The sequence below is a fragment of the Pseudacidovorax sp. DMC4 genome (assembly GCF_056314265.1).
The window spans coordinates 55,203-110,364 of record NZ_JBQUYR010000003.1; the positions used below are offsets into that span (position 1 = coordinate 55,203).

Sequence of the window (55,162 nt, forward strand, 5' to 3'; positions counted from 1 at the left end):
TTCTTCGCTGGCGCCTTCGCCGGAGCTTTCTTTGCAGTTGCCATGGTTGAGTCCTTGTCGTTGGATAGATGCAGTCTTCCCAATGAAAACGGTGTCTTCCTGGGTGTCCCTGATGCTAATGGAGAAGAAACGCCTTTCCAAGGGAGAACAAGGCTTTTCAAAGGGGCGCGTTGCTTTTTTCCGAGAGAAACAGGCCCGCGTCGCTCAAAGCTGCGTTTGCGTCGTCCGGCTGCTGCGCGAAGGCCATGTGGCCAGCACGACGCCGGCCAGCGCGGCAGCAAAGGCCAACAGTTGCAACGCCGACAGCGACTCGCCGAGCACGAACACGCCCACGAGCGCCGCCGCCACCGGCAACATCACCGTGAACACACCGGCCTGCGAGGCTGGCACGCCGCCCTTCAGTCCGGTCATCCAGAGCCACACCGTCCAGATGCTGGCCGCCAGGGCGTAGGCCACCAGCAGCATCCACATGCCCGCCGGAACCGCGGCGAAGTCGAAGTTCCAGGCCAGCGCGACGCCAAACGGGGTGCTCAGCGCAAAGCCCCACAGGTTGATCAGTGCGGAGATGCGGCGAGGCCCCAGCCGACCCGTGAGCGATTTGCCGATGACCGCATAGGCCGCTTCGCACAGCACCGCGCAGAACACCAGCAGGTTGCCGAGCCACGGCATGGCAGGCCCACCACCCGTGGCATCCGCATGGGCCTGATGGGGTGCCAGCGCCAGCAGGCCGATGCCCGCGGCGGCGCAGCCGATGGCTGCCACCACCCGCGCGCCGATGCGCTCGCGCAGGAACAGCCAACTGCCGATGGCCACCATCGCGGGAATGGCCGCCATGATCACGCCCGCCGAGACCGCGCTCGTCATGCGCACGCCGAACAGCATGAAGATGGAGAAGAGGAAGTTGCCGAGGAAGGATTCGAGGAACACCAGCCCGCGCGTTCGCCCGGTCATCGGCGGCTCGTCGGCGGGCTTGCGCAGCCAGTGCGGCATCGCGAGTGCGGCGATGCCGAAGCGCAGCCAGGCTAGCAGCAGCACGGGAAAGGTCGCCACCAGTGGCTTGGACAGCGCCACATAGCTGCCGACGAGCGTCATGCTGAGCGCCAGGCAACCATAGGAAAGCAGGCGATGGGACGAGGTCGGCGCAGAGGAGGGCGTCACTAGACTGTTCTTTCTTTCCTTCATGCCCCGCGCTAGCGGGGCGGTCGATCATGCCTGAGCCCCTGAACACCTTCCTTCCGGATCGCTCCCCGGCGCAGCCACGCACCGTGTTCGTCTATGGCACCTTGCGGCGCGGGGGCAGCAATGACATCCATCGCTTCGGACCACCGGCCCCGCGCTTCGGCGGCACAGGCTGCATCGCCGGTGTACTGCACGACCTGGGGCCGTATCCGGGTGTGGTACTCGGGGGAGTCGGCCTGGTCGTAGGCGAGGTGTACGAGGTCGCGCCGGAGGTCGAGCGCGCACTCGATGCGCTGGAGGAGGTCCAGGGTGACGACGAAGGCGAGTACCGCCGGCGCCACGTGTCGGTTGCGCTCAACGGGGGCCGGCAGGTCACGTGCCTGGTCTACGAGATCCATCCCCGGCATGTCCGCGGGACGCCGGTGATTCCTTCCGGCGACTGGATCGCGCATTGGCAGGCGCGACAAGGGCGCGGATGAGCGATGGCTCCATGAGGTCAAGGCTCCGTCTTTTTGCCCGCGGTGCACCTGTGGGCTTGCGCGTGGCCGCCGTTCGATGGCCAGGGGCTTCGCCTTCCACGCAAGGAAAAGGCATTTCTCATGGTGAGATGAGGCGGTGGACGGACGCACTTTCGTCTTTCATGACAAAGAAGTTGATTTCTTGATGCGGAATTCGTTCTCTAACTCATTGAATTCATTGGACTAAAAAAAGTCTTATATAAGACATAAGACACAAGAGGTGCTCGTACAGTAGAGGCCAAGCAGCGATCTCGCCGCCGAGCCTTCCGACCACGCATTGCAACCTTGGAGTCCAGCACCATGCCTCAAGCCATCACCGAACAACTCAGCCGCGACCAGCAAATCAGCGCCCTCGAGAAGGACTGGGCGACCAACCCGCGCTGGAAGGGCGTGAAGCGTGGCTACAGCGCCGCCGACGTGGTCCGCCTGCGCGGCTCGGTGCCGATCGAATACACGCTGGCCCAGCGCGGCGCCGAGAAGCTGTGGGAGAAGATCAACGGCGGTGCCAAGAAGGGCTACGTCAACGCCTTCGGCGCCATCACCGCAGGCCAGGCCATGCAGCAGGCCAAGGCCGGCCTGGAGGCCGTGTACCTGTCGGGCTGGCAGGTCGCTGCCGACGGCAACACGTCCGAGACCATGTATCCCGACCAGTCGCTCTACGCGTACGACTCGGTGCCCACCATGGTCCGCCGCATCAACAACACCTTCAAGCGTGCCGACGAGATCCAGTGGGGCCGTGGCATCAACCCCGGCGATGCGGAGTTCGTCGACTACTTCCTGCCCATCGTGGCCGATGCCGAAGCCGGCTTTGGCGGCGTGCTCAACGCCTTCGAGCTGATGAAGAACATGATCGCGGCCGGCGCTGCAGGCGTGCACTTCGAAGACCAGCTGGCCGCCGTCAAGAAGTGCGGCCACATGGGCGGCAAGGTGCTGGTGCCCACGCAGGAGGCCGTCGAGAAGCTGATCGCCGCGCGTTTTGCCGCTGACGTGATGGGTGTGCCTTCGATCGTGCTGGCCCGCACGGACGCCGAGGCTGCCAACCTGATCACCAGCGACCACGACGCCAACGACAAGCCCTTCCTGACGGGCGAACGCACGCAGGAAGGTTTCTTCCGCGTCAAGAACGGCCTGGAGCAGTCCATCAGCCGCGGCGTCGCCTACGCGCCCTATGCCGACCTGGTGTGGTGCGAGACCGGTGTGCCCGACATCGGCTTCGCCCGCGAGTTCGCCCAGGCCGTGCATGCCGCCTGCCCAGGCAAGCTGCTGAGCTACAACTGCTCGCCCTCGTTCAACTGGAAGAAGAACCTGAACGAAAAGCAGATTGCCTCGTTCCAGGAAGACCTGTCGGCGCTCGGCTACAAGTTCCAGTTCATCACGCTGGCCGGCATCCACATCAACTGGTTCCAGACCTTCCAGTTCGCCCATGCCTATGCCCGCGGCGAAGGCATGAAGCACTACACCGAGATGGTGCAGGAGCCCGAGTTCGCCGCGCGCGAGAAGGGCTACACCTTCGTGTCGCACCAGCAGGAGGTCGGCGCTGGTTATTTCGATGACGTGACCACCGTCATCCAGGGCGGCTCGTCCAGCGTGAAGGCGCTGACGGGCTCGACGGAGGAAGAGCAGTTCCACTGATCGGTTCAGCAGGTTTGCTCAGGGAGCAGGGCTCGGCCACTGGCCGGGCCCTTTTTGCTTCTGGCGTGCGGGTTTGGGCGCGCGCTGGACTGGCGCGGCCTCTTGTGGCCTGCGAAAGCGCCTTCATCCTTTTTGGCAGTGCGTTGTGCATCGGCGCCTCGAGGCGAGGGCCCGCTACAATCGCCGGCTCACCGTCTGTCCACCAACAAGGGCGAGAAAGGCAATCTGGTTATGACACCGCGAACTACAGGCACCGAATCGTTCGGTCCGCTTTCCGAAGGAAGCGGCCGGTAGGCCCGCGCAGCGCCGGCAGGTCCGGCTCGCTCATCCAGCACGAAGCGCGGCTCACCCCCGCGCTTTTTTGTTTTCCGCTCCGAGGTTTTCCATGATCCAGATCACGCTCCCCGACAACTCTCGCCGCGAATACCCCAGCCCCGTGACGGTCGCCGAAGTGGCCCAGTCCATCGGCCCCGGTCTTGCCAAGAACACGGTGGCCGGCAAGGTGGACGGCAAGCTGGTGGACGCCAGCGATCTCATCGACCACGATGCCCGCCTGCAGATCATCACGCCGAAGGACGAGGAAGGGCTGGAGATCATCCGCCACTCCTGCGCCCACCTGGTCGGCCATGCGGTCAAGCAGCTCTATCCGACTGCAAAGATGGTGATCGGCCCGGTGATCGACGAGGGCTTCTACTACGACATCTCCTACGAGCGCCCCTTCACGCCCGACGACATGGCCGCCATCGAGCAGCGCATGAGGGAGCTGATCGCCCAGGACTACGACGTCACCAAGAAGATGACGCCGCGCGCCGAGGTGATCGAGGTGTTCAAGTCCCGTGGCGAGGACTACAAGCTGCGCCTGGTCGAGGACATGCCCGACGAGCAGGCCATGGGCCTGTACTACCACCAGGAATATGTGGACATGTGCCGCGGACCGCACGTGCCCAACACGCGCTTTCTGAAGGTCTTCAAGCTTACGAAGCTGGCCGGCGCCTACTGGCGCGGCGATGCCAAGAACGAGCAGCTGCAGCGCATCTACGGCACGGCCTGGGCCGACAAGAAGCAACTCGATCAGTACATCCAGCGCATCGAGGAGGCCGAGAAGCGCGACCACCGCAAGCTGGGCAAGGAACTCGATCTGTTCCACATCGACGACGTCGCACCCGGCGTGGTCTTCTGGCATCCCAAGGGCTGGGCCCTGTGGCAGGCCGTCGAGCAGTACATGCGCCAGGTCTACAAGGACACGGGCTACCAGGAAGTGAAGGGCCCGCAGATCCTCGACAAGAGCCTGTGGGAGAAGACGGGCCATTGGCAGAACTACCGCGAGAACATGTTCGTCACGGAGTCGGAAAAGCGCGACTACGCGCTGAAGCCGATGAACTGCCCCGGCCATGTGCTCATCTTCAAGAGCGACCTGCGCAGCTACCGCGAACTGCCGCTGCGCTACGGCGAGTTCGGCCAGTGCCACCGCAACGAGCCCTCGGGCGGCCTGCACGGCATCATGCGTGTGCGCGGCTTCACGCAGGATGACGGCCACATCTTCTGCACGGAGGACCACATCCTCGAGGAATGCGTGGCCTACACGTCGCAGTTGCTCACGGTGTATGCGGACTTCGGCTTCACGGACATCCTCTACAAGGTGGCCACGCGCCCCGAGCACCGCATCGGTTCCGACGAGCTCTGGGACAAGGCCGAAGGCGCGCTGATGGAAGCGCTGCGCCGATCGGGCGTGGACTTCGTCATCGCCCCGGGCGATGGGGCCTTCTATGGCCCCAAGATCGAGTACACGTTGCGCGACGCCATCGGCCGCCAGTGGCAATGCGGCACGATGCAGGTGGACTTCAACATGGCCGAGCGCCTGGGCGCCGAGTATGTGACGGAGTCGAGTGGCCGCGCCCATCCGGTGATGCTGCACCGAGCCATCGTCGGCAGCCTCGAGCGTTTCATCGGCATGCTGATCGAGCACCACGCCGGCGCCATGCCTGTTTGGCTCGCGCCGGTGCAGATTTCGGTGCTGAACATCACGGATGCGCAGGCCGACTATGCTGCGGAAGTTGCGAAAACGCTGCGCCATCAAGGGTTTAGGGTGCAGCTCGATCTGCAGAACGAGAAGATCACGTATAAAATACGCAAGCATTCGCTGCAAAAGCTTCCCTACATCCTCGTCGTGGGTGACAAGGAAAAGGAAGCCGGTGCCGTTGCGGTGCGCGCCCGAGGCAATGTCGACCTCGGTGTCATGTCGGTGGAGGCGTTCTCCCAAAAGATCGCCGACGACATCTCCAGCAAGCGTTGACAACCCTCAGGTCCGGCTTTCCTGCCGGGCCTGCGCTTTACTTGGGTGCGTGCCAACAACGGCGTTAGCTACAGAATTTGTAGCATCTGATGAAGGACTGAAGCCATCGCTACTGCATTTCGCGACCGTCGCCAACGCGAGGAACGCCAACACCGCCTGAACCGGGAAATCATGGCCCCGGAAGTTCGCCTGTTCGGACCCGAAAACGAGGCCCTGGGCGTTGTGAGCCTTTCCGAGGCATTGCGTCTGGCCGGCGAGCACGACGTGGACCTAGTCGAGGTGGTTGCTGCCGCCAATCCGCCGGTCTGCCGGTTGATCGAGTACGGCAAGTTCAAGTTCCTCGAACAGAAGAAGGCCGCCGAGGCGAAGTCGAAGCAGAAGGTCATCGAGGTCAAGGAAGTCAAGTTCCGGCCCGGTACCGACGATGGCGACTACAACATCAAGATGCGCAACATCCGGCGTTTCCTGGACGACGGCGACAAGTGCAAGATCACGCTGCGCTTCCGCGGTCGCGAGATCACGCACCAGGAGCTGGGCCTGGCCCTGCTGCAGCGCATCCGGGACGAACTGGGCGACGCCATCGTGGTCGAGCAGTTCCCCAAGCTGGAAGGCCGGCAGATGATCATGATGATCGCGCCGGGCCGCAAGAAGGGTGGGGCGGCTCCCAAGGCCGCCGAGCCGGCAACGTCCGGCCAGGCCTGAAGCGCGAGCTTCGCCTGCCTGCAAAGGATTTCGCCGCCGGCGCCGCAAGGCGCGGGTGGCGGGATGAAGAAGTGCCTCGAAGGCCAACAAGTTCGGGAAGGATTCCCGGCGCCTTGCGAGCACAAGTAAAAGGAGCATTCACATGCCCAAGATGAAGACCAAGAGCAGCGCGAAGAAACGCTTCCGCGTTCGTCCCGGTGGCACCGTCAAGCGCGGTCAAGCCTTCAAGCGTCACATCCTGACCAAGAAGACCACCAAGAACAAGCGCCACCTGCGCGGTGCGGTGACGGTTCACGAGACCAACATGGTTTCGATGGCCGCCATGCTGCCCGGCCAAGGCATTTGATCAACCGACGAACTAGGAAGGATTCAACATGCCTCGCGTCAAACGTGGTGTAACCGCTCGCGCCCGCCACAAGAAGGTTCTCGCCCTTGCCAAGGGCTTCCGCGGTCGTCGCGGCAACGTCTTCCGCATCGCCAAGCAGGCGGTGATGAAGGCGGGCCAGTACGCCTACCGTGACCGCCGCGCCAAGAAGCGCGTCTTCCGTCGTCTGTGGATTGCGCGTATCAACGCCGCCTCCCGTGAACTGGGCCTGACGTACAGCCAGTTCGCCAACGGCATCCGCAAGGCCGGCATCGAGATCGACCGCAAGGTCCTCGCCGACATCGCCGTGCACGACAAGGCGGCTTTCGCCGGCATCGTGGAGCAGGTCAAGGCCAAGCTGGCTGCTTGATTCCGCCCAGTGCGCGTCCGCTCCGGCGGAGCCGCGCACGCCCACGGTTCCAGGGCTGGCGCTTGAAAAAGCTCCGGCCCTTTTTCATGGGCCCCGCAGCGCGCGCATCGACCCCAGGTTGGTGCGTTTGCCCCCAGCGGTCACGGCCCTCTCCATTTCTCCGCATCGCACGCATTCCATGAACGAACTGGACACCCTGGTCGACCAAGCCCGTGCCGCCTTCGCTGGCGCCCGGGCACCCGCTGAGCTCGAGAACGCGAAGGCGCAGTTCATGGGCAAGTCCGGCCGCGTCACGGAACTGATGAAGGGCCTGGCCCAGTTGCCGGTCGACGAGAAGAAGAGCCGCGGCGCCGCCATCAACGTGGCCAAGCAGGCGATCGAGGCCGCGCTCAATGCCCGGCGCCAGGAACTGGCCGATGCTGAACTCAACGCACAGCTGCAGGCTGAGGCGCTGGACGTCACGCTGCCCGGCCGTCGCCGTGTCGGGGGCGGCCTGCACCCGGTGGCGCGCGCGCAGGAACGCATCGAGGCCATCTTCGCCAGCATGGGCTTCGACGTGGCCGACGGCCCCGAGGTCGAGACCGACTGGTTCAGCTTCACCTCGCTGAACAACCCGCCCAACCATCCGGCGCGTTCGATGCAGGACACCTTCTACGTCGACATGAAGGACGACGACGGCCAGCTGTTCAACCTGCGCCCGCATACCTCGCCGATGCAGGTGCGCTATGCCCAGGCTCATGCGCGCCAGTACGCCGGCCAGGAGAGCATGCCCGACATCCGTGTGATCGCGCCGGGCCGCACCTACCGTGTGGACAGCGATGCCACGCATTCGCCCATGTTCCATCAGGTCGAGGGCCTGTGGATCGGCCAGAACGTCAGCTTCAAGGACCTGAAGGTGATGTACCTGGATTTCATCCAGGCCTTCTTCGAGACCAGCGCGCTCAAGCTGCGCTTCCGCCCCAGCTACTTCCCTTTCACCGAGCCCAGCGCCGAAATCGACATCATGTTCGAGAAGGGGCCGCTGGCCGGCCGCTGGCTGGAGGTCTCGGGCTCCGGCCAAGTGCATCCGCAGGTGGTGCGCAACATGGGCCTGGACCCGGAGAAGTACATCGGCTTCGCCTTCGGTTCGGGCATCGACCGCTTGGCCATGCTGCGCTACGGCGTGAGCGACCTGCGCCTCTTCTTCGACGGCGACCTGCGTTTCCTGAACCAATTCCAATAAGACGAGGGCGACCCGATGCAATTCCCCGAATCCTGGCTGCGCGCCTTCTGCAATCCGCCCCTGTCCTCCGAAGCCCTGGCCGACACGCTGACCATGGGCGGCTTCGAAGTCGAGGAGCGCCGCCCCGCCGCGCCACCCTTCACCAAGATCGTCGTCGGCGAGATCAAGGAGGCCGTGCAGCATCCGAATGCCGACCGCCTGCGCGTGTGCCAGGTGGACGCTGGCCAGGGTGGGCTGCTTAACATCGTCTGCGGCGCGCCCAACGCCCGCGTCGGCATCAAGGTGCCTTGCGCGCTCGTCGGTGCCGAGCTGCCTCCGGGCGAGGACGGCAAGCCCTTCAAGATCAAGCTGGGCAAGCTGCGCGGCGTGGAAAGCCAGGGCATGCTGTGCTCCGCCCGCGAGCTGGGCCTGAGCGACGACCACGGCGGCCTGCTCGAACTCACTGGCGATGCGCCGGTGGGCGCCGACGTGCGCGATCTGCTGCAGCTCGACGACGTGCTGATCACCATCAAGCTCACGCCCAACCTGGCGCATGGCCTGTCGGTCTACGGCATCGCGCGCGAACTCTCGGCGCTAACGGGTGCGCCGCTGCAGACGCCGGTGATCGAGCCCGTGCAGCCACAGCTGGACGACAAGCTGCCGGTGCGCGTTGAAGCCGCCGACCTGTGCGGCCGCTTCTCCGGCCGCATCGTGCGCGGCGTGAACACGCGCGCCGCCACGCCGGCCTGGATGGTCGACCGCCTGGCGCGCTGCGGCCAGCGCAGCGTGTCGCCGCTGGTGGACATCTCCAACTACGTGATGTTCGAGTACGGCTCGCCCTCGCACATCTTCGACCTGGACAAGATCCACGGCGGCCTGACGGTGCGCTGGGGTCGCGCGGGCGAGCAGCTCAAGCTGCTCAACGGCAACACCGTCACTGTCGACGAACAGGTGGGTGTGATCGCCGACGAGCGCGAGGTCGAGTCCCTGGCCGGCATCATGGGTGGCGACGCCACGGCCGTGTCCGACGACACGAGCAGCATCTACATCGAGGCGGCCTTCTGGTGGCCGGCCGCGATCCAAGGCCGTTCGCGCCGCTTCAACTTCTCGACCGACGCCGGCCATCGCTTCGAGCGTGGCGTGGACCCGAGTCGCACCGTCGCCATGATCGAGCGCATCACCCGCCTGGTGCAGGAGATCTGCGGCGGCCAGGCTGGCCCCATCGACGACCAAGTCTTGAAGCTGCCCGAGGCCGCGCCGGTCACCCTCCGCGTCGCTCGCGCCGAGCGTGTGATCGGCATGCCGATCACCCAGGCCCAGTGCGCCGACGTGCTGCGCAAGCTGCACCTCGACTTCACCGAAGGCGAGGGCACCATCACCGTCACGCCGCCGCCGCACCGCTTCGACATCGCCATCGAGGAAGACCTGATCGAGGAGGTCGCCCGCCTCGTCGGCTACAACAACCTGCCGTCCACGCCGCCGCTGGCGCCCATCCGCGCCCGCGTGCTCTCGGAAGCGCAGCGCAGCCGCTTCGCCGTGCGCCGTCGCCTGGCCGACCTGGGCTACCAGGAGACGATCAACTTCAGCTTCGTCGAGGCCGCCTGGGAGCGTGACCTCGCGGGCAACGCCAACCCGGTGCAACTGCTCAACCCCATCGCCAGCCAGATGAGCGTGATGCGCTCCTCGCTCATGGGTTCGCTGCTGGCCGTGCTCAAGTTCAATCTGGACCGCAAGGCGCCGCGCGTGCGCGTGTTCGAGGTGGGCCGCGTGTTCGTGCGCGACGACGCCGTCGTGACCAGCGACAGCAGCGTCAAGGGCGTACGCCAGCCGGTGCATGTGGCGGGCTTGGCCTGGGGCGATGACGAGGCTGCGCGCTGGGACGGCAAGCCGCAGCGCGTGGATTTCTACGACGCCAAGGGCGATGTCGAAGCGCTGCTCGCGCCGCGCGCCGTGCGTTTCGAGAAGGCGGAGCATCCCGCGCTGCATCCGGGCCGCTGCGCCCGGGTGCTCGTGGATGGCCAGCCGGTCGGCTTCATCGGCGAGTTGCACCCGCGCTGGCGCCAGCAGTGGGATCTGCCCTTCGCGCCCATGCTGTTCGAGCTGTCCCTCGACGCCGTGACGGCGCGAGCCATGCCGGCCCTGCGTCCGGTGCCGCGCCACCAGTCCGTGGAGCGCGACATCGCCGTGGTGGTGGCTGAATCGGTGAGCCACGACGCCCTGCTGGACGCCGTGCGCGCCGCCGACACCGGTGGCCTGCTGCGCGATGCGGCGCTGTTCGACATCTATCGGCCGGCGCCTGAGGCGAATGTTGCCGCGGCCGGCGCCCTCGCCGCGGGCGAGAAGAGCATGGCCGTGCGCCTGGCCTTCCTGGGGGAGGCCACGCTGACCGACGAGCAGGTCGATGCCGCCGTGGCGGCCATCGTGGCGAAGGCCCAGCAACAGGTCGGCGCCCGCCTGCGTGGCTGACACCGAGGACGACGACATGGAATTCAAGATCGACGCCATCGAGACGCCCGCGCTGACCAAGGCGCAGCTGTCGGAACTGCTGTTCGAGCAGATCGGCCTCAACAAGCGCGAAGCCAAGGACATGGTCGAGGCCTTCTTCGAGGTCATCGCCCAGCGCCTGATCGAAGGTGACGAGGTCAAGATCTCGGGCTTCGGCAACTTCCAGATCCGGACCAAGGCGGCGCGGCCGGGGCGCAATCCGCGCACGGGCGAATCGATCCCGATCGGCCCGCGCCGGGTGGCGGTCTTCCACGCCAGCGCCAAGCTCAAGGAGCAGTTGCACGAAGCCGTCGCGGCCGACGCCGCATCGCCGGTCACGGCCGCCCCCATCGAGGCCGAGCGCGCCGAGCTTGGTTGATGTCAGTGCGAGCCCGCAGGGCGCCCAAGCGCACGCAGTGCTGCGGCACCCGGGCACGAGGACCCGGTCACATCTGCGCGCACTTTGAACGTTCGGTGTCTGGTATGTGCTGCACTGCTGGAGTAACCTCGCACGTTTGCCTCGCACCGTGTTGATTTCGATGGAGAACAGCCTCCCTCCGATTCCCGTCAAGCGCTACTTCACCATCGGTGAGGTGGCTGAGTTGTGCGGGGTCAAGCCGCATGTGCTGCGCTACTGGGAGCAGGAATTCACTCAGTTGCGGCCCATGAAGCGCCGGGGCAATCGCCGCTATTACCAGCATCACGAGGTGCTGATGATCCGCCGCATCCGGGACCTGCTCTACGAGCAGGGCTTCACGATCAGCGGCGCCCGCAACCGGCTGCAGGAACTGGCGCAAGCCGAGCGCGAGCGTCGCCGCCGTGGGGACATGCCTGTCGACGAGGTCGACGCCCAACCTGCCTTCGCCGAGCCGTCCTTCGACGACGAGCCCGTCTTCGAGGAGCCGCCCGCGTTCGTGGCGGAGGGCGCGCGCCACTCGGCGCATCGTGTCGCGGCCGACGCCGAACTGGTCGTCGGGTCGCCGTTGCCGATGATCTCGGACGCTTATCCCGTGGCGCTGCTGCGCCGCGAGCTGGTGGAGATCCGAGACCTGCTCAGCTTCTACTGAGCGAAGCGAATTTCTCTCTTCGAAGTTCGCGAAGACGGTCAAATCCGGTATATACTTTATGGCTTCGGTGTGTGGCGCAGCCTGGTAGCGCACTTGCATGGGGTGCAAGGGGTCGAAGGTTCGAATCCTTTCACACCGACCACTATTAAAGAAGCTGAAAGCCGCTGTGGAGTCAAATCCACAGCGGCTTTTTTGTTTTGGGTGTTGTGTGTCTCGCGGGCTGAACGGCCCGGCTTTCGAAAACAGGAGTTCCGTTTTGGACATCGTTCTGCTGACCAAGGCCGCCATCATGGGCATCGTGGAAGGGCTCACCGAGTTCCTTCCGATTTCCTCCACGGGTCACCTCATCCTCGCCGGCTCGCTGCTAGGCTTCGATGACGGCAAGGCCAAGGTCTTTGACATCGCGATCCAGACCGGCGCGATCTTCGCGGTGATCCTGGTCTACTGGCAGAAGATCAAGTCCACCGTCGTGGCCTTGCCCCGTCAGCGAAAAGCGCAACGTCTGGCGCTCAATGTGCTGATCGGCTTCCTGCCCGCCGTGGTGCTGGGCCTGCTGTTCGGCAAGGCCATCAAGGCACACCTGTTCATCCCCACCGTGGTGGCCAGCACCTTCATCATCGGCGGCTTCATCATCCTCTGGGCCGAGAAGCGGCCGCCGGGTGCCGTGCGCGTCGAGCATGTGGATGACATGACGCCCTGGGACGCGCTCAAGGTCGGCCTGGTGCAGTGCTTTGCCATGATCCCCGGCACCAGCCGCAGCGGCTCCACCATCATCGGCGGCATGCTGCTGGGCCTCTCGCGCAAGGCGGCGACCGACTTCTCCTTCTTCCTGGCCATTCCCACGCTGATCGGCGCGGGCGTCTACAGCCTCTACAAAGAGCGCGCGCTGCTGTCGGTGGCGGACATCCCGATGTTCGCCGTCGGCCTCGTGTTCTCCTTCATCAGCGCCTGGCTGTGCGTGCGTTGGTTGCTGCGCTACATCTCCACCCACAGCTTCATTCCCTTCGCCTGGTACCGCATCGTGTTCGGCCTGATCGTGCTGGGTACGGCCTGGAGCGGGATGGTGGTCTGGGCGGATTGAGTGGCGCGGGGCGGGTCATCGCGCCCCGGTTTCGACCAGCTCAGCCCGAACGGTTGGAGGGCGCATACGCCGGGTGCAGCGCGGTTCCCTGAGCCTGCACATGAGGTGCAAACAGAAAAGCCACCGGTCGCAGGCCGGTGGCTTTTGTCCTTTGGCGCACCGCGTGGCGCTCGCCGACCCCCATGTCCCACGCGGTCCGAGAAAGCCCTCAGAGCAGGTTGCGCAGCGTCGCTTCGATGGCTGCTGCCGTGGCGATCGGCTTTTCCATCGGAAAGAGGTGCGTGCCGTCCAGCATGCTGATGCGCCCGCGCGTCAGGCGCAGCGTGGCCGCCATGCCTGCGCGCTTCATCTCCACCGACTGGCGGCCGCCGATGAAGGCGCAGGGACACTGCAGCGGCCGGCTGCGCAGCAGGCGGCCGATGTTGTCGGGCAGGTTGTCGTAGATCGCGGTCTCGACATCGCGGTCGAAGGCGAGGGCGCGGGCATCGCCATGCACGAAGGTGCCATGGTCGATGTAGTCGTGCAGCACCTGCGGATCCCAGCGCGCGAAGGCCTTCTTGTGGCGGAAGTGCTCGAACACCGCCTCTCGGTCTTCCCAGCTGTCGCGGCGCTTGCGGCTGACCATGCCCGGCGAGACGCGGCGCATCAGCGGCGTGCGCTTGACCAGCCCCAGCGTGCCGGCACGCCAGCCGTCGATGATGGGTGAATCGATCATCACCACGCCGCGTGCGAGCAAGGGATGTTTCGACGCACACATGACGCTCAGGATGCCGCCCAGCGAATGCCCGACGAGGAAGGGCGCGGTGCCCGCGCCGTCGGCGATGGGGGCCGTGAACTCGGCCAACTGCTCGACCAGGTGCGGCCAGTTGTCCGTGACCGGAAAGCGCGGGTCATGGCCGAACTTCTCGATGGCGTGCACGGCAAAGCCGCGGGCGCGCAGGCTGTCGAGCATCACCCGGTAGGTGCTGGCCGGAAAGCTGTTGCCATGCGAGAAGACGATGGGCGGCAGCGTGGCCGCGGCGGATGGCAAGGGCGCGGAGGCAGGCACGGTCGGCAGCAAGCGGTGGAATCGGGAATCGGGGTGGAAGGACAGGGGCAGACGCCGGACGGGGTGCGGCACCGCCCGGCCACGATGCGCGGACGAATCCGCAGGCCGAGCGGGCGGGCCTTCTCAGATGAGCTTCTCGTCCCGCGTCGAGATCTTGCGCAGCGCGCCGTGGCGGCCGGCCGGCATCTTCAGCGGGTGCGCCGTGTGGTCGTCGTTCCAGACCGGGTCTTCCAGGCTGTCGAAGACTTCGCGCAGCTTGCGGCCCCAGCCGTCGCGGATCATGCGGAAGTAGGGGTTGTCGGCGTCGATGCAGATCACCTTGTCGGTCTGCAGGCGGTTGGCTTCGTACACCACCAGATCCAGCGGCAGGCCCACCGACAAGTTGGACTTCATGGTCGAGTCCATCGACACCAGCGCGCACTTGGCAGCCTCGTCCAGCGGGGTATCGGGCGTGAGCACGCGGTCGAGCACCGGCTTGCCGTACTTGGCCTCGCCGATCTGGAAGTAGGGCGTCTCGGGCGTGGCCTCGATGAAGTTGCCGGCCGAGTAGACGAGGAAGAGCCGCATGCCCTCGCCCTTGACCTGGCCGCCGAGGATGAAGCTCACGTTGAAGTCCACGCCGGCCGCCTTCAGCGCCTCGCCATCGCGGTCGTACACATGGCGCACGGCGGAGCCCAGCACGCGCGCGGCGTCGAACATGCTCTTGGCGTTCCAGATCGTGATGGGCGGGCCCTCGCGGCCGCGCTCTTCCAGCTCTTCGATCTGCAGGATCTCGCGCACCGACTGCGAGATCGACAGGTTGCCGGCCGACAGCAGCACCATCGTGCGGTCGCCGGGCTGCTCGTAGACGATGGTCTTGCGGAAGGTGCTGATGTGGTCCACGCCCGCATTGGTGCGGGAATCCGACAGGAAGACCAGGCCGGCGTTGAGTTTGATGCCTACGCAGTACGTCATGGTGATGCGCGGTCGGCGGGCGGGCCGCGGAGGCTTCAGTCCCGACGCTCGCGTTGGTGCAGCTTTTTGAGTGTGTAGAGCGCTTCGAGCGCCTCCCGGGGGCTCATCGCATCGGGGTCGAGCGTGGCCAACGCGGATTCTACGGGGCTCTCCTGCGGCGTCTGGGCCACGGGCGGTGGCGCGAACAGGTCGACCTGGGCCTGCGCCTGGGTCTGCTGCGACTCCAGCGCCTCCAGCGCGCCGCGGGCATGGTGGATCACCGCCGCCGGCATGCCCGCCAGCCGCGCCACCTGGATGCCGTAGCTGCGGCTGGCAGGGCCCGGCTGCATCTCGTGCAGGAAGACGATGTCGCGGCCGCTCTCGGTCGCGCTCACATGCATGTTGAGCGCGGCGCGGTGCGTGGCCGGGAACTCCGTCAGTTCGAAATAGTGGGTGGCGAAGAGGGTGAAGGACTTCGCCCGGTCATGCAGGTGCGCCGCGATGCCCGCAGCCAGCGCCAGGCCGTCGAAGGTGCTGGTGCCGCGGCCGATCTCGTCCATCAGCACCAGCGAATGCGGCGTGGCGCTGTGCAGGATCTGCGCGGCCTCGGTCATCTCCAGCATGAAAGTGGACTGGGCGTTGGCCAGGTCATCGGCCGCGCCGATGCGGGTGTGGATGGCGTCGATGGGCCCCAGCCGGCAGCTGTTGGCCGGTACGCAGGAGCCGATGGAGGCCAGCAGCACGATGATGGCCACCTGCCGCATGTAGGTCGACTTGCCACCCATGTTGGGGCCGGTGATGACCTGCATACGCTGGCTGGGCCCGAGCCGTGTGTCGTTGGCGATGAAGGCGCCGCTGGACTTTTCGGCCAGGCGCGCCTCCACCACCGGATGGCGGCCCTGCTCGATCTCGATGCAGGGATGGGCCACGAAGCTGGGCGCGTTCCAGTTCAGCATGTGCGCGCGCTCGGCCAGCGCTGCGAGCGCGTCGAGCGAGGCCAGCGCGGCGGCCACGCGCGTCAGCGCCGGCACATGCGGCTGCAGCTGGTCGAGAAGCTGCTCGTAGAGCCACTTCTCGCGCGCCAGGGCGCGGTCCTGCGCCGACAGCGCCTTGTCCTCGAAGGCCTTGAGCTCGGGCGTGATGAAGCGCTCGGCATTCTTCAGCGTCTGCCGTCGGCGGTAGTGCTCGGGCACGCGCGACAGGGCGCTCTGCGTGATCTCGATGTAGAAGCCATGCACGCGGTTGAACTGCACCCGCAGGTTGGCGATGCCGGTGAGGGCGCGCTCGCGCGTCTCCAGTTCCAGCAGGAAGCCGTCGCAGTTCTCGCCGATGGCCCGCAACTCGTCCAGCTCGGCGTCGAAGCCGGTGGCGATCACGCCGCCCTCGCGGACCAGCGCGGCGGGTTCGGGCTGGATGGCGCGGGCCAGCAACCCGGCGCAGCCGGGCGGTGGCACCAGCTCTTCGGCGAAGTAGCCGAGCAGTGGCGCGCCCATGGGCAGCAGCGGCCCCAGGCGCTCGCACTTGACCAGCGCCAGCTGCAGCGCGACCAGCTCGCGTGGGCGCACCTGGCGCAGGGCGACGCGCGCGGCGATGCGCTCCACGTCGCTGGTGTTCTTGAGCTGCTCGCGCAGCAGCTTCCAGGGTGCCGCGGTTTCGCCGGGCGAGGGTGCGCGCAGGGCAGCGATGGCGCCCAACCGGGCCTGGGCCTCGGCCCGGTCGCGGCGCGGGGCCAGCAGCCAGCGCTTGAGCATGCGGCTGCCCATGCCGGTCATGCAGGTGTCCAGCAGCGAGAAGAGGGTGGGCGACTCCTCGCCGCGCAGCGTCTGCACCAACTCCAGGTTGCGACGCGTGGTGGCGGGCAGCTCGATCAACTCGCCATCGCGCTCGACGGCCAGGCGCTGCAGGTGCGACAGCGTGCGGCCCTGCGTGTGCTCGGCATAGCCCAGCAGCGCCGCGGCGGCGGCATGGGCCTGGCCCAGCGACTCCGCGCCCCAGGCCGCCAGACTGGCGGCGCCCAGCTGCTCGCGCAGCTTGCGCTCGCCCAGGCCGGGGTCGAACTGCCAGGCGGGCCGCACCGACAGCGTGAAGCCGCCGGGCTCCCGCTGCAGCTTCAGGCGCTGTTCGAAGGCGGGCGTGACCTCGGCGCTGTAGAGCAACTCGCTCGGGCCCACCCGCTGCAGCCAGCCTTCCAGCGCATTCGCGTCGCACTCGGCCAGGTGCACCTCGGCGCCCGTGACGCTGAGCCAAGCCAGGCCGCAGACGTTACGCGCGCCGGCATGCACCGCCATGAGGATGGCATCGTTCTTGTCGGCCAGCAGTTCGGCGTCGGTGAGCGTGCCGGGCGTGACCACGCGCACCACCTTGCGTTCGACCGGCCCCTTGGCGGCGCCGACCTCGCCCACCTGTTCGCAGATGGCGACCGACTCGCCCAGCTTGATGAGGCGCGCCAGGTAGGTGTCGACCGAATGGAAGGGCACGCCGGCCATGACCACCGGCGAGCCGGCCGACTGGCCGCGCGTGGTGAGGGTGATGTCGAGCAGGCGCGCCGCCTTCTCGGCATCGGCGTAGAACAGCTCGTAGAAGTCGCCCATCCGGTAGAACAGAAGCGTCTCGGGATGGTCGGCCTTGAGGCGCAGGTACTGCGCCATCATCGGCGTGTGGGCGGAGAAGTCGGCGCTGGCCGGCGTCGGCAGGGCGGTGCTCGGGTCTTGCAATTGCTTGTCGATGTCCAGGGGCCGCGCATGCCTGCTGCCGGATGGCGAATGCTGTGCGCGAGGTCGGCCCGCTGCGGGGCGGGCCGACGAAGGGCGTGGATTATCGACCCGGACGCCCTGCCCTCAGCGCCACAGGTTCGTGCGCGCCAGCTCCACCACCTCGTCCCCACGGCCGTTGATGATCGCCTTGAGCAGGTACAGGCCGAAGCCCTTGGCCTGTTCCGCCTCGATCTTGGGCGGCAGCACCAGTTCCTGCTTGGCCGTGACCACGTCCACCAGCGCGGGGCCATCGTGTGCGAAGGCGGCGGCGAGGGCGCCGTCCAGCTCGGCCGAATCGGTGACACGGATGCCGCGCACACCCATGGCCGTCGCCATGGCCGCGAAGTCCGGATTCGCCAGGTCGGTGCCGGTGTCCAGATAGCCGCCGGACTTCATCTCCATGGCGACGAAGCCCAGGCTGCCGTTGTTGAAGACGATCACCTTCACCGGCAGGCCCAGCTGCACCAGACTCAGGAAGTCGCCCATCATCATGGTGAAGCCGCCATCGCCCGAGAGCGAGACCACCTGCCGCCCGGGCGCTGCCGCCTGCGCGCCCATGGCCTGCAGCATGGCGTTGGCCATGGAACCATGGTTGAAGGAGCCGATGAGCCGGCGCCGGCCGTTCATCCTGAGGTACCGCGCGGCCCATACCGTGGGCGTGCCCACATCGGCGGTGAAGACGGCGTCGTCGGCCGCCATGGCGCTCACCCGCTGCGCCACGTACTGCGGGTGTAGTGGCCGGCCTGTGCCAGCGGCCACGGCCAGGTCGTCCAGGCCTTCGCGCGCCTTCGCATAGTGGGCCAGTGCGCCATCGAGGAAGCGCCGGTCGTCGTGGTCCTGGAGTCGCGGCAGCAGTGCGGCGATGGTGTCGCCCACGTCGCCGACCAGGCCCTGCGCCAGCGGCGCCCGGCGGCCCAGGGCGCCGGGGTCGCGGTCGATCTGCACGATGTGCGCCTCCTTGGGATAGAAGGCGCGGTAGGGAAAGTCGGTGCCCAGCATCAGCAGGGTGTCGGCGTTCTCCATCGCGTGGTAGCCGGAGGCGAAGCCGATCAGGCCGGTCATGCCCACGTCGTAGGGGTTGTCCCATTCCACATGTTCCTTGCCGCGCAGCGCATGGACGATGGGCGCCTTCAGCCGTTCGGCCAGGGCCACAACAGCGTCGTGGTGGCCCGCGCAACCGCTGCCGGCCAGCAGGGTGATGGCCCGGCTTCCGTCCAGGTGGGCGGCAAGTTCATCGAGCGCGGCGTCCGGCGGCACGACGCGCGGCCGCGGTGCGAGCGGGATGCGCGGCGCCTTTTCCACCGGCGCGGCGGCCAGCGCCACATCGCCGGGAATCACCAGCACGGCCACGCCACCACGCCCCACGGCCGTCTGGATCGCGCGGTGCAGCACGGCCGGCATCTGTGCAGGGTTGGAGACCAGCTCCACATAGTCCGCGCATTCCCGGAAAAGCTCCTGCGGATGCGTCTCCTGAAAGTAGCCCAGCCCGATCTCCGACGAGGGAATGTGCGCCGCGATGGCCAGCACCGGCACCCGATTGCGCTGGCAGTCGAACAGACCGTTGATCAGGTGCAGATTGCCGGGCCCGCAACTGCCGGCGCAGACCGCCAGCCGGCCGGTCAGCGCCGCCTCGGCGCCCGCGGCGAAGGCGGCCGATTCCTCGTGCCGCACATGCATCCATTCGATGCGGCCCAGACGTCGCAGGCTGTCGTTGAGGCCGTTGAGGCTGTCGCCCGTCACGCCCCAGATGCGCTCGACGCCGAGGTCGGCAAGGCTGTGGGCGAGGAGGTCGGCGACGGTGAAGGGCATGGCAGCTCCAAATCAAGGGTAAATACGAATGGACTCGCATTCATCCTAAGAATTTCGCTGGGGCGCTAGCGTAGGAACGGAGCGATACCGGACCTCGATGCGTGCGGCCTGCGCCTCAGGCGGTCCGCACGGCGCGGGGCCGTCAGCGCCTGCGCCCCTGTGACGCTTGGCCGTTTGCCCTCGGAGCGTGTCAGCCCCAGCCCACGCGCCCCTGCGCCGCATCGGTGATGGTGGCCTTCAGCGCGGACGCCGCCTCGTCGACCATCTCGAAGCGAAGCCGCACGACGCTGCCGTGGGTCACCTCCAGCAGGGCGGCGCCGGCGTGTGCCAGTTCGCGGCGGACGGTGCCTTCCAGGGCGTAGGGCACTTCGCAGCTCAGCGCGACGCGCCGTTGCAGCGGCACGGTCTGCGCGGCCTTCAGCGCCTGTGCGACGGCGTCGGTATAGGCGCGCACCAGGCCGCCGGCGCCCAGCTTCACGCCGCCAAAGTAACGCACGACCGTGGCCAGAACGCCTTCGAGCTCATGGTGGCGCAGCACCTCCAGCATCGGCCGGCCGGCGGTGCCCGCAGGCTCGCCATCGTCCACGGCCGCGGATTGGCCGCCCGCCATCAGGGCCCAGCAGACGTGGGCTGCATCCGGATGCTGCGCCCGCAGTTGCGCCACGATGGCCTGCGCGGCCGCCCGGTCGGGCACCGCCTGCACGCAGGCCAGGAAGCGGCTCTTGCGCACCAGCAGTTCGAAGCCGGCAGGCGCCGCGATGGAGAAAGGCATGAGGAAGAGGGCGAAAGGCGCCATGAAGGGCGGGTCGGCGATGATGCCGCAGGCCGAATGGCGGTCGAGAGGAAAGAGAGAACAACGTGATCGGAAACCTGCTGACGGCCGTGGTGGCCCTCATCCACGTCTACATCCTGGTGCTGGAGATGTTCTTCTGGGACACGCCGCGCGGCCACAAGGCCTTCGGCCTGAAACCCGAGTTCGCCCGTGCCACGCGCGTGCTGGCGGCCAACCAGGGCCTGTACAACGGCTTCCTGGCGGCGGGCCTGTTCTGGGGCCTGTGGCTCGGCGCCGCGGGCATCGCGGTCAAGCTGTTCTTCCTCGCCTGCGTGGCGGTGGCAGGGTTGTATGGCGCTGCCACGTCGAGCCGGAAGATCCTGTTCGTGCAGACAGTGCCGGCCGTGCTGGCGATGGCGGCACTGTTGCTGGGCTGAGGCCGCGCCATGGGGGCTGTCTGCTCCCTGTGACGTGACCTCGCGCGATGCGACACCTCTGCTCAATGCCGCACGCCCGTTCGCGCTGAGCCCGTCGAAGCGCTGATGCGAGGCTTCGACAGGCTCAGCCCGAACGGTGGCGCCTGACTTGCGGTGATTGATCGGGGAGGGCCACCTGTCACGCAGCTGCCGCACGCCCCAGCGCCTGCTGCGTCCAGCGCACGATGTCCGCGCCACCCATCGCCCCGGGATGGCGTGCGATCTCCCGGCCCCCGACGAACAGGGCCAGCGTCGGGATGCTGCGGATGTTGAAGCGTGCGCCCAGCCCAGGCTGCGCCTCGGTGTCGACCTTGGCCACCCGCACCTGCGGCTCCAGCGTGCGGGCGGCCTGTTCGAAGGCCGGGGCCATCTGCCGGCAGGGGCCGCACCAGGGCGCCCAGAAGTCCACCAGCACCGGCAACTGACCGCGGCCCACATGGCGGTCGAAGGCGGCGGCATCCAGCGCCACGGGATGGCCGGTGAACAGGGGCTGGTGGCACTGGCCGCAGTCGGGCGCGCTGCCGAGCTGAGCCGTACGCACGCGGTTGGTGGTCTGGCAGTGCGGGCAGACGACGTGCAGGCTGTCTGCGGTGGCGGTGGTCATGGAGGGGTCTCCTTCCTGCGGCGGCAATGGCGGTGACGGGGCGGCGTCGTGGCGGCACGGGCCGCGCGGTCAGGCGGCTGACGGACCTTCCGCCTTTTCGCCCGACGGGGTGGCGCCACCGCGGGCGCGATCCTGCGCACGGGCGATGGCGGCGCGGGCGCTCTGCTCGGCCGCGAGTGCCGCCTCCAGCGGCGCCCGGCACAGGCCGGCGTGCTGATAGCGCAGGTTTTCGTAGATGGCCGCTGCGGCCGGCGAGGCCTGCAGCAGCGGCTGCAGCACGTCCGTGTCCTGGACCTGGTCCAGCGCGGCGGCCAGCCGCTGCGCCACCAGCCGGTACTGGCCGGCATCGGGGTGGCCGCGCTCCATCCGCTCCAGATCGTGGGCGAGCAGCACGGCATGGGGGGTGTGGGTGCGAGAGGTGTTCATGCCACCGAGTTTTGGGGCATACAGGCGCTTTGCAAGAGGCGCCCCCGCGCCGCCGCAGGCGTGCGCGGGGCGCCTGCTGCTGTGCCTCAGGCCAACTGCCGCAACGGTTCCCGCACGGCGTCGGCCGATGCGGGCCGCACCACGCGGGCCACTTCCCGGCCGTCCTTGAGGAAGACCAGCGTCGGCCACAGCTTGACGCCGAAGGCCCGGCCCAGCGGCCGGCCGCTGCCGTCTTCCACCTTGATGTGGCGCAGGCCTTCCGGCGCTTCGGCCAGGGCTTCGGCGATGGCGGGCTGGGCGCCCTTGCAGATGCCGCACCAGTTGGCGCCGAATTCGAGGACGGTGGGCCCGGTGAGGGCGGCCACCTCGTCCTGGCGCAGGCTTTCGGGTTCGTAGGGTCGTGTCATGGGGCGAGTGTGGCAGCGCTGCGCGGGCGGTGTGTGCGGCGGTGCCGGCGTGGGATGTCGGCAGGGGGAGTCGGATGATGGGACGTGAGCGGCGGGCCGCAAGGCGGGCGACGGGCTCAGCCGCCGCGCCGCGCCAGCTTGCGGTAGACCGTGGCCCGGCTCACGCCCAGCAGCCGCGCCGCCTCGGCGACATTGCCCTGGGCGTCGTCGACGGCCTGGCGGATCCACGCGGCCTGCGCCTCCTTCAGCCGCGGGCGCGCGGCGACGCGGGGGCTGGTGCCGCCGCTTCGCGTGGCACGCACCTGGGTGCGCAGGCCGCTCCAGAGCGGGACTTCGAGCGGCGCCCCGCCGCGGGTGGCGGCATCGAAGAGCAGATGCGCCGGTGCAGCGAACACCTCTTCCGCCGGCCAGGGCCCCGTGCCCTGCAGTCCCAGCAGTTGCCGCGCGAGCGCGTTCGCCCCGGTGATGCGGCCGTCGGCGTCGAGCACCAGCAGCCCGTCGCCGTCCGCGCCCTCGACCGGGGCCAGGCAGCCCGGCCAGTTCAACTGCAGCAGCAGCGCATGAGGCTGCGCGCGCAGGAGCCGGTTGCCGATGGTCTGGACCGCGTGGCGGGCCAGGTGCTGCAGCTCGGGCCGCTCGTCCACCTGCACGCCGGTCAGGTCCAGCATGCCGATGCAGCGGCCCTGTGGGTCGAACAGCGGCGCGCCGGCGCAGGTGTAGACACTGGTGTCGTCGAAGAAATGCTCGCCGCGGTGCAGCCAGACCGGGGCCTGCTCGGCCAAGGCCGCGCCGATGGCGGTGGTGCCGACGGCGCGTTCCGACAGGTCGACGCCGACGCGCGCGATGTCCGCGATGGCGCGCTCGTCCTGCGCCGGCAGCGTGCCCACTTCGAGCACCATGCCCTGGGCATCGGTCAGCAGCGCGAAGTAGCGGGTCGCGGCGATGGCGCGCGAGAGCCGGCCCATCACCGGCCGGGCAGCCTCGATCAGTCGCCGGCTCCCCTCGATGGCCTGGCGCAGCCGGGGCGCCGAGATGGGGTCGAACTGCACTCGCTCGCCCGGCTGGCGACCGGCCGCCAGGCAGCGCTGCCAGGAGCGCGTAATCCAGGGTTCGATGGGGGGCGCATGGCGTCCTTGTGTGCCATGCAGCCAGTGCCCGCGCGCCAGCGCGATGGCGCCGGCACGGTCGGGCGCGCGATGGACCAATGTCTCCATGGGGGGCTTTCGTGGGGGTGTTCCATTTTGAGAATTTCGGGCCCGACCGTCCATCGCGCTAGGGTTTTGCCTGAGCGCCGCCCCTGGGTGCGCGCGGAACATGAGACGCTTCGGCCCTCGTGCCACCCAGCCATCCCCTCGAATGGAGACAGCCAGCATGCAGGTATCCCTCAGCGTCAATGGCCGCGCCGTTAACCTCGACGCGCCGCCCAACACCCTCCTCGTCACGGCCATCCGCGAGCATCTGCAGCTCACCGGCACCCATGTGGGCTGCGACACCGCCCAGTGCGGCGCCTGCACGGTGCACATGAACGGCCGTGCGGTGAAGTCCTGCAACATCCTGCTGGCCCAGGCGGCTGGCGCCGAGATCACCACCATCGAGGGCATCGCCCAGCCCGACGGCACGCTGCACCCGATGCAGGCCGCCTTCAAGGAATGCCACGGCCTTCAATGCGGCTTCTGCACGCCCGGCATGGTGATGAGCGCGATCGACCTGTGCCAGCAGCATCCCGGTGCCGACGAGCAGGAGATCCGCGAGCTGCTCGACGGCAACCTGTGCCGCTGCACCGGCTACCAGAACATCGTCAAGGCCGTGAAGATGGGCGGCCAGGGTATGGCCGAAGGCCAGTCGGCCACCTCATCCGCCACCGCCACGGCCTGAGCGAAAAGGAGTCCGCCATGGGTGCATCCGACTTCTCCAAGCTGCCGCACATCGGCGAGGCCATCCGCCGCAAGGAAGACCTGCGCTTCCTGACCGGCGCCGGCAACTACACCGGCGACGTGGTGCTGGCCAACCAGGCGCATGCCGTCTTCCTGCGCTCGCCGCATGCGCATGCGGCCATCACGTCCATCGACACCTCGGCCGCGAAGCAGATGCCGGGCGTGGTCGGCATCTTCACTGGCGCCGACATCGACGGAAAGATGGGCGGCCTGCCCTGCGGCTGGCAGATCAACAACCCCGACGGCTCGCCCATGAAGGAGCCGCCGCATCCCATCCTGGCCATCGGCAAGGTGCGCTACGTGGGCGACCATGTGGCCATGGTGGTGGCCGAAACGGTGGAGCAGGCGCGCAATGCGTCCGAGGCCATCGTGGTCGAGTACGACGTGCTGCCCGCCGTCGTGAGCCTCGTCGACGCAGCCAAGAAGACCGGCCCCGCCATCCATGAGATCGCGCCCGACAACCAGTGCTACAAGTGGACGCTGGGCGACAAGGCACAGGTCGATGCCGCGTTCGAGAAGGCCGCCCACGTCACCAAGCTGGACCTGGTCAACAACCGCCTGATCCCCAACCCCATCGAGCCGCGCGTGGCCGTGGCCGGCTACAACCGCGCCGGCGACGAGTACGTGCTGTACGTGGCCAACCAGAACCCGCACGTCGAGCGGCTGCTGATGACCGCCTTCGTGCTGGGCCTGCCCGAGCACAAGGTGCGCGTGATCGCGCCCGACGTGGGCGGCGGCTTCGGCTCCAAGATCTTCCTGTACGCGGAAGACGTGGCCCTGACCTGGGCCAGCAAGCAGCTCAACCGCAACATCAAGTGGACGGCCGAGCGCTCGGAGTGCTTCCTCTCGGACGCCCATGGCCGCGACCATGTGAGCCATGCCGAGATGGCCATGGACAAGGACGGCAAGTTCCTGGCCATGCGCGTGCACACCGACGCCAACCTGGGCGCCTACCTGTCGACCTTCTCGACGGCGGTGCCCACCATCCTCTATGCCACGCTGCTGGCCGGGCAGTACACCACGCCGCAGATCTACGTGGAGGTGGATGCCTGGTTCACCAACACGGCGCCGGTTGATGCCTATCGCGGTGCCGGCCGGCCCGAGGCCACCTACCTGCTCGAACGCCTGGTCACCCGCTGCGGCTGGGAGATCGGCCTGGGCCAGGACGAGATCCGCCGCCGCAACTTCATCCGCGAATGGCCGTACCAGACGCCCGTCGCGCTGCAGTACGACGTGGGTGACTACGAGGCCTGCATGAAGCGCGCGCAGGAACTGGCCGAGGTGAGCGGCTTCGACGCCCGCCGCGCCGAGAGCGAGAAGAACGGCAAGCTGCGCGGCATCGGCTATTCCAGCTACATCGAGGCTTGCGGCCTGGCGCCGTCGAACATCGCCGGGGCGCTGGGTGCGCGCGCCGGCCTGTTCGAGGCCGGCGAAGTGCGGGTGCATCCCACCGGCAGCGTGACGGTGTTCACCGGCTCGCACAGCCACGGCCAGGGGCACGAGACCACCTTCGCGCAGGTGGTGGCGGCGCGGCTGGGCATTCCGGTCGAGAACGTGGACATCGTGCACGGGGATACCGGCCGCATTCCCTTCGGCATGGGCACCTACGGCTCGCGCTCGATCAGCGTGGGCGGCGCGGCCATCATGCGGGCGCTGGACAAGATCGAGGCCAAGGCCAAGAAGATCGCCGCCCACCTGATGGAAGCCAGCGATGCCGACATCGACTTCAGTGGTGGCGAATTCAGCGTCAAGGGCACCGACAAGAAGATCCCCTTCGGCCAAGTGGCGCTGACGGCCTATGTGCCGCACAACTACCCGCTGGACAAGCTGGAGCCGGGCCTGAACGAGACGGCCTTCTACGACCCCACCAACTTCACCTATCCGGCCGGCACCTACATCTGCGAGGTGGAGATCGACAAGGCCACGGGCGAGGTCAAGGTGGACCGCTTCACCGCCGTGGACGACTTCGGCACCATCATCAACCCCATGATCGTGGAAGGGCAGGTGCAGGGCGGCATCGTGCAGGGCATCGGCCAGGCGCTGCTGGAGAACTGCGTCTACGACAACGAGACCGGCCAGCTGCTCACCGGCAGCTTCATGGACTACGCCATGCCGCGGGCCGCGGACTTTCCCAACTTCAAGCTCGACACCATCTGCACGCCCTGCACCCACAACCCGCTGGGCACCAAGGGCTGCGGCGAGGCGGGCGCGATCGGCTCGCCGCCGGCCGTCATCAACGCCGTGCTCGATGCGCTGGCGCCGATGGGCGTCAAGGAGTTCGACATGCCCGCCACCCCGGCCCGCGTGTGGGAAGCCATGCAGCGCGGCAGCACCACGCCCCAGCAGCAACCGCAGACGCCCTCGCTGGCGGCCAGCACCCAGGGCCGTCCGGCCGCTTGAAACCCTCGAAGGAAGGAGCCTTTTCCATGTACGCATTCACCTTCGAACAGCCCACCGCACTCGACGAGGCGCAACGCCTGGCAGCCGCGGGCGGCAAGCCGCTGGCCGGTGGCCAGACGCTGCTGGCTTCGATGAAGCTGCGCCTTTCGGCACCCGAACAGCTGGTCGACCTGGGCCGCTGCAAGGAGCTGTCGGGCATTGGCCTGCAGAACGGCGAGCTGGTCATCGGCGCCATGACGCGCCATGCCGAGGTCGCGGTCAATCCGCAGGTGCGCGAAGCCTATCCCGCGCTGGCCGACCTGGCCTCGCGCATCGGCGACCGCCAGGTGCGGGCCATGGGCACGCTGGGCGGCTCGGTAGCCAACAACGACCCGGCCGCCTGCTACCCCAGCGCCGTGCTCGCCTCGTGCGCGACCATCGTCACCACGCAGCGTGAAATCGCGGCCGACGACTTCTTCCTGGGCCTGTTCGCCACGTCGCTGGAGGAGGGCGAGCTGATCAAGGCGATCCGCTTCCCGCTGCCCAAACAGGCGGCCTACGAGAAGCTGCGCCAGAAGGCCTCGCACTTCCCGCTGGTGGGCGTGTTCGTGGCCCGCTTCGACGACGGCGTGCGTGTGGCCGTCACGGGCGCGGGCAATGGCGTGTTCCGCCATGCAGGCCTGGAGCAGGCGCTGTCGCAGGCCTTCACGGCCCAGGCGGCCGGCGGTGTGGAGATCGACGCCAGCGAGCTCAACAGCGACCTGCACGGCACCGCGGCCTACCGCGCCAACCTGATCAGCGTGCTGGCCCAGCGCGCGGTGATCAAGGCGAGCCGCTAAGCTCGGCACGATGACCGACGCCCACCGCCCTGCGCCCGCGCCCGACCTTTCCTCCATCGACGCGCTGGAACGGGGCCTGGCGTCACGCGGGTACCTGGCCGACCGGCGGCTGGCGACCGCCGTCTTTCTTGCCCTGAAGCTGCAGCGTCCGCTGCTGCTGGAGGGCGAGCCGGGCGTGGGCAAGACCGAGCTGGCGAAGGCGCTGTCCGGCCTGTTGGGCCGCCAGCTGCTGCGCCTGCAGTGTTACGACGGTCTGGAGCAGCGCGAGGCGCTGTACGAATGGAACTACGCGGCACAACTCCTGCACCTTCGCGCCTCCGAGGCCGGCGGCGCCGCGGGAGGTGAGGGCGCACGCGACGCGGAGGCCGAGGTCTACCAGCCGCGCTACCTGATCCAGCGCCCGCTGCTGCAGGCCCTGCAGGCGCCGGCCCCCGGCGCTGTGCTGCTGGTCGACGAGGTGGACCGCGCCGACGAGCCCTTCGAGGCCTTCCTGCTCGAATACCTGGGCGAGTACCAGGTGAGCATTCCCGAGCTGGGCACGGTGCGCGCCGCGGTGCCGCCGGTGACCCTGCTCACCAGCAACCGCACCCGCGACCTGAACGACGCGGTCAAGCGTCGCTGCCTCTACCACTGGCTGGACTACCCGGAGCGCGAACGCGAGCTGGCCATCGTTCGCGCCCAGGTGCCGCAGGCCGGCGAGGCGCTGTCGGCCCAGGTGGCGGACTTCGTGCAACGCGTGCGTGCCCAACCCTTCGCCAATGCCTTCCAGCGCGCGCCCGGCATCGCCGAGAGCGTGGAATGGGCGCGCGCGCTGGTGGCGCTGGACACCGTGGTGCTCGACCCCGAGGTGGTGGTCGACACCGCCGGCATCCTGTTCAAGCAGCGCGACGACGTGGCGGCACTGAACCACCAGCTGGCCACCGATCTGCTCGCGCCGGAAGCCGCCTGACGAGGGTGCTGTGGCCATGCAAGGCATCCAGCAACTCGGCGACGCGCGACGCGGCAAGCTGGCCGGTCACCTGGCGGGCTTCGGCCGGGCGCTGCGGCGGGCCGGTGTGCGCATCGATCCTTCGCGCATCGCGCTGGGGCTGGAGGCGGCGCTGCTGGTGGGCATCGAGCAACGGGCCGACCTTCAGGCGGCGCTGGAATCGGTGCTGGTCAGCCGCGAGCAGGACCGGCTGGTTTTCCGGGAACTCTTCGACGCCTGGTTCCAGGACCCGGCCCTCGCCCAGAAGATGCTGGCGCGCATGCTGCCCAACGCCGAGGGCCGGGCCGAGCCGGTGCAGCGCCGCAACCGCGTGCGCGAGGCCCTCGCCGCGCCGACCAGGCTCAAGCCCGCCCCCCAGGACGAGGAACTGCAGCTCGACGCCGCCATGAGTGCCGGCACGCGCGAGCGCCTGCAGCATGCGGATTTCAACAGCCTGGGCGCTGCCGAGTACCTCTTGGTCGAGCGCTTGGCGCGCGAGAAGGCGCTGCCCGTGCCCTCCTATGCATCGCGCCGGCTGCGGCCGGTGGCGCAGGCCGGTGCGTCGGCCCGCATCCACTGGCCCGGCGTGTGGCGCCAGGCCGCGCGGCACGGCGGCGAGATCCCCCGCCTGCCGCGGCAGGTCAGGCGCGCACGGCCCCGGCCGCTGCTGGTGCTGGTCGATGTCTCCGGCTCCATGGAGCGCTATGCGCGACTGCTGCTGGCCTACCTGCATGCGGCCACGCGGCCGCTGGTGGGCGAGGGCGCGCGGCGCGACGTCTTCGCCTTCGGCACTGGGCTGACCGACCTCACGCCCGCCTTTCGCCATGCCGACACCGACATCATGCTGGCCGAGGCCGGCCGTGCCATCGCCGACTTCGCCGGCGGCACGCGCCTGGGCGAGGCCCTGGCTCAGTTGCGCCGGCAGCATGCGCGTCGCCTGGTCGGCCGGCGCACGCTGGTGCTGCTGATCAGCGACGGGCTGGACACCGGCGAGCCGGCCGAGCTGGATGCCCAGTTGGAATGGCTGCGTCGCCACACGGGCGCGCTGCTGTGGCTCAATCCCCTTCTGCGCTTCGCCGGCTATGCGCCGCTGGCGCGCGGCGCCGCACTGCTCGACCGCCACGCCGATGCCATGCTGGCCGTGCACAACCTGCAGGCGCTGGACGAACTGGCCGACAGTCTGGCCGCGCTGCTGCGCCGACTGCGCTGAATCCCTCACCTTCATTCATTTCAGGAGACCCACATGGACATGCAAGGCAGCCGCCCCCTGGGCGTGACCCAGCAACAGGCCTGGGAGGCCCTCAACGACCCCGAGACGCTCAAGCGCTGCCTGCCCGGTTGTGACAAGTTCGAGGCCACGGGCGAAGGCCAGTACACCGTCACCATGGCCGTGAAGGTGGGCCCGGTGTCGGCCAAGTTCGCGGGCAAGGTCACGCTCAGCGACATCCAGCCGCCCGAAAGCTACCGCCTCAGCTTCGAAGGGCAGGGCGGCGTGGCCGGCTTCGGCAAGGGCGCGTCCTCGGTCTCGCTGGCGCCCACCGACACCGGCTGCACGCTCAGCTACACCGTGCAGGCACAGGTGGGCGGCAAGATCGCGCAACTGGGCCAGCGCCTGATCGACGGCGCGGCCAAGTCCATGGCGGACGACTTTTTCAAGCGCTTCGATGCCGAGATGCAGCGCGTGCACGGCGTGCCCCCCAACGCTGCCGAGCCGGCAGAAGAGCCCAAGACCGGCGCCGTCGCCGGTCTCATGCAGAAGATGGGCTTCGGCAAGAAAGACAAGCCCGAGGAGGGCTGAACACGATGGAAAACCTCGATGTGATGGTGCTGCGCCAGCTGCGCGACTGGCGCCAGGCTGGCCGCCGGGCCCTGCTGGCGACGGTGGTGCGCACCTGGGGCTCGTCGCCGCGGCCGGTGGGCTCCATCATGGCGCTGGCGGAAGACGGCGCGGTGGTCGGCTCCGTTTCCGGCGGCTGCATCGAGGACGACCTGATCGCCCGCCACAGCCGCGTGGGCCAGCAGGCCATGCCTACGGGCGCACCGGCGCGTGTCAAGTACGGCATCACCGCGGACGAGGCGCACCGCTTCGGCCTGCCCTGCGGTGGCACGCTGGAGCTGGTGCTGGAGTTCGACCCCGACGCGGGCCAACTGGCCGAGCTGGTCAAGCGGCTGGAAGGTGGCCAGCTCACCCAGCGCATCGTGCGACTGGCCGACGGCGCCGTCACGCTGGAAGCCGCGCACGCGCCGGCCGAGCTCGTCATTGACGACACGCGGCTGGTCAACACCTTCGGCCCCGAGTACCGCATGCTGCTGATCGGCGCCGGCCAGCTCGCCGAGTACCTGGCGACCATGGCCAGCTTCAGCGGCTTCGCCGTCACGTTGTGCGATCCGCGCGAGGAATACCGCAGCGCCTGGTCGCTGCCCAATGTGCGCCTGTCCACCGAGATGCCCGACGACGCCGTCGCCGCCTTTCGGCCCGACCGGCGCAGCTGCGTCGTCGCCCTCACGCACGACCCCAAACTCGACGACCTGGCGCTGCTGGCGGCACTGGAGACGGACGCCTTCTACGTCGGCGCCATCGGCTCGCGCCGCAACGCCCAGGCGCGGCGCGAACGGATGATCGAGCACTTCGACCAGACGCCCGAGTCGCTCGCCCGCCTGCGCGGCCCCATCGGCCTGTACATCGGCAGCAAGACGCCGCCCGAGATCGCAGTGAGCGTGATGGCCGAGATCCTGGCCGTGAAGAACGGCGTGGCCCTGCCGCGCGAGATGGCGGTGGCGCAGGCCAAGGAACAGTTGAACGCGCAGACGGGGTAGGCGGCGGCCACATCGGCGCCGGTTTGGGGTGCCGGCCCGTGCGGGGCACTGCACGTGCGCCTGCAGGCCCGCAACCGTCGCGCTACAGTGCCGGGCTTTTCCGCTTCAGCTCTTTCCCGCCATGCAACGCATCCAGCTCGGTCGCAGCGATCTGCACGTCACGCCCATCTGCCTGGGCACCATGACCTTCGGCGAACAGGTGGACGAGCCCACCGCGCACGACATCCTCGACCATGCGGTGGCCCGCGGCGTCGACTTCCTGGACACGGCCGAGATGTACGCCGTGCCCGCCCGCAAGGAGACCTACGGCGCCACCGAGACCATCCTCGGCAACTGGTTCGCCAGGAACCCCGGCCTGCGCCAGAAGCTCACGCTGGCCACCAAGGTGGCCGGCCCCTCGCGCGGCATGCCCTGGGTGCGCGAAGGAGGCGGCATGACGGCTGCCGACATCGTGGCCTCCTGCGAGGGCAGCCTGCGCCGGCTGCAGACGGACGTCATCGACCTTTATCAGATCCATTGGCCCGAGCGCAACGTGCCCGCCTTCGGCACGATGTACTACGACCCCACCAAGGAACGCACGCAGACCTCGATCCACGAGCAGCTCGAAGCGCTGGCCGGACTGGTGAAGGCGGGCAAGGTGCGCTACATCGGCCTGTCGAACGAGACGCCCTACGGCGTGCACGAGTTCGTGCGGCTGGCTGAGCAGCACAACCTGCCGCGCGTGGCCACGGTGCAGAACGTCTACTGCCTCCTCAGCCGCGCGCTGGAGAACGGCCTGGACGAGACCATGCACCGGCTGGACGTCTCGCTGCTGGCCTATTCGCCGCTGGGCTTCGGCCTGCTGACCGGCAAGTACGACGCCAGCGGCACCGAAGGCCCGGATGCGCCCAAGCACGGCCGCATCGCCCGCTACGAATCGGTACGCAAGCAGCGCTGGGGCCGGCCCGAGGCGCTGGTCGCCGCGCGCCGCTACAACCAGCTGGCCCGCGACCACGGCATGACGCCCGCGCGCCTGGCCCTGGCCTTCTGCTACACCAAGTGGCAGGTGGCCAGCACCATCATCGGCGTCACGACCAAGGCCCAGCTGGACGAGGATCTGGACGCCTGGGGCACCACGCTGTCGCCCGAGCTGCTGGCTGAGATCGACAAGATCCGCTGGGAGATGCGCGACCCCGCGAACTGAGATGGCGAAGAAGGACAAGGCTCATGTTTCCGAGACGCCGGCTACGGCCGTGCTGCGCGCGGCCAAGGTGGCCTTCACCGAGCATCCGTACGAGTACCTGGAGCACGGCGGCGCGCAGCACAGTGCGGCGGTGCTGGGCTTCGACCCTTTCACGGTGGTCAAGACGCTGGTGATGCAGGACCAGGACGCCAAGCCGCTCATCGTGCTGATGCACGGCAACCGCACGGTGTCGACCAAGAACCTCGCGCGGCAGATCGGCGCGAAGTCGGTGGAGCCCTGCAAGCCCGAGGTGGCCCAGCGCCACAGCGGCTACCAGGTGGGCGGCACCTCGCCCTTCGGCACGCGACGCGCGATGCCGGTCTACATCGAGTCGACGATCCTCGACCTGCCGCGCATCTGCATCAATGGCGGGCGGCGCGGGTACCTTGTCGGCATCGATCCGCAGCTATGCGTGCAGTTGCTCGGCGCGCGGCCGGTGCAGTGCGCGCTGGCAGAATGAGGCGCGGCCCGAACGGGGCCGCCTCCCTCACGTCTTCCACGATTCCCGAATGCCAAGACGCTGCCTTCCGAGCGGCGCGCAGCGGCCGCGCATGAGGCGGCCGACGAAGGTCCTTCCATGAGCCTGTCCATGTCCTCCATCCTCGTCATCATTACGGCCTACCTGATCGGCTCGCTGTCCTTCGCCGTGATCGTCAGCCGCCTGATGGGCATGGACGACCCGCGCAGCTATGGCAGCGGCAACCCGGGCGCCACCAATGTGCTGCGCTCCGGCCGCAAGGGCGCGGCCCTGGCCACGCTGCTGCTGGATGCCGCCAAGGGCTGGCTGCCGGTGTTCCTGGTGCGGCGCTTCGGCGCGGCCTACGGGCTGGACGAGAGCGTGGCCGCACTCGCTGGCCTGGCCGCCTTCCTGGGCCACCTGTACCCGGTGTTCTTCGGCTTCAAGGGTGGCAAGGGCGTGGCCACGGCCGCTGGCGTGCTGCTGGGCATCGACTGGATGCTGGGCCTGGCGACGGGGCTGACCTGGATCATCATCGCCTTCTTCTTCCGCTACTCCTCGCTGGCCGCGCTGGTGGCGGCCTTCTTCGCGCCGGCCTATTACCTGCTGGGCGGCGGCATCGCCTGGCCGCTGCACCGCGGCGTGCTGGCGGCCATCGTGGTCATGGGCCTGCTGCTGGTGTGGCGCCACCGCGAGAACATCCGCCGGCTGCTGGCCGGCACCGAATCGCGGCTTGGTTCCAAGGCGAAGGCCAAGGCCAAGACTTCCTCCTCCTGATCAGGATTCCCATGCCAGAACTCAAGCGCTTCCACGTCGGCCCCCGTCTGTCGGAGATGGCCGTCCACAACGGCACCGTCTACTTGGCCGGCCAGGTGCCGGACGACATCACGCAGGACATCCGCGGCCAGACGGCCCAGGTGCTGGCCATGGTCGACCGCCTGCTGGCCGAGGCCGGCAGCGACAAGACCCGCATCCTGATGACGCAGATCTTCCTGACCGACATCAGCGAGATCGGCGCCATGAACGAGGTGTGGGACGCCTGGGTGCCCGCCGGCCGTACGCCGCCGCGTGCCACCGTGCAGGCGGCGCTGGCCAATGCGGCCTACAAGATCGAGATCGTCGTCACGGCCGCGCTGGCCTGACCGCCACGCCGCGACGGCGCGCGAGCCCTTTGGGGACGTGAAGGCTTCGGACGGCGATGCACGGCAGCGGCCCGGATGACGAGGCGCTGAAGGTCGGCCCGCCCCAGCGCATCGACCGCCTGTGGGCCTGGATGGAAGGCCGCCCGCTGCGCCGCGCTGTGGTGGGCGCGGTGATCTTCGTCGTGTTCTTCAGTGGGCTGTTCGCCTCGTGGATCGGAGTGGCGCTGTGGCGCGGTTCGACGGACCGCAATGCCGGGGCGGTGGCGCTGCTGTACGTGTTGGTGCCCTTCATCGCCGTGGTCATGCTCTCCCTGATCCAGCGCATGATGTACCGGCTGCTCTGGAACCAGGAACGCGCCATGGCTCGCGGTGAATGGCGGCCGGGCGATCGGGTGCCGCCGCCCGGTCCTCGATCCACGCCCCCGGCGCCGCCTGTGTCCTGGCCGTGGACGTTGCGCGCGCGGCATGCGCTGCTCTACGTGCTCACGCTTGCCGGCTTGCTGTACGGCTTCATGCCCTATGAACACCAGGTCGAGCTGGTGCGGCTGGTCTGGCGGCTGGGCTCGGGCACGGCCACCCGGCGGCAACTGCCGATGTTGCTCTTCGGCTACCTGCCCCTGGTCGTCTTCGGGCTGCTGGCCGTCGCGCTGACCCACCGCCAGCGGCGCCGGCGGGACGCAGGACGGTTCGACGCCCGCGCACGCCTGGTGCTGCGGGCCGAGATGAACTGGCTGTGGGCCTTCGCGACGGCGGCCACGATGACCATCCTGATGCTGCAGTTCTTCGGTCAGCTCATCGTCGCCAAACTCTGATACGCGCCCGTCGCCAGCGGTCCGGGCGAGTCAGTAGCGCCGTTCCAGCACCATCTGGTCGGCGTCGCGCCGCATCGAGAAGCGGTTGATGAAGCTGTTGCCCAGCAGCACATAGGGCATGGCTTGTGGCGAGACGACGGCATCGACGTCGTACACCGTCACGTCGCCCACCTTCACCGAATCCAGCTTGATCCGCCAGCCCGGCGCCGTGCCGTTGGCCGTGTTCATGGTCACCGGCTGCCCGCGTGTGGGATCGAGGCCGATGCGTTGCGCGTCGGCCATGGACAGGGCCACCGCGGTGGCGCCCGTGTCCAGCATGAAGGTCACCGGTCGGCCGTTGATCCCGCCGGCCGTCACGAAGTGACCGCGGCTGTCCGCCGTCAGCACGATGCGGCTGCTGCCGCCGCCGCCGCCGCCGCCAGAGCCGCCGACGCTCACCGGCGCGCCCATGCGCAGCGTGAGCCGCTTGCCGCCGGACTCCACCACGGCCTCGCCGTCCTGCACGCTCACCAGCCGCACGCCCTGCAGGCTCTCTCCGGGCGCCAGCGTCCGGGGCGCGCCCCCGCCCACGATCAGGATCGCGCGGCTGCCGATGGTGCCGGTCAGCGTGATCGATTGGGTCTGAGCCTGCGCTTGCGTGGCGACCGCAAAACCCGCTGCCAGCAATGCGGCGAGGATGTGTGCGCGTGTCCGTTTCATCGCCGCGATCCGCCGCAACGCATCGACACCGCCGACGGCACAGCATCGCTCCCTGTGCCGAAGGCCGCGGAGCAGGCCATGCCAGTGCACCCGCGGAATTTGCTTTGCCAGGCCGCGGGGTGCGCCCCCCTCCAAGCCGAAGGCGCAAGAGAGGGGCTGAGGGTCGCGGCTCCAAGCCTGCCTGCGCAGGCTTGGACGTGCCCGAAGAGCAGCCGCCTCTGGCGGCCGCCCGGAGCCGCGAAGCGGCATGGGGGGTTCAAAAGATCAATCTCTGAAGTTGTCGAAAGAGACCGGCAGATCGGCCACATCCTTGCGGATCAGCGCCATCGCCGCCTGCAGGTCGTCCCGTTTGGCGCCGGTCACGCGCACGGCATCGCCCTGGATGGCCGCCTGCACCTTGAGCTTGCTGTCCTTGAGCAGGCGCTGGATCTTCTTGCCCGTGTCCGAGTCGACGCCGCTCTTGACCTTGAAGACCTGCTTGACCTTGTCGCCGCCGATCTTCTGCACGTCGCCCTTGTCCAGAAAGCGCACGTCCACGTTGCGCTTGGTGAGCTTGCCGCGCACGATGTCCTCGATCTGCGCCAGCTGGAAGTCGGCATTGCCGATCAGGATGATTTCCTTGTCCTTGAGCTCGACCGAGGCCGGCGTGCCCTTGAAGTCGAAGCGGGTGGCGATTTCCTTGGACGCGGTGTCGATGGCGTTGCGCACCTCGACCATGTTGGGTTCGCAGACGGTGTCGAAAGACGGCATGGGGTGTTCTCCTGAAGGTGTCGCGCCCGGGCGCCTGCGCCGGGACGGAAGAGGGCGCCGCCCGCGGACGAAGCCCTGAGGCAGCAGATGCGAAAATTCTCCCATGATCGCCGAGCGCAACGTCCCCCTTCAACCCCACAACAGCTTCGGCATCGTCGCCCGCGCGCAGCAACTCGTCCGCATCCGCAGCGAGGACGACATCGCCGAGGTGCTGGCCCGCGAGGACTGGCGCGAGATGCCCAAGTTCGTCCTCGGTGGCGGCAGCAACATCGTCATCACCGGCGACGTCAAGCCACTGGTGCTCAAGGTCGAGATCCCCGGTCGCCGCGTGGTCGAAGACACGCCGAAGGGCTGCATCGTCGAGATCGGCGCCGGCGAGCTGTGGCACGACACGGTGCGCTGGACGCTGGAGCAGGGCTGCCCGGGCCTGGAGAACATGGCCATGATCCCGGGCACCGTGGGCGGCGCCCCGGTGCAGAACATCGGCGCCTACGGCGTCGAACTGCAGGACCGCTTCGAGTCGCTCGACGGCATCGACCTGGAAACTGGCCGCCGCTTCACCCTCGACGCGGCCCAGTGCGCCTTCGGCTACCGCGATTCGGTGTTCAAGCATCCGCCGGGGAGCGGCCCCAACGACTTCGGCCTGGCCGGCCGCGCGTTCATCACACGGGTGCGGCTGCGCCTGCCGCGGCCCTGGAAGCCGGAGCTGGGTTATCTGGACCTGGCGCGCAAGGCGGCCGAGAGCGGCATCGACGAGCCCACGCCCATGCAGGTCTTCAACTGGGTCTGCGCCATCCGTCAGGCCAAGCTGCCGGACTGGCGCGTGCTGGGCAATGCCGGGAGCTTCTTCAAGAACCCGACGGTCACGCCGGAGCAGTGCGCGGACATCATCGCCCGCGAGCCGCGCATCGTTCACTACCCCATGCCCGACGGCACGGTGAAGCTGGCGGCGGGCTGGCTGATCGACGCGTGCGGCTGGAAGGGCAAGTCGGTGGGCAATGCCGGCGTCTACGAAAAGCAGGCGCTGGTGCTGGTCAACCGCGGGGGAAACACGCACCCCGCCACCGGTGGCGAGGTGATGACGCTGGCCAAGGCCATCCAGACCAGCGTCTACGAGCGCTTCGGCATCCGGCTGGAGCCGGAGCCGGTCGTCGTCTGAACGCGCGTTCAGCCGAAATGGCAGATGTAGCTGTAGGGTTCGCCGCTCACGCGGATCTCGAACTTGGCGTTGCCGGGGATGCTGAATTTCTCGCCGGCGGCGGAGCGCTTCCAGTCGCTTTCGCCGTCGAGGCGGTATTCGCAGCTGCCGGCGGTGCATTCCATGATCTCGGGCGCGCCGGTGCTGAAGGTCAGCGAAGACGGCAGGATCACCCCGACGGTGCACTTGCGGCCATCGGCCAGCGTCACGCCGTGCGAGACGCACTTGCCGTCGAAATACACATTGGCCGAGGTGGCGACGGACACGCCGTCGAGGGTCTTCTGGATGCTCATGGACTGCAGCGATGAGGAGGATGGAACAGGGCCGCGGATTCTAGGGGCCGGTCGGTCGCGCACCGGCGCAGCCCTGCCGGGCTCGCTCACCAGCGCCGGTGCCAGCCGCGCGAGTAGCCGAAGTTGAGCGACAGGCCCACCGGCGGGTAAACATAAGGCGACGGGTAGGCATAGACCGGCGCAGCCACCGGGGCGGGGTAATAGACGGGCGCCGGGTACGTGGTCGTGTAGACGGGATAGCCGGGCGCCACGACGGCCTGGGGCGCGGCAACGGGCATCGGTGCATTCGACACCACGACCCCGGGCTCCGGGGCCACCTGCTCCCAAGGGGCGCGGGTGGCGTAGGTGTTGCCGGCAGGAGGCGGAACCTGGCCCGTCTGCATGCTCGGCTGCGGCGTCACCGGGTAGGTGCTGACGCCCAGGTCGCTCACCTGCAGGCCGATGGTCTGGCCGGGCGGCGTGTCGGTGCGGGTGGTGTAGGTGCGGCCGTTGTACTCGTAGCGCACGCTGTAGCTGGTGCGGCCGTTCTCGACGACCGGGGTGCTCGAGAGCACGCGGCCCTCGGCGTACTGGGGTTGGCTCTGGGCGAAGGTCGGGGCGGCGAGGCTGCCGAGCACGGCCAAGGCCAGGGCGCCGAGCGATGGACGGGGGAAGGTCATGGACATCTCCTGCGTGTGAGAGGCGGCGGACGCGCCGCAACCTCGATTGGACGCCACCCGTTGCGGCGGGTTCAATCCCTCAATGGCCGATGCGGGCCTTCCAGGTGTCGGCATCGAAACCAACGGTAACCGCGCCACCCGGCCATTCGACGACCGGGCGCTTCACCAGACTGGGGTTGGCGCGCAGGGCGGCGGCGGCCGAATCGGCGTCGACCACCGCCTGGCGCGCGCTTTCGTCCAGTTGCCGCCAGGTGGTGCCGCGGCGGTTGACCAGCGGCTCCCAGCCGAGGGCCGCCAGCCAGCGGGCGAGGGCCGTCTCGGGCACGCCCTGCTTCTTGAAGTCGTGGAAGGTGTAGGCCTGGCCCTGGCTGTCGAGCCAGGTGCGGGCGCGCTTGACGGTGTCGCAGTTGGGGATGCCGTAGACGTCGATCATGGGGCGCGATGATGCCTCAGCCGTTGGCGGCCCGTGGCGCGCGGCGCGCCCCCTGCCGCGGCGCGGCGAGCGCCGTCCCGGGGCATCTCCCGTCGCTTGGCCGGTCATTGGTTCGGGGCCGGGGAGCGCGTCAGAGGGCTCGGCGACAATGCCGCCCTCCTATGAAGACCCTCGCCGACTGGCTCGCCTACGCCGAGCAACTGCATGCCAAGAACATCGCCCTCGGGCTGGACCGGGTCCAGGCCGTGGCACGGCGCATGGGCCTCGCGCTGACCTGCCCTGTCATCACCGTGGCCGGCACCAACGGCAAGGGATCCACCTGCGCCATGCTGGAGGCCATCCTGGCCCAGGCCGGCTACCGCACCGGCGTCTACACCTCGCCGCACCTGGTCCATTTCGAGGAGCGCCTGCGCATCGGCGGGCAATCGGTCGAGGGCGAGGCGCTGCTGCCGCATTTCGACGCCGTCGAGACCGCGCGCACGGCCGGCGGCGAAGCCGTTGCGCTGACGTATTTCGAGTTCACCACCCTCGCCATCCTGTCGTGCATGGCAGCCTCGGGCCTCGATGCCGCGATCCTCGAGGTCGGCCTGGGCGGCCGGCTCGACGCCGTCAACATCATCGATGCCGACTGCGCCGTGATCACCAGCGTGGACATCGACCACATCGAATTCCTCGGCACCGACCGTGAAAGCATCGGCACGGAAAAAGCCGGCATCCTGCGCGCGGGCCGGCCCGCCATCGTGAGCGATCCGATGCCGCCGCGCAGCGTGGTGGCCCGCGCCGAGGACCTGGGCGCCGACCTGTGGCTCTCCGGCCGCGATTTCACCGTCAGCGGCGACAAGCAGCAGTGGGCCTGGTCGGGCCGTGGGCGCCGCTATGCGGGCCTGGCCTATCCGGCGTTGCGCGGCGCCAACCAACTGATCAATGCGGCGGGCGTGCTGGCGGCGCTGGAGGCCCTGCGCCCGCGGCTGCCGGTGTCGGCCCAGGCCATCCGCCAGGGCTTTGCCACCGTCGAGCTGCCGGGCCGCTTCCAGATCGTGCCCGGCCAGCCGGCGCTGGTGCTGGACGTGGCCCACAACCCGCATTCGGCGGCGGCCTTGGCCGAGAACCTGGACGCGATGGGCTTCTTTCCGGTCACGCATGCCGTCTTCGGCGCCATGGCAGACAAGGACTTGGCGCCCATCTTCGAACGCCTGGGCCCCCTGGTGGATCGCTGGTACTTTACGGACTTGCCCACGCCGCGCGCCGCGCGGGCCGCGGACCTGATGCGCATGTGGACGGCGCTGAACCGCCGCACGGACGCCAGTGCCTCCCTGCACGCCGACCCCATGGCGGCCCTCTCCGCGGCCACGGCGGCGGCAGACCCGGCTGATAGAATCGTCGTCTTTGGTTCTTTCTTCACCGTCGGCGGTGTTCTCGCGCACGGTGTGCCCCGGCTGACAGCCCGGCATCTGCAGCCGGGTACCTGAATTCGGTCGCTGCGGCGCTATTCGCCCTTCGTCCGCCAGACAGCCGCTCCGCTCGGGGATTCGACGTCCACATGGCTTTCTTCAAGCTTCGATCCAAAGGTTCCCCGGGCAAGGAAGGCCGCGGCAACGTCTCGGCCGCACCGGCCGAAAGCGTCGAATCGCTGCGCCGCCGCGCGCGACACCGCCTCGTCGGCGCCGCCGTGCTGGTGCTACTCGGCGTGATCGGCTTTCCCCTCCTGTTCGACACCCAGCCGCGGCCCGTGGCCGTCGACATTCCCATCGAAATGCCGGACCGGGCCAAGGTCAAGCCGCTGGCACAGGCGGAGGCGCCGGCGGCCGACACCTCGCGCAGCGCTTCCGGCGGCATCGCCTTGCCGCCGCCCGCCAATGGTGTGATCACGGAACGCGCCGATGGCAGTGAGGTGGCGGTGGCGCCCCCTGCCGCGGTACCGGAGCCGCGCCGCGAGGCCGTTGCCAGTTCCGAACCGGCCAAGAGCGAGGCACCGCGCACGGAGCCAGCGCGTGTCGACGCCAAGCCTGAACCGGCCAAGACGCCGGTGACCAAGTCCGAGGCCCCCAAGACCGAAGCCAAGAGCGAGGTCGCCAAGGCCGAGCCCTCGAAGCCCGAGCCCGCCAAGCCAGCCTCGCCGGCGCCGGCGCCGGGCCGCGACGACGGCGCCCGCGCCCGCGCCCTGCTCGAAGGCAAGGCCCCGCAGCAGCAGGTCGTGGCGCAGGCACAGCCCGCGGCCGCAGCACCCGCCGAGGTCGCCGGACGCTTTGTGGTCCAGGTGGGCGCCTTCGCCGACGCCGCCAAGGCCCAGGAAACGCGCCAGAAGCTGGAGCGTGCCGGTCTCAAGACGTACACCCATGTGGCGAAGACGCCCCAGGGCGAGCGCACCCGGGTGCGGGTCGGGCCCTTTTCCTCGCGTGCCGACGCCGACAAGGCCGCCGCCCGCATCAAGGCGCTGGCCCTGCCGGCTGCCGTGCTCACACTCTGATCGCGCTGCGCCATGGCGCTCTTCGACTGGATCGCCGTGATGCTGATCGCGGTGTCGATGCTGATGGGCCTGTGGCGCGGGCTGGTTTATGAAGTGCTGTCGCTGGCGGGGTGGGTCGCGGCCTTCCTGTGTGCGCAGTGGCTGGCGGGCAGTCTGGCTGCGGTCTTGCCTTTCGGTGAACCGGAGGCACCTTGGCGTTACGGGGTGGCGTTTGCGCTCATCTTCATCGTCGTCGCCTTCGTGGGCGGCGCCATTGCGTCGATGACGCGCCGCCTGATCACCGTGGCCGGGCTGCGGCCGGTGGATCGGTCGCTCGGCGCACTATTCGGCGCCGCCCGCGCAGCCGTGGCGCTGCTGGCGATCGCCGTGGTGGTTCATGTGATGGCCTGGCACGACCAGGCCTGGTGGCGCGAGTCGGCCGGCGCGCCCTTCATCGATGCGGCATTGCAGGGTCTCAAGCCCGCGCTGCCGCAGAAACTGGCCAGCTACCTTCCGTAGTTCAGGAAATCAAGGATCTCCCATGTGTGGAATCGTCGGCGTTTTCAGCAACGCGCCCGTCAACCAACTGCTCTATGACGCCATGCTGCTGCTGCAGCACCGCGGCCAGGACGCCGCCGGCATCGTGACGATGCTGGAGCGCAAGTTCTTCATGCACAAGGCCAAGGGCATGGTGCGCGACGTGTTCCGCACCCGCAACATGCGCGCGCTGCCGGGCACCACGGGCCTGGGCCAGGTGCGCTATCCGACGGCGGGCAATGCCTACAGCGAGGAAGAGGCCCAGCCCTTCTACGTCAACGCGCCCTTCGGCATCGTGCTGGTGCACAACGGCAACCTCACCAACGCGCATGCGCTGCGGGCCGAGTTGTTCTCGACCGACCATCGCCATACCAACACCGAGAGCGATTCCGAGGTGCTGCTCAACGTGCTGGCGCACGAGATCGAGCGCGCCACGCGCGGCATCCCCCTGCACATCCAGGACATCTTCACGGCCGTCGAGGCGGTGCACCGTCGGCTGCGCGGCTCCTACGCCGTCATCTCGATGATCGCCGGCCACGGCCTGCTGGTCTTCCGCGACCCGTACGGCATCCGCCCGCTGTGCCTCGGCCGCAATGCTGACGGCGGCGTGATGGTGGCCAGCGAATCGGTGGCGCTGGAAGGCTCGGGCTTCACCTTCGAGCGCGATGTGCTGCCGGGCGAGGCCGTCTTCATCGACCTGCAAGGCCAGGTGCATGCGCGCCAGTGCGCGCCCAACGCCAGCCTGCATCCCTGCATCTTCGAGTTCGTCTACCTGGCGCGGCCCGATTCCACGCTGGACGGCATCTCCGTCTATCAGGCCCGCCTGAACCTGGGCGAGACGCTGGCGCAGCGCGTGGTCTCGACCGTGCCGCCGAGCGAGATCGACGTGATCGTGCCGATTCCCGAGTCCAGCCGCCCGAGCGCCACGCAGCTCGCGCACCTGCTGGGCGTGCCGTACCGCGAGGGTTTCGTCAAGAACCGCTACGTGGGCCGCACCTTCATCATGCCGGGCCAGGCGGTGCGCAAGAAATCGGTGCGCCAGAAGCTCAACGTGATCGCCAGCGAGTTCAAGGACCGCAACGTGCTGCTGGTGGACGATTCCATCGTGCGCGGCACCACCAGCCGCGAGATCGTTCAGATGGCGCGCGACGCCGGCGCCCGCAAGGTCTACATGGCCAGCGCCGCGCCGCCGGTGCGCTTTCCCAACGTCTACGGCATCGACATGCCGACGAAGGACGAGCTGGTGGCCCACGGCCGCACCATCGAGGAGATCCGCCAGATCATCGGCTGCGACGCCCTGATCTACCAGGACGTGGACGCCATGAAGCGCGCCGTGATGAAGGCCGCGCCCAAGACGCCCGGCGCCGTGCCGCTGGGCGGTTTCGAGGCCTCCTGCTTCGACGGCGTGTATGTCACCGGCGACATCGACACCGAGGCCATCACGCGCATGAACGGCAACCGTCCGCGCATCGAGGAGACCGACATCGATTCCTCGCGCCTGACCCTGCCCAACCACACCGAATGACCATGAGCCCGCAAGAACGCGACCTGCCGGCCGGCCTGCATCCCGAGACCGAGGCCGTGCGCCGCGCCACGGCGCGCAGCCAGTACGGCGAGAACTCCGAAGCGCTGTACCTGACGAGCGGCTACGTCCAGCCGTCGGCAGAGTCCGCCGCCCGCCGCTTCGCCGGCGATGAGGAAGGCTTCACCTACGGCCGCTACGGCAACCCGACGGTCGCCAGCTTCGAGCAGCGCCTGGCCGCGCTCGAGGGCGCCGAGGCCTGCATGTCCACCGCCTCGGGCATGTCGGCCATCCTGATGATGTGCATGGGCCTGCTCAAGGCCGGCGACCACGTGGTGTGCTCGCAGTCGATGTTCGGCTCCACCATCAAGCTGATCGGCTCGGACCTGGCCAAGTTTGGCGTCGAGTCGAGCTTCGTGCCGCAGACCGACATCGCGGCCTGGAAGGCCGCCGTGCGGCCAGGTACCACGCGGCTGCTCTTCGCCGAGACGCCCACCAATCCGCTGACGGAGGTGTGCGACATCGCCGCCCTGGCAGATCTGGCGCACGAGAACGGCGCGCTGATGGCGGTGGACAACTGCTTCGCCACGCCGGCGTTGCAGCGGCCCATGGCCATGGGCGCCGACATCGTCATGCACTCCGGCACCAAGTATCTCGACGGCCAGGGCCGCGTGATGGCCGGCGCGCTGTGCGCCAGCCAGAAGATGGTCACGGAGAAGTTCCTGCCGGTGCTCAAGAGTGCCGGCATGACGCTCGCGCCCTTCAACGCCTGGGTGGTGCTCAAGGGCCTGGAGACGCTGGACATCCGCATGAAGGCGCAGGCCGCCAAGGCGCTGGCGTTGGCGCGCTGGCTGGAGGCGCATCCCGGCGTCGGGCGCGTGTACTACCCTGGCCTTGCCAGCCATCCGCAGCATGAACTGGCCATGGCGCAGCAATCGGGCAGCGGCGGGGCGGTGCTGTCCTTTGACGTGAAGGCTTCCGACCCTGAGCAGGCTCGCCGCCGCGCCTTCCATGTGCTGGACGCGATGCAGTGGCTGTCGCTGGCCACCAATCTGGGCGACACCAAGACCATGTGCGCGCACCCGGCCAGCACCTCGCACGGTCGCCTGACCGAGGCGCAGCGCCAGGCTGCTGGCGTGGGCCAGGGCCTGATTCGCGTGGCCGTGGGCCTCGAACACACCGACGATGTCGCCGCGGACCTCGACCGCGGCCTGAGCTCCCTTCCCGCATGACGAACGCACGCACCCGGACCCGCTTCGCCCCGTCGCCGACGGGCTTCATCCACCTGGGCAACATCCGCTCGGCCTTGTACCCCTGGGCCTTCGCCCGCTCCACTGGCGGCGACTTCATCCTGCGCATCGAGGACACCGACCTCGAGCGCTCGACCCAGGCCGCCGTCGACGTGATCATCGAAGGCATGGCCTGGCTGGGCCTGGACCATGATGAAGGTCCCTTCTATCAGATGCAGCGCATGGACCGCTACAAGGCGGTGTTGGCGGAGATGCAGGCCCAGAGCCTGGTCTATCCCTGCTACATGAGCGTGGCGGAGCTCGACGCTCTGCGCGAGCGCCAGATGGCCGCCAAGGAAAAGCCGCGCTACGACGGCACCTGGCGGCCCGAGCCCGGCAAGACGCTGCCGGCAGTCCCCGAGGGCGTGCAACCGGTGCTGCGCTTCAAGAACCCCGTCGGCGGCGTCGTCGCCTGGGACGACAAGGTCAAGGGCCGCATCGAGATCCGCAACGACGAGCTGGACGACCTGGTCATCGCCCGGCCCGACGGCACGCCCACGTACAACTTCTGCGTGGTTGTCGACGACATCGACATGGCCATCACCCACGTCATCCGCGGCGACGACCACGTCAACAACACGCCGCGGCAGATCAACATCTTCCGCGCGCTCGGCAAGGCGCCGCCGGTCTACGCCCACCTGCCCACCGTGCTGAACGAGCAGGGTGAGAAGATGAGCAAGCGCAACGGCGCCAAGCCGGTGACGCAGTACCGCGACGAGGGCTACCTCCCTGACGCCATGGTCAACTACCTGGCCCGTCTGGGCTGGAGCCATGGCGACGACGAGATCTTCAGCCGCGCGCAGTTCCTGGAATGGTTCGACCTGGACCACCTGGGCCGCAGCGCCGCCCAGTTCGACGAGGCCAAGCTGCGCTGGGTGAATGCCCAGCACCTCAAGGCCATGGCCGACGACCAGCTCGCGCCGCTGGTGGCAGCCCAGCTTGCCAAGCGCGGCATCACGGCGGACGAGCGCCTGCCAGCCATCTGCGGCCTGTTCAAGGATCGCTGCGACACCACCGTGGCACTGGCCGACTGGAGCGCGGCTTTCTACGCGCCCGTCACCGCCAGCGAGGCGGACCGCGCGCAGCACATCACCGACGCTGTGCGGCCGGCGATCACTTCGCTGGCCGAGAAGTTGGCCGGAGTGGCGGCCTGGGACAAGCCCTCCATCACCGCGGCGATCAAGGAAGTGCTGGCCCAGCACGGCCTCAAGATGCCCGCCCTGGCCATGCCCGTGCGCGTGCTGGTGATGGGCACGCCGCAGACGCCTTCACTCGACGCCGTGCTCGCGCTTTTTTCTCCGGACACCGTGCAAGAAAGATTGCGCAACGCGTAAAAACCTGCATATAATGCAAGGCTCGACACCTGACAGGGTCGACGTCAAAAGCGTCGGTCGAAACGGGGGTATAGCTCAGCTGGGAGAGCGCTTGCATGGCATGCAAGAGGTCATCGGTTCGATCCCGTTTACCTCCACCATCAAGGTGTCGTCGTAGAGAGTCGCAAGACTTTCGTCCAAGGTTTTGACCCTATCGTCTAGAGGCCTAGGACATCACCCTTTCACGGTGAGTACCGGGGTTCGAATCCCCGTAGGGTCGCCAAGTTCGTAGCACTTGGCTCTGTCAGCAGAGCGCAAAGCTGCCTGCCAGGAGTGGTAGTTCAGTTGGTTAGAATACCGGCCTGTCACGCCGGGGGTCGCGGGTTCGAGTCCCGTCCACTCCGCCAGATTCCAGTTCGCAGGCGCAAGCCTTCGATCTCAAGGTCTCGGTGAAAGCCAAGATCAGTGGGGGTATAGCTCAGCTGGGAGAGCGCTTGCATGGCATGCAAGAGGTCATCGGTTCGATCCCGTTTACCTCCACCACTTCAAACCAGTCCAGGTTTTGACCCTATCGTCTAGAGGCCTAGGACATCACCCTTTCACGGTGAGTACCGGGGTTCGAATCCCCGTAGGGTCGCCAAGTTCGTAGCGCTTGGCTCTGTCTACAGAGCGCAATGCTGCCTGCCAGGAGTGGTAGTTCAGTTGGTTAGAATACCGGCCTGTCACGCCGGGGGTCGCGGGTTCGAGTCCCGTCCACTCCGCCAGTCATCCAAAGCCCTTGCCGTTCTGCAGCAAGGGCTTTTTCTTTGGGCCCTGCGCAGTGCACTGCAGGGGCCTTGCCGCCGTTCAAAGCCTCAATGCCTGCGCATACCCCGTCATTTCGAGGTAGCCGCGGCCGACGCGGCGACCGGTCGTGTCGAGCAGATCGCTCAGGCCTTCCCAGTAAATGGCGCCGGTCGAGGCGCGACTGTCCAGTTCCTGGTCGTCGACCAGGGCGCGGACCTCGAAGCGGCCGGCGGGTGTATAGACCTGGCACTGCACCGGGTAGCGTGCCCGCGAGAGCGGGCTCGTCCAGAACCGAAGCGGCTCGAATCGCACGTCCTTGTCTTCGAAGGCCTGCGCTTGCCCGCCCGCCGGCCGCCACGAGCCGCCCGCCCAGAGCGCGCTGCCGTCCGCACGGCGCAGGCGGAAGGCCGTGAGGGCGCTTCCGTCGTCCAGGTTCATGCCGATCCAGTCCCAGCCTACCGCTTGCGGGTGCAGCAGCGCCTCGCTCCATTCGTGGTCGAGCCAGGCCCGTCCCTCCACCCGCAGGGGTGCTTGTCCTTTGACGGCGATGCGACCTTGCACCGCCAGTTGCGGCTGGCTGTAGTAGTAGCTGGCTTGCGCCGCCTCGGGGCCCTTGCGCGAAAGGCCGGCCTTCCCCTGCAACAACACGGCCTGGGTGGGTTGCAGGCGCAGGGAGAGGCCGAAATCGGCGCCCGGCGCCTCGGCGGCATAGGCACCGCTGTCGGCATTGCGCACCAGCGACCAGTCACGCAGCCGCACGTGCGTGTCGTCCTCGGCAGCCTCGGCGATGCCGAAGCCGGCACGGGCGATGCGCTGGTCATGGTGCAGCTTGCCCGCCTGCAGGTCGGTCAGCGCGGCATGGGCGAACAGCAGTTGCCGTGCCGCGAACGCCGACCGCAGAGACTGCGTGCCGTCCACCCGCGAGCGGAAGAAGGTGAGTTGAAAGCCGTAGCGTGCGCCTTGCGGCGACTCGGCATGGCCCGTGGCGTACCACCATTCCGTGCGCAGTCCGGGATGGCTGCCGTGGTCACGGGGAAAGTGCAGGGCGCGCGCAGGCAGCGCCCAGGACGAAGGCAATGGCAGGAGCCCGCCAGCCAGCAGGGCCAACACGCGTCGCCGGGTGGCGGTCCGGCCGGCGAGCAGCGGACTCAAGGGCACAAAAGGCATCGGTGGATGATCGCCGATGGCGCCCGCCCGCGGCAGAAGCGGGGTAGCACCATCCTCTCACCGGAGGCGTGGGACGGTGAGTGCGCGCGGCACGGGCCTGCCGAGCGCATCGGCGGTGGCCCGCTTCGAGTCCCTCAGCCGTGCAGCGCCGCTTCGATGCCCCGGACAGCCTCGGCGCAGTCGCCGAACCGGTCGTCGACCCAGCGCCCGTCATGGTAGGTCGCAAGGTAGCGCTCGCCCGAGTCGCACAGCAGCGACAGCACCGAGCCGCTGCGGCCCTGCTCGCGCATCTCGTGCGCCAGCGCCAGCATGCCGACGAAGTTGGTGCCCGTCGACGGGCCCACCTTGCGGCCCAGCAGATTGGACAGCACCCGCATGCCCGCGATGGAGGCGACGTCGGGCATCGGGATCATGCGATCCACGACGCTGGGGATGAAGCTCGGCTCCACGCGTGGACGGCCGATGCCCTCGATGCGCGAGCCGGCGCCTTCGCAGTCCCAGTCGCCCGTGGCGTGGAACTCGGCGAAGGCGGAGCCTTCGGGGTCGACCACCGCCAACTGTGTCGCATGCCCGCGAAAGCGCACGTAGCGGCCGATGGTCGCGCTGGTACCGCCCGTGCCGGCGCCCACCACGATCCAGGCCGGCACGGGATGCCGCTCCTGCGCCATCTGCTGGAACATGCTGTCCGCGATGTTGTTGTTGCCCCGCCAGTCGGTGGCCCGTTCCGCATAGGTGAACTGGTCCATGTAGTGGCCGCCGCATTCATGGGCCAGGTCTTCCGCCGCGTCGTAGACCTCCCACGCGTGGTCCACGAAGTGGCAGCGGCCGCCGTAGAAGGCGATCTGCGCCACCTTCTCGGCCGAGGTACTGCGCGGCATCACGGCCACGAAGGGCAGACCCAGCAACCGGGCGAAGTAGGCCTCGCTCACGGCCGTCGAGCCGCTGGAGGCCTCGATCACCGTGGTGCCTTCGCGCACCCAGCCGTTGACCAGCGCGTGCAGGAAGAGCGAGCGCGCGAGCCGGTGCTTGAGGCTGCCGGTCGGGTGGGTGGATTCGTCCTTCAGGTAGAGGTCGATGCCGGCTGCCTCGAAGGCGGGCAGCGGCAGGGGAATGAGGTGGGTGTCGGCGCTGCGCTGGTAATCGGCTTCGATGCGGCGCATCGCGTTGTTCAGCCAGGCACGCGCGCTGTCTTGCGAGAACTGACTCATTTCGCAGGCGGCTGGCAGAAGGCCTGGAAACCTTCGAGGGTGTTGGGGAAGCCCTTGTCCCGGGCCAGCTCCCAGGGCCGCTCGCAGCGCTGGACGGCCTGGCACCACAGGTAGCCGGCCGATATCTTGCAGCTTTGCGGGCCCTCGGTGGCGCCGTTGCCGTCTGCGCCGACGATGCGCGGTGGCGGGGGCGCGAGAGGGATGGCGTCGACGGGCCGCGGGCCGTCCGCCGGCGCCGCACAGGCGCCGAGAAGAAGCGCGGCTGTGCCTGCCAGCGCGAGAAGGCGTACGCGCATCGGCTCAGCCCACTTCCGCGATCAGCTCGATCTCGACGCAGGCGCCCATCGGGATCTGCGCCACGCCGAAGGCGCTGCGGGCATGGGCGCCGCGTTCGCCGAAGACCGCGGCGAAGAGTTCGCTGGCGCCGTTGGTCACCAGGTGCTGCTCGGTGAAGGTGGGGGCCGAGTTGACCAGGCTCATCACCTTGACGATGCGGCGCACGCGCTCCAGGTCGCCCACGGCGGCCTGGAGGGTGCCCAGCAGGTCGATCGCGATGGCGCGGGCGGCCTGCTTGCCTTCGTCGGTGCCCATGTCCACGCCCAGCTGGCCCACCCAGGGCTTGCCGTCCTTCTTGGCGATGTGGCCGGACAGGAACACGAGGTTGCCGGTCTGCACGAAGGGCACGTAGGCGGCGGCGGGAACGGCGACGGGCGGCAGTTCGATGCCGAGTTGCTTGAGCGTGTCTTGGATGGACATGGAGGACTCCGGGATTCGGGATGGAGAAAGACGGGGCGCGGCCGGGACGGGCGCCGTCGCCGGCAGGGTTGCCCGCCGTCGGGCGGCAGGCGCAGGGTCAGCGATTGTCCGGCATGGGCGCGGGCCGGCCGCCGTCGCGGTCCTCGGCACCGGCCGCGGCAGGCGCGATCGAGGAAGCAGCAACGGCCGACGTCGCGGCCACGTCCTGTGCCAGCGCCGCCGCAAGGCCTTCGCGCCGGGCGGCCGGCAGTTCGTCGAAGGGTTGCACGGTGACGCCCACGTCCAGGACATGGCGGGCACCGCCGTGCAGCACGCCGCGCATGGGTGAGACGTCGGCGAAGTCGCGGCCCACGGCCAGCACCACATAGTCCGGGCCGGGCTGGCGGCCGTTGGTGGGGTCGAAGCCGGCCCAGTCGCCCAGGCCGGAGGCCGGATGCTGCGCATCGGCGCCGGCGCCGGGCAGGTAGACCTCCACCCAGGCGTGCGAGGCGTCCGCGCCCACCAGCCGCGGCTGGCCCGGCGGCGGTTGCGTCAACAGGTAGCCGCTCACATAGCGCGCGGGCAGGCCCAGCGCGCGGCAGCAGGCGATCATGATGTGGGCGAAGTCCTGGCAGACGCCGCGGCGCTGCGCCAGCGCCTGCACGGCCGGCGTGTTGATCTCGGTGCTGCCGCTGGCGTATTCGAAGTCGCGGTGGATGCGCAGCGTGAGCTCCATGGCTGCCTCGAACAGCGGCCGGCCCGGCGGGAAGCTGGCCCGCGCATAGGCGGCGAAGTCGTCGTGCGGCGGCACGTGGCGCGACGGAAAGACGAAGTCGGAGGCCGCATCGTCATGCTGGCCCGCCCGGTAGCGGAAGCGCTCGCGCACCACGTCCCAGGCCAGGCGTGTGTCGGCCTGCGGCGAAAGCGCCGGTTGCGCCGTGCGCACCAGGCTTTCCGCAGTGACCACCAGCTGGTCGTGCGTGGACTCGAGGGCGAAGAAGGTGCGGCGGTTGCCGTAGATGTCGTCCGATTCGCTGCGGTGCACGGGCGCAGGGGAGATGGCCAGGCGATGGTCCAGCACGGCCTGGCAGCCCAGGTCGCGTGGGCGCAGGTGCGCCATGTGCTGGGCCGTCTCGACGGCGGGCGCGTAGTCGTAGCGGGTCTCGTGGGTGACGTGCAGCAGCATGGTCAGACGCCCACCGAGCGCACGGTCTCGAAGGTGAGGGTGAAGTAGCGCACGCCGATGGCGTCCGACACGTGGTAGGCCGCCGTCTCGCAGCGTGCGAGCGTCTGCATCAGCGTGCCGTAGCGGCCGTCGGGGCCGGGGTCGCACAGAAGCTCCAGCGACCAGTCGTCCGGATTGGGCAATTCGTACGACAGCGCCGTGAGCCGGTCGGGCGCGCTGCCGGCCAGCTTCGCCAGGCGCTTGCGTAGCGTGTGCGTGACCCAGGCCAGTGAGCGCGGGTTGTCGCCGTCCTGCACGAGCAGATCGACCAGCGAGGCCACGTCGCGCCGCTGCTGGTAGCGGGCATGGAAGGTGATGGTGCTGTCGAACAGGCCCACCAACGCCTCGAAGCCGCTGGCCTCGTGCACGGTGCCGTGCTCGAAGCCCGCGGCCAGCGCGCTGGCCAGGAAGGCCAGCCGCTCGATGTGACGGCCGATGGACAGCAGCCTCCAGGCGTCGTCGCGCGTCATGCGGTCGGTCTGGGCACCGGTGATGGCGGCAAGTGCGGCGCTCGTGGCCTCCAGCGTGCGCAGCGTGGCGCCCACGGCATAGCGGCCTTCGCCGCTCTCGCCGGCCTGCTCCTGGAAGCGGCGCACGAGGTCGGCCTCGGCGCGCACGATGTGATTCCAGTGCTCCTGCGACAGGCGCTCGCGCACGGCCTGCGCCGCCTCGCGCAGGCAGCGCAGGTTGAAGCCCACGCTGCGGCCGTTCTGCGCCTGACCAAGTTCGGCGATCAGCGCGCGCTCGAACAGGCGCCGGCTGTGCGCGGCGCGGGCGCCTTCGTGCTGGCGTGCCAGGCCGGGCACCTCGCGCGGCACCAGGGCGTTGCGCAGGGCCATCTCATGCAGCCAGGCCACGAGCGGGCGGGAGAACTGGTCCTCGCCGCTCAGGTTCTCGAGCGTGAGCCGGGCCAGGCGCAGCGTGTTCTCGGCCCGCTCGGTGTAGCGGCCCAGCCAGTACATGTTCTCGGCCGCGCGGCTGGTGACTGGCGCGCGGTGGCGCTGCAGCGAAGCCGGCGTGCTCTGCGGCGCCAGGCGGGTGCTGCGGTCCACCTCGCCCTCGGTCTGCACCCACACGTCGGCGCTGCTGCCACCGCGTTGCATCGAGGCGATCTGCGCATCCTGCCCGGCCAGTCGGGCCAGACCGCCGGGCAGCACGCGCCAGCTCTGCGGCCCGTCGTTGACGGCAAAGACGCGCAGCATCACCGCCTTGGGCGCGATGCGGCCAGGCCCCAGGTCCTGCGCCCAGGTGGGCATCTGGGACAGCGGGAGGTAGCTCTGCACCGTGTGGGCGTCGCTCTGGCGGATGATGCGGCCGGCCCATTCGTCCAGCGCGCGCTGGTCCAGCTGGGTGCCGAGCACGGCCTCGAAGCTGGGATGGATGGTCGAGCCCGGATAGGTAGGCTTGACGGCGCATTCGGCCAGGCGGGGCAGGGCGGCTTCCATGGCCGCGCGCTCGCCGCACCACCAGGTGGGCAGGGCCGGCAGGGCCAGTTCCTCGCCCAGCAGGCGTCGCGACAGCGCCGGCAGAAAGCCCAGCAGGGCGGGCGATTCGAGGAAGGCCGAGCCCGGCATGTTGGCGATCAGCAGGTTGCCGGCGCGGATCACCTGCAGCAGGCCGGGCACGCCCAGGGTGGAGTCGGGCCGCAGCTCCAGCGGATCGAGGAAGGGATCGTCCAGCCGCTTGATCAGGCCGTGCACCGGGCGAAGGCCCTGCAGCGTCTTGAGATACAGGCGCTCGTCGCGCACGGTGAGGTCGTTGCCCTCCACCAGCGTCACGCCCAGGTAGCGCGCCAGATAGGCGTGCTCGAAGTAGGTTTCGTTGTACGGCCCTGGCGTCAGCAGGGCGATGTGCGGCGGCGAGCCGGCCGGGCACATGCGCTGCAGGCCGTCCATCATGGCCGTGTAGGTGGCGGCCAGGCGCTGCACCTGCAGCGACTCGAAGGCCTGTGGAAACTGCCGCGACACGGCCAGCCGGTTCTCCAGCAGGTAGCCCAGACCCGAGGGCGCCTGGGTGCGCTGGGAGACGACCCACCAGTTGCCGTCCGGCCCGCGCGCCAGGTCGAAGGCGGCGATGCGCAGCCACGTGTCGCCGGGCGGCTTCACGCCGTGCATCTGGCGCAGATAGCCGGGATGGCCGCGCACCAGGGCGGCGGGCAGCAGGCCTTCCTGCAGCAGGGCCTGCGGGCCGTACACGTCGGCCATCACGCGGTCGAGGATGCGCACGCGTTGCAGCACGCCGGTCTCGATCTGCGCCCAGCTGCCGGGTGGCACGATCAGCGGGAAGAGGTCCAGCGACCAGGGCCGCTGCGGCCCGTCGGTGTCCGCATAGACGTTGTAGGTGACGCCGTTGTCGCGGATCTGGCGTTCCAGGCTCAGGGCCCGGCGCGGCAGGTCGGCGAAACCTTCGGGGCCCAGTTCCTCGAAGAATTGCGTCCAGGCCGGCGTCAGCGTGCCGGCGGCTTCGTCCGGGGGCGTGGGCGCTTCGTCGGCCTCATCGGCGACGGGCTCTGCGGTGGCCAGGGCAAGCGCGGGGGCAGCGGTGGAAACCGGGCCGGCCGGCGGCACAGCCGGCCGCTGCGGGCTCGTGCGGCCACGCAGTTCGTCGAAGTGGCCCGGCTCCGCCGCGGGCGCCAAGGCGGCCGCGAAGGCGGCTGGTGTTTCCAGCCCCTGGGCGTCGAAGAGAGAGTCGTTCAGCGGATCCACAGCCGGCGGATTGTCACATCGGATTCACAGAGGACCGGCGGGCGCCCGAGGGCGGCCCGCTGACCGTGATCGATTGCACGACGGCCCGGCGTGGCGCAGAGCCGCGGCGCACGCCAGGGGCGGCCGCACCGGCCGCCCGCGGGCCAGGCCGCGGCCCCGGCGATCACCGCCGCAGGTCCAGCGTGAACGGGAACTCGCGGCTGCCCACCACCTCGATGTTGGCCGGCGGCGTGCGCAGCATGCCGGGCGTGTGGCCCATGCGCGAGAAGCGCGCCAGGCGCCGGCTTTCGGCCTCGTAGGCATTGACCGGGAAGGTGGTGTAGTTGCGTCCGCCCGGGTGGGCGACGTGGTACTGGCAGCCACCCAGCGAGCGCTTCATCCAGGTGTCGACGATGTCGAAGGTCAGCGGCGCATGCGGATGGATGGTCGGGTGCAGCGACGAAGGCGGGTTCCAGGCCTTGTAGCGCACGCCGGCCACGTACTCGCCGGCCACGCCGGTGGGCTGCAGCGGCAGCACCTTGCCATTGACCGTGACGGCATAGCGGCTCTGGTTGAGGCCGGTGACGCGCACCTCCACCCGCTCCAGCGAGGAATCGACATAGCGCACGGTGCCGCCGGGCGCGCCCTGTTCGCCCATCACGTGCCAGGGCTCCAGCGCGTTGCGCAGCGACAGCTCCACACCCATGGCCTGCACCTCGCCGACCAGCGGGAAGCGGAACTCGAAATGCGGCGCGAACCATTCGGCTTCGAAGGGGAAGCCCGCCTGGCGCATCTCGGCGATCACGTCGTCGAAGTCCATCTTGACGAAGGTCGGCAACAGGAAGCGGTCGTGCAGCTCGGTGCCCCAGCGGGTGGCCGGCGCCTGGTAGGGCGTGTCCCAGAAGCGGGCGATGAGGGCGCGCAGCAGCAGTTGCTGCACGATGCTCATGCGGGCGTGGGGCGGCATCTCGAAGGCGCGCAACTCGAGCAGGCCCAGGCGGCCGGTCGGGCCGTCGGGCGAGTAGAGCTTGTCGATGCAGAACTCGCTGCGGTGCGTGTTGCCGGTGACGTCGATCAGGATGTTGCGCAGCGTGCGGTCCACCAGCCAGGGCGGCATGCCCTGACCGTAGAGCTCGCGGTTGCGCACGATCTCCTTGATGGCGATCTCCAGCTCGTAGAGCTGGTCGTTGCGGGCCTCGTCCACGCGCGGCGCCTGGCTGGTCGGGCCGATGAACATGCCCGAGAACAGGTACGACAGCGAGGGATGGTTGTGCCAGTACAGCACCAGGCTGGCCAGCAGTTCGGGCCGGCGCAGGAAGGGGCTGTCGGCCGGCGTGGCGCCGCCCAGCACGAAGTGGTTGCCGCCGCCGGTGCCGGTGTGGCGGCCGTCGGTCATGAACTTCTCGGCCGTCAGGCGCGTCTGGAAGGCCGCGTCGTAGAGGAACTCGGTGTGCTGCACCAGCTCGCCCCAGTTGTGCGCGGGGTGGATGTTGACCTCGATCACGCCCGGGTCGGGCGTGACCTGCAGCA

The 55,162-nt window shown here is 68.8% G+C and carries 54 protein-coding genes and 7 tRNA genes (2 of these 61 only partly in view); 38 read left to right on the forward strand and 23 right to left on the reverse strand.

What is annotated here, in order from left to right; all coding sequences use genetic code 11:
• Positions 1-44 carry the 5' end (the start) of an SWIB/MDM2 domain-containing protein gene (locus tag ACT54X_RS06805; RefSeq protein WP_294370290.1) on the reverse strand. It extends 355 nt beyond the left edge of the window, so 44 of the gene's 399 nt are visible here — the first part of the coding sequence; it begins with the start codon at positions 42-44; its stop codon lies beyond the left edge, outside the window.
• Positions 45-204: 160 nt separating this feature from the next.
• Positions 205-1,092, reverse strand: a complete 888-nt coding sequence (locus ACT54X_RS06810) for a DMT family transporter (RefSeq protein ID WP_294370288.1) — start codon at positions 1,090-1,092, stop codon at positions 205-207.
• Positions 1,093-1,208: 116 nt separating this feature from the next.
• On the opposite strand from ACT54X_RS06810, the gene ACT54X_RS06815 reads away from it, so the two are divergent.
• From ACT54X_RS06815 to ACT54X_RS06870, 12 genes are all read left to right on the forward strand, one after another.
• A complete protein-coding gene (locus tag ACT54X_RS06815; protein ID WP_294370286.1) occupies positions 1,209-1,658 on the forward strand; it encodes a gamma-glutamylcyclotransferase family protein in 450 nt (149 codons plus the stop codon).
• A gap of 339 nt (positions 1,659-1,997) precedes the next feature.
• Positions 1,998-3,329 carry an isocitrate lyase gene (aceA, locus tag ACT54X_RS06820; RefSeq protein ID WP_043113209.1) on the forward strand — a complete coding sequence of 444 codons (1,332 nt, stop codon included), beginning with the start codon at positions 1,998-2,000 and terminating at the stop codon, positions 3,327-3,329.
• Between the two features lie 385 nt (positions 3,330-3,714).
• Positions 3,715-5,622 carry a threonine--tRNA ligase gene (gene thrS, locus ACT54X_RS06825; protein ID WP_476345700.1) on the forward strand — a complete coding sequence of 636 codons (1,908 nt, stop codon included), beginning with the start codon at positions 3,715-3,717 and terminating at the stop codon, positions 5,620-5,622.
• Positions 5,623-5,727: 105 nt separating this feature from the next.
• Positions 5,728-6,324: a translation initiation factor IF-3 gene (gene infC, locus ACT54X_RS06830; protein ID WP_081682094.1), complete on the forward strand. Its 597-nt coding sequence runs from the start codon at positions 5,728-5,730 to the stop codon at positions 6,322-6,324.
• Positions 6,325-6,466: 142 nt separating this feature from the next.
• Positions 6,467-6,670: a 50S ribosomal protein L35 gene (gene rpmI, locus ACT54X_RS06835; RefSeq protein ID WP_017758898.1), complete on the forward strand. Its 204-nt coding sequence runs from the start codon at positions 6,467-6,469 to the stop codon at positions 6,668-6,670.
• Between the two features lie 28 nt (positions 6,671-6,698).
• On the forward strand, positions 6,699-7,058 hold the full coding sequence (gene rplT, locus ACT54X_RS06840) for a 50S ribosomal protein L20 (RefSeq protein ID WP_017758897.1): 360 nt from the start codon (positions 6,699-6,701) through the stop codon (positions 7,056-7,058).
• A 178-nt stretch (positions 7,059-7,236) separates the two neighbouring features.
• The gene (pheS, locus tag ACT54X_RS06845) at positions 7,237-8,280 is read left to right on the forward strand and encodes a phenylalanine--tRNA ligase subunit alpha (protein ID WP_294370277.1); all 1,044 of its coding nucleotides are present in this window, start codon (positions 7,237-7,239) and stop codon (positions 8,278-8,280) included.
• Between the two features lie 15 nt (positions 8,281-8,295).
• Positions 8,296-10,725 carry a phenylalanine--tRNA ligase subunit beta gene (gene pheT, locus ACT54X_RS06850; RefSeq protein ID WP_294370276.1) on the forward strand — a complete coding sequence of 810 codons (2,430 nt, stop codon included), beginning with the start codon at positions 8,296-8,298 and terminating at the stop codon, positions 10,723-10,725.
• Positions 10,726-10,741: 16 nt separating this feature from the next.
• Complete coding sequence (locus tag ACT54X_RS06855; protein ID WP_017760992.1) at positions 10,742-11,122, forward strand: integration host factor subunit alpha; 381 nt, start codon at positions 10,742-10,744, stop codon at positions 11,120-11,122.
• Between the two features lie 160 nt (positions 11,123-11,282).
• The gene (locus ACT54X_RS06860; RefSeq protein ID WP_294370274.1) at positions 11,283-11,810 is read left to right on the forward strand and encodes a MerR family transcriptional regulator; all 528 of its coding nucleotides are present in this window, start codon (positions 11,283-11,285) and stop codon (positions 11,808-11,810) included.
• A gap of 65 nt (positions 11,811-11,875) precedes the next feature.
• Positions 11,876-11,952 (forward strand) — tRNA-Pro (locus ACT54X_RS06865).
• 114 nt (positions 11,953-12,066) lie between these two features.
• Positions 12,067-12,891 carry an undecaprenyl-diphosphate phosphatase gene (locus ACT54X_RS06870; RefSeq protein WP_017762249.1) on the forward strand — a complete coding sequence of 275 codons (825 nt, stop codon included), beginning with the start codon at positions 12,067-12,069 and terminating at the stop codon, positions 12,889-12,891.
• 208 nt (positions 12,892-13,099) lie between these two features.
• On the opposite strand, the gene ACT54X_RS06875 is transcribed toward ACT54X_RS06870, so the two are convergent.
• The 5 genes from ACT54X_RS06875 to ACT54X_RS06895 all read right to left on the reverse strand — a co-directional run bounded on the left by ACT54X_RS06875 (position 13,100) and on the right by ACT54X_RS06895 (position 20,206).
• On the reverse strand, positions 13,100-13,900 hold the full coding sequence (locus ACT54X_RS06875; RefSeq protein ID WP_294370385.1) for an alpha/beta fold hydrolase: 801 nt from the start codon (positions 13,898-13,900) through the stop codon (positions 13,100-13,102).
• Between the two features lie 162 nt (positions 13,901-14,062).
• Positions 14,063-14,893: a proteasome-type protease gene (locus ACT54X_RS06880; RefSeq protein WP_304307958.1), complete on the reverse strand. Its 831-nt coding sequence runs from the start codon at positions 14,891-14,893 to the stop codon at positions 14,063-14,065.
• Positions 14,894-14,928: 35 nt separating this feature from the next.
• The gene (gene mutS, locus ACT54X_RS06885; protein WP_476346084.1) at positions 14,929-17,523 is read right to left on the reverse strand and encodes a DNA mismatch repair protein MutS; all 2,595 of its coding nucleotides are present in this window, start codon (positions 17,521-17,523) and stop codon (positions 14,929-14,931) included.
• A 186-nt stretch (positions 17,524-17,709) separates the two neighbouring features.
• Positions 17,710-19,434: a ubiquinone-dependent pyruvate dehydrogenase gene (gene poxB, locus ACT54X_RS06890; protein WP_476345704.1), complete on the reverse strand. Its 1,725-nt coding sequence runs from the start codon at positions 19,432-19,434 to the stop codon at positions 17,710-17,712.
• A 190-nt stretch (positions 19,435-19,624) separates the two neighbouring features.
• Positions 19,625-20,206 carry an IMPACT family protein gene (locus tag ACT54X_RS06895; protein WP_294370270.1) on the reverse strand — a complete coding sequence of 194 codons (582 nt, stop codon included), beginning with the start codon at positions 20,204-20,206 and terminating at the stop codon, positions 19,625-19,627.
• 89 nt (positions 20,207-20,295) lie between these two features.
• Between ACT54X_RS06895 and ACT54X_RS06900 the strand changes: the two genes are divergently transcribed.
• The gene (locus ACT54X_RS06900) at positions 20,296-20,643 is read left to right on the forward strand and encodes a DUF1304 domain-containing protein (protein WP_294370382.1); all 348 of its coding nucleotides are present in this window, start codon (positions 20,296-20,298) and stop codon (positions 20,641-20,643) included.
• Between the two features lie 178 nt (positions 20,644-20,821).
• Here the strand turns inward: ACT54X_RS06900 and trxC are convergent, their stop codons facing one another.
• The 4 genes from trxC to ACT54X_RS06920 all read right to left on the reverse strand — a co-directional run bounded on the left by trxC (position 20,822) and on the right by ACT54X_RS06920 (position 23,333).
• Complete coding sequence (gene trxC / locus ACT54X_RS06905; protein ID WP_294370267.1) at positions 20,822-21,286, reverse strand: thioredoxin TrxC; 465 nt, start codon at positions 21,284-21,286, stop codon at positions 20,822-20,824.
• A 69-nt stretch (positions 21,287-21,355) separates the two neighbouring features.
• The gene (locus ACT54X_RS06910) at positions 21,356-21,712 is read right to left on the reverse strand and encodes a hypothetical protein (RefSeq protein ID WP_294370265.1); all 357 of its coding nucleotides are present in this window, start codon (positions 21,710-21,712) and stop codon (positions 21,356-21,358) included.
• Between the two features lie 86 nt (positions 21,713-21,798).
• Entirely contained in the window at positions 21,799-22,119 is a 321-nt protein-coding gene (locus tag ACT54X_RS06915; protein ID WP_234194973.1) for a thioredoxin family protein, read from the reverse strand.
• 116 nt (positions 22,120-22,235) lie between these two features.
• Positions 22,236-23,333, reverse strand: a complete 1,098-nt coding sequence (locus ACT54X_RS06920) for a GAF domain-containing protein (protein WP_294370263.1) — start codon at positions 23,331-23,333, stop codon at positions 22,236-22,238.
• A gap of 157 nt (positions 23,334-23,490) precedes the next feature.
• Here ACT54X_RS06920 and ACT54X_RS06925 point away from each other — a divergent pair, with 157 nt between their 5' ends.
• From ACT54X_RS06925 to ACT54X_RS06980, 12 genes are all read left to right on the forward strand, one after another.
• Entirely contained in the window at positions 23,491-23,994 is a 504-nt protein-coding gene (locus ACT54X_RS06925) for a (2Fe-2S)-binding protein (protein ID WP_294370262.1), read from the forward strand.
• A 17-nt stretch (positions 23,995-24,011) separates the two neighbouring features.
• Entirely contained in the window at positions 24,012-26,453 is a 2,442-nt protein-coding gene (locus ACT54X_RS06930) for a xanthine dehydrogenase family protein molybdopterin-binding subunit (protein ID WP_294370260.1), read from the forward strand.
• Between the two features lie 26 nt (positions 26,454-26,479).
• The gene (locus ACT54X_RS06935) at positions 26,480-27,271 is read left to right on the forward strand and encodes an FAD binding domain-containing protein (RefSeq protein WP_294370257.1); all 792 of its coding nucleotides are present in this window, start codon (positions 26,480-26,482) and stop codon (positions 27,269-27,271) included.
• A gap of 10 nt (positions 27,272-27,281) precedes the next feature.
• A complete protein-coding gene (locus tag ACT54X_RS06940; protein WP_294370255.1) occupies positions 27,282-28,220 on the forward strand; it encodes an AAA family ATPase in 939 nt (312 codons plus the stop codon).
• Between the two features lie 16 nt (positions 28,221-28,236).
• On the forward strand, positions 28,237-29,448 hold the full coding sequence (locus tag ACT54X_RS06945; RefSeq protein WP_294370253.1) for a vWA domain-containing protein: 1,212 nt from the start codon (positions 28,237-28,239) through the stop codon (positions 29,446-29,448).
• 33 nt (positions 29,449-29,481) lie between these two features.
• Positions 29,482-30,036 carry a CoxG family protein gene (locus tag ACT54X_RS06950; RefSeq protein WP_294370252.1) on the forward strand — a complete coding sequence of 185 codons (555 nt, stop codon included), beginning with the start codon at positions 29,482-29,484 and terminating at the stop codon, positions 30,034-30,036.
• A gap of 5 nt (positions 30,037-30,041) precedes the next feature.
• Positions 30,042-31,055, forward strand: a complete 1,014-nt coding sequence (locus tag ACT54X_RS06955) for an XdhC family protein (RefSeq protein ID WP_476345710.1) — start codon at positions 30,042-30,044, stop codon at positions 31,053-31,055.
• Between the two features lie 121 nt (positions 31,056-31,176).
• Entirely contained in the window at positions 31,177-32,238 is a 1,062-nt protein-coding gene (locus ACT54X_RS06960) for an aldo/keto reductase (RefSeq protein ID WP_476345712.1), read from the forward strand.
• A gap of 1 nt (position 32,239) precedes the next feature.
• Positions 32,240-32,737 carry an aminoacyl-tRNA deacylase gene (locus ACT54X_RS06965; protein ID WP_354321136.1) on the forward strand — a complete coding sequence of 166 codons (498 nt, stop codon included), beginning with the start codon at positions 32,240-32,242 and terminating at the stop codon, positions 32,735-32,737.
• Positions 32,738-32,866: 129 nt separating this feature from the next.
• Positions 32,867-33,511 carry a glycerol-3-phosphate 1-O-acyltransferase PlsY gene (plsY, locus tag ACT54X_RS06970; protein WP_476345714.1) on the forward strand — a complete coding sequence of 215 codons (645 nt, stop codon included), beginning with the start codon at positions 32,867-32,869 and terminating at the stop codon, positions 33,509-33,511.
• A gap of 11 nt (positions 33,512-33,522) precedes the next feature.
• Positions 33,523-33,876, forward strand: coding sequence for a RidA family protein (locus ACT54X_RS06975; protein WP_354321134.1), 354 nt, complete (start codon positions 33,523-33,525; stop codon positions 33,874-33,876).
• 56 nt (positions 33,877-33,932) lie between these two features.
• Entirely contained in the window at positions 33,933-34,688 is a 756-nt protein-coding gene (locus ACT54X_RS06980; RefSeq protein ID WP_476345716.1) for a hypothetical protein, read from the forward strand.
• Positions 34,689-34,718: 30 nt separating this feature from the next.
• On the opposite strand, the gene ACT54X_RS06985 is transcribed toward ACT54X_RS06980, so the two are convergent.
• Entirely contained in the window at positions 34,719-35,387 is a 669-nt protein-coding gene (locus tag ACT54X_RS06985; protein ID WP_476345718.1) for a retropepsin-like aspartic protease family protein, read from the reverse strand.
• Between the two features lie 264 nt (positions 35,388-35,651).
• Entirely contained in the window at positions 35,652-36,137 is a 486-nt protein-coding gene (locus ACT54X_RS06990) for a YajQ family cyclic di-GMP-binding protein (protein WP_234194989.1), read from the reverse strand.
• A gap of 103 nt (positions 36,138-36,240) precedes the next feature.
• On the opposite strand from ACT54X_RS06990, the gene murB reads away from it, so the two are divergent.
• Positions 36,241-37,296: a UDP-N-acetylmuramate dehydrogenase gene (gene murB, locus ACT54X_RS06995; RefSeq protein WP_294370236.1), complete on the forward strand. Its 1,056-nt coding sequence runs from the start codon at positions 36,241-36,243 to the stop codon at positions 37,294-37,296.
• An 8-nt stretch (positions 37,297-37,304) separates the two neighbouring features.
• On the opposite strand, the gene ppnP is transcribed toward murB, so the two are convergent.
• The 3 genes from ppnP to ACT54X_RS07010 form a co-directional block, all read right to left on the reverse strand.
• A complete protein-coding gene (gene ppnP / locus ACT54X_RS07000; RefSeq protein WP_294370233.1) occupies positions 37,305-37,628 on the reverse strand; it encodes a pyrimidine/purine nucleoside phosphorylase in 324 nt (107 codons plus the stop codon).
• 86 nt (positions 37,629-37,714) lie between these two features.
• Positions 37,715-38,287, reverse strand: a complete 573-nt coding sequence (locus ACT54X_RS07005) for a hypothetical protein (protein WP_294370232.1) — start codon at positions 38,285-38,287, stop codon at positions 37,715-37,717.
• A 79-nt stretch (positions 38,288-38,366) separates the two neighbouring features.
• Positions 38,367-38,720, reverse strand: a complete 354-nt coding sequence (locus tag ACT54X_RS07010; RefSeq protein ID WP_294370230.1) for an ArsC family reductase — start codon at positions 38,718-38,720, stop codon at positions 38,367-38,369.
• A 161-nt stretch (positions 38,721-38,881) separates the two neighbouring features.
• Here ACT54X_RS07010 and folC point away from each other — a divergent pair, with 161 nt between their 5' ends.
• From folC to ACT54X_RS07070, 12 genes are all read left to right on the forward strand, one after another.
• The gene (gene folC, locus ACT54X_RS07015; RefSeq protein WP_294370227.1) at positions 38,882-40,189 is read left to right on the forward strand and encodes a bifunctional tetrahydrofolate synthase/dihydrofolate synthase; all 1,308 of its coding nucleotides are present in this window, start codon (positions 38,882-38,884) and stop codon (positions 40,187-40,189) included.
• Positions 40,190-40,260: 71 nt separating this feature from the next.
• On the forward strand, positions 40,261-41,187 hold the full coding sequence (locus ACT54X_RS07020; protein WP_294370226.1) for an SPOR domain-containing protein: 927 nt from the start codon (positions 40,261-40,263) through the stop codon (positions 41,185-41,187).
• A 12-nt stretch (positions 41,188-41,199) separates the two neighbouring features.
• Positions 41,200-41,685 (forward strand): CvpA family protein, encoded by a 486-nt coding sequence (locus ACT54X_RS07025; protein ID WP_294370224.1) that lies wholly within the window; start codon positions 41,200-41,202, stop codon positions 41,683-41,685.
• A gap of 22 nt (positions 41,686-41,707) precedes the next feature.
• The gene (gene purF / locus ACT54X_RS07030) at positions 41,708-43,228 is read left to right on the forward strand and encodes an amidophosphoribosyltransferase (protein WP_476345723.1); all 1,521 of its coding nucleotides are present in this window, start codon (positions 41,708-41,710) and stop codon (positions 43,226-43,228) included.
• A 2-nt stretch (positions 43,229-43,230) separates the two neighbouring features.
• Positions 43,231-44,457, forward strand: coding sequence for an O-succinylhomoserine sulfhydrylase (locus ACT54X_RS07035; RefSeq protein WP_476345725.1), 1,227 nt, complete (start codon positions 43,231-43,233; stop codon positions 44,455-44,457).
• Positions 44,454-45,848, forward strand: a complete 1,395-nt coding sequence (gltX, locus tag ACT54X_RS07040) for a glutamate--tRNA ligase (protein WP_476345727.1) — start codon at positions 44,454-44,456, stop codon at positions 45,846-45,848. The genes ACT54X_RS07035 and gltX overlap by 4 nt, the downstream gene beginning before the upstream one ends.
• 64 nt (positions 45,849-45,912) lie before the next feature.
• Positions 45,913-45,988: transfer RNA gene (locus ACT54X_RS07045), tRNA-Ala, on the forward strand.
• A 46-nt stretch (positions 45,989-46,034) separates the two neighbouring features.
• Positions 46,035-46,110 (forward strand) — tRNA-Glu (locus tag ACT54X_RS07050).
• Between the two features lie 47 nt (positions 46,111-46,157).
• Positions 46,158-46,234 (forward strand) — tRNA-Asp (locus tag ACT54X_RS07055).
• A 60-nt stretch (positions 46,235-46,294) separates the two neighbouring features.
• Positions 46,295-46,370 (forward strand) — tRNA-Ala (locus ACT54X_RS07060).
• Between the two features lie 21 nt (positions 46,371-46,391).
• Positions 46,392-46,467: transfer RNA gene (locus ACT54X_RS07065), tRNA-Glu, on the forward strand.
• Between the two features lie 47 nt (positions 46,468-46,514).
• Positions 46,515-46,591, forward strand: a tRNA-Asp gene (locus ACT54X_RS07070).
• Between the two features lie 82 nt (positions 46,592-46,673).
• Here the strand turns inward: ACT54X_RS07070 and ACT54X_RS07075 are convergent.
• The 7 genes from ACT54X_RS07075 to ACT54X_RS07105 all read right to left on the reverse strand — a co-directional run.
• Entirely contained in the window at positions 46,674-47,780 is a 1,107-nt protein-coding gene (locus tag ACT54X_RS07075; protein WP_476345729.1) for a lipocalin-like domain-containing protein, read from the reverse strand.
• A 134-nt stretch (positions 47,781-47,914) separates the two neighbouring features.
• Positions 47,915-48,988 carry a PLP-dependent cysteine synthase family protein gene (locus ACT54X_RS07080; protein WP_476345731.1) on the reverse strand — a complete coding sequence of 358 codons (1,074 nt, stop codon included), beginning with the start codon at positions 48,986-48,988 and terminating at the stop codon, positions 47,915-47,917.
• Entirely contained in the window at positions 48,985-49,284 is a 300-nt protein-coding gene (locus ACT54X_RS07085) for a hypothetical protein (RefSeq protein ID WP_294370215.1), read from the reverse strand. Before ACT54X_RS07085 ends, ACT54X_RS07080 begins: the two co-directional genes overlap by 4 nt.
• Before the next feature lie 4 nt (positions 49,285-49,288).
• Positions 49,289-49,744: a RidA family protein gene (locus ACT54X_RS07090; protein WP_294370214.1), complete on the reverse strand. Its 456-nt coding sequence runs from the start codon at positions 49,742-49,744 to the stop codon at positions 49,289-49,291.
• 97 nt (positions 49,745-49,841) lie between these two features.
• Complete coding sequence (locus ACT54X_RS07095; protein WP_476345733.1) at positions 49,842-50,909, reverse strand: transglutaminase family protein; 1,068 nt, start codon at positions 50,907-50,909, stop codon at positions 49,842-49,844.
• A 2-nt stretch (positions 50,910-50,911) separates the two neighbouring features.
• Entirely contained in the window at positions 50,912-53,653 is a 2,742-nt protein-coding gene (locus tag ACT54X_RS07100; protein ID WP_476345735.1) for a circularly permuted type 2 ATP-grasp protein, read from the reverse strand.
• A 163-nt stretch (positions 53,654-53,816) separates the two neighbouring features.
• Positions 53,817-55,162, reverse strand: partial view of a transglutaminase family protein gene (locus tag ACT54X_RS07105; protein ID WP_476345737.1) — the final stretch only. 2,182 nt of this gene lie beyond the right edge of the window; 1,346 of the gene's 3,528 nt are visible here — the last part of the coding sequence; its start codon lies beyond the right edge, outside the window — the gene reads right to left on this strand; it ends in the stop codon at positions 53,817-53,819.

Bases quoted from the DNA above. Each gene is read 5' to 3' on its own strand.
- ACT54X_RS06810 (WP_294370288.1), bottom strand. From the start codon at position 1,092: ATGACGCTCGTCGGCAGCTATGTGGCGCTGTCCAAGCCACTGGTGGCG.
- ACT54X_RS06815 (WP_294370286.1), top strand. From the start codon at position 1,209: ATGCCTGAGCCCCTGAACACCTTCCTTCCGGATCGCTCCCCGGCGCAG.
- aceA (WP_043113209.1), top strand. From the start codon at position 1,998: ATGCCTCAAGCCATCACCGAACAACTCAGCCGCGACCAGCAAATCAGC.
- thrS (WP_476345700.1), top strand. From the start codon at position 3,715: ATGATCCAGATCACGCTCCCCGACAACTCTCGCCGCGAATACCCCAGC.
- rpmI (WP_017758898.1), top strand. From the start codon at position 6,467: ATGCCCAAGATGAAGACCAAGAGCAGCGCGAAGAAACGCTTCCGCGTT.
- rplT (WP_017758897.1), top strand. From the start codon at position 6,699: ATGCCTCGCGTCAAACGTGGTGTAACCGCTCGCGCCCGCCACAAGAAG.
- pheS (WP_294370277.1), top strand. From the start codon at position 7,237: ATGAACGAACTGGACACCCTGGTCGACCAAGCCCGTGCCGCCTTCGCT.
- pheT (WP_294370276.1), top strand. From the start codon at position 8,296: ATGCAATTCCCCGAATCCTGGCTGCGCGCCTTCTGCAATCCGCCCCTG.
- ACT54X_RS06855 (WP_017760992.1), top strand. From the start codon at position 10,742: ATGGAATTCAAGATCGACGCCATCGAGACGCCCGCGCTGACCAAGGCG.
- ACT54X_RS06860 (WP_294370274.1), top strand. From the start codon at position 11,283: ATGGAGAACAGCCTCCCTCCGATTCCCGTCAAGCGCTACTTCACCATC.
- ACT54X_RS06880 (WP_304307958.1), bottom strand. From the start codon at position 14,893: ATGACGTACTGCGTAGGCATCAAACTCAACGCCGGCCTGGTCTTCCTG.
- mutS (WP_476346084.1), bottom strand. From the start codon at position 17,523: ATGATGGCGCAGTACCTGCGCCTCAAGGCCGACCATCCCGAGACGCTT.
- poxB (WP_476345704.1), bottom strand. From the start codon at position 19,434: ATGCCCTTCACCGTCGCCGACCTCCTCGCCCACAGCCTTGCCGACCTC.
- ACT54X_RS06895 (WP_294370270.1), bottom strand. From the start codon at position 20,206: ATGCCTTTCTCCATCGCGGCGCCTGCCGGCTTCGAACTGCTGGTGCGC.
- trxC (WP_294370267.1), bottom strand. From the start codon at position 21,286: ATGACCACCGCCACCGCAGACAGCCTGCACGTCGTCTGCCCGCACTGC.
- ACT54X_RS06910 (WP_294370265.1), bottom strand. From the start codon at position 21,712: ATGAACACCTCTCGCACCCACACCCCCCATGCCGTGCTGCTCGCCCAC.
- ACT54X_RS06915 (WP_234194973.1), bottom strand. From the start codon at position 22,119: ATGACACGACCCTACGAACCCGAAAGCCTGCGCCAGGACGAGGTGGCC.
- ACT54X_RS06920 (WP_294370263.1), bottom strand. From the start codon at position 23,333: ATGGAGACATTGGTCCATCGCGCGCCCGACCGTGCCGGCGCCATCGCG.
- ACT54X_RS06925 (WP_294370262.1), top strand. From the start codon at position 23,491: ATGCAGGTATCCCTCAGCGTCAATGGCCGCGCCGTTAACCTCGACGCG.
- ACT54X_RS06930 (WP_294370260.1), top strand. From the start codon at position 24,012: ATGGGTGCATCCGACTTCTCCAAGCTGCCGCACATCGGCGAGGCCATC.
- ACT54X_RS06935 (WP_294370257.1), top strand. From the start codon at position 26,480: ATGTACGCATTCACCTTCGAACAGCCCACCGCACTCGACGAGGCGCAA.
- ACT54X_RS06940 (WP_294370255.1), top strand. From the start codon at position 27,282: ATGACCGACGCCCACCGCCCTGCGCCCGCGCCCGACCTTTCCTCCATC.
- ACT54X_RS06945 (WP_294370253.1), top strand. From the start codon at position 28,237: ATGCAAGGCATCCAGCAACTCGGCGACGCGCGACGCGGCAAGCTGGCC.
- ACT54X_RS06950 (WP_294370252.1), top strand. From the start codon at position 29,482: ATGGACATGCAAGGCAGCCGCCCCCTGGGCGTGACCCAGCAACAGGCC.
- ACT54X_RS06955 (WP_476345710.1), top strand. From the start codon at position 30,042: ATGGAAAACCTCGATGTGATGGTGCTGCGCCAGCTGCGCGACTGGCGC.
- ACT54X_RS06960 (WP_476345712.1), top strand. From the start codon at position 31,177: ATGCAACGCATCCAGCTCGGTCGCAGCGATCTGCACGTCACGCCCATC.
- ACT54X_RS06965 (WP_354321136.1), top strand. From the start codon at position 32,240: ATGGCGAAGAAGGACAAGGCTCATGTTTCCGAGACGCCGGCTACGGCC.
- plsY (WP_476345714.1), top strand. From the start codon at position 32,867: ATGTCCTCCATCCTCGTCATCATTACGGCCTACCTGATCGGCTCGCTG.
- ACT54X_RS06975 (WP_354321134.1), top strand. From the start codon at position 33,523: ATGCCAGAACTCAAGCGCTTCCACGTCGGCCCCCGTCTGTCGGAGATG.
- ACT54X_RS06980 (WP_476345716.1), top strand. From the start codon at position 33,933: ATGCACGGCAGCGGCCCGGATGACGAGGCGCTGAAGGTCGGCCCGCCC.
- ACT54X_RS06985 (WP_476345718.1), bottom strand. From the start codon at position 35,387: ATGAAACGGACACGCGCACACATCCTCGCCGCATTGCTGGCAGCGGGT.
- ACT54X_RS06990 (WP_234194989.1), bottom strand. From the start codon at position 36,137: ATGCCGTCTTTCGACACCGTCTGCGAACCCAACATGGTCGAGGTGCGC.
- murB (WP_294370236.1), top strand. From the start codon at position 36,241: ATGATCGCCGAGCGCAACGTCCCCCTTCAACCCCACAACAGCTTCGGC.
- ppnP (WP_294370233.1), bottom strand. From the start codon at position 37,628: ATGAGCATCCAGAAGACCCTCGACGGCGTGTCCGTCGCCACCTCGGCC.
- ACT54X_RS07005 (WP_294370232.1), bottom strand. From the start codon at position 38,287: ATGACCTTCCCCCGTCCATCGCTCGGCGCCCTGGCCTTGGCCGTGCTC.
- ACT54X_RS07010 (WP_294370230.1), bottom strand. From the start codon at position 38,720: ATGATCGACGTCTACGGCATCCCCAACTGCGACACCGTCAAGCGCGCC.
- folC (WP_294370227.1), top strand. From the start codon at position 38,882: ATGAAGACCCTCGCCGACTGGCTCGCCTACGCCGAGCAACTGCATGCC.
- ACT54X_RS07020 (WP_294370226.1), top strand. From the start codon at position 40,261: ATGGCTTTCTTCAAGCTTCGATCCAAAGGTTCCCCGGGCAAGGAAGGC.
- ACT54X_RS07025 (WP_294370224.1), top strand. From the start codon at position 41,200: ATGGCGCTCTTCGACTGGATCGCCGTGATGCTGATCGCGGTGTCGATG.
- purF (WP_476345723.1), top strand. From the start codon at position 41,708: ATGTGTGGAATCGTCGGCGTTTTCAGCAACGCGCCCGTCAACCAACTG.
- ACT54X_RS07035 (WP_476345725.1), top strand. From the start codon at position 43,231: ATGAGCCCGCAAGAACGCGACCTGCCGGCCGGCCTGCATCCCGAGACC.
- gltX (WP_476345727.1), top strand. From the start codon at position 44,454: ATGACGAACGCACGCACCCGGACCCGCTTCGCCCCGTCGCCGACGGGC.
- ACT54X_RS07075 (WP_476345729.1), bottom strand. From the start codon at position 47,780: ATGCCTTTTGTGCCCTTGAGTCCGCTGCTCGCCGGCCGGACCGCCACC.
- ACT54X_RS07080 (WP_476345731.1), bottom strand. From the start codon at position 48,988: ATGAGTCAGTTCTCGCAAGACAGCGCGCGTGCCTGGCTGAACAACGCG.
- ACT54X_RS07085 (WP_294370215.1), bottom strand. From the start codon at position 49,284: ATGCGCGTACGCCTTCTCGCGCTGGCAGGCACAGCCGCGCTTCTTCTC.
- ACT54X_RS07090 (WP_294370214.1), bottom strand. From the start codon at position 49,744: ATGTCCATCCAAGACACGCTCAAGCAACTCGGCATCGAACTGCCGCCC.
- ACT54X_RS07095 (WP_476345733.1), bottom strand. From the start codon at position 50,909: ATGCTGCTGCACGTCACCCACGAGACCCGCTACGACTACGCGCCCGCC.